This is a genomic window from Streptomyces sp. NPDC002088 (genome assembly GCF_040296605.1).
Taxonomy (GTDB): Bacteria; Actinomycetota; Actinomycetes; order Streptomycetales; family Streptomycetaceae; genus Streptomyces.
Genome location: NZ_JBEOXO010000001.1, coordinates 171136 through 228239, shown reverse-complemented (window position 1 = coordinate 228239; position 57104 = coordinate 171136). Strand labels below are relative to the sequence as shown.

Below are 57104 nucleotides of genomic sequence, written 5' to 3'. Positions count from 1 at the left end.
CAGTCGTCGACCTCGACGGCGAAGTGATAGGGAGCCATACGCTCCATCTCCTCGACCGGAGTGAAGTGCAGGTCGAAGTTGCCCCGGGTCATCAGCACCACACGGGTGTTGGACTTGGGCGTGATCCTCTTCATCCCGAAGACCTTGGTGTACCACGCGGCGGTCCGGTCGGGATCGGTGGTGGGGAAGTTGACGTGGTGGATGTAACGGGGTGCCTTGCTCATCTTTGGTTCCCTTCGAGGTGTACGGGGTTGGACAGCACGCCGATGCCGCTGATCTCGACCTCCACGGTGTCCCCGGGCACGAGCTGGCAGGTGGACTCGGCGCCCATCCAGAGCACGTCCCCGGGCTGCACGGTGTTGTGCTTGGTGATCTCGACGAGGTAGTCGAAGGGGTCGAAGACCATGTCGCCGGTCGGGAACGCGGCGCGCACCTCGCCGTTCACCCTCAGGGTCGTCGTCTGCGCGAGGGCGTCGACGTCGGTCTCGATCCAGGGGCCCATCGGCTTGAAGGTGTCGCTGTTCTTGCTGCGCCAGAACGTGCGGTCCTGGTGCTGCCAGGTGCGGGCGCTGATGTCGTTGCCGATGGTCCAGCCGAAGACGGACTTGCGTGCTTCCTCGTACGTGGCGTGCCGCAGCGTACGGCCGATGACGGCGACGAGTTCCGGCTCGGCCTCGAAACGGCCCTCCACCTCCGCCGGTTTCACGATCGGCGAGAGATGGCCGGTGAGCGCGTTGTTGGCGCGGTAGCCGACCTCGGGCCGGTCGGGCATGACGGCGGCGGCGTTGCCGAGTTCGGCGGCGTGCTCGATGTGTCGTGGGTAGTTCATGCCGACCGCGTAGAACACGGGCGGCACGACGGGCGGCAGCCAGTGCGCGCCCGCGCGCGGGACGCTGCCGATGACGTCGAAGTCGGCCTCCTCCAGCGGGGAGGAGGACAGCAGCTCGATGTCCTGCTCCCCCACACGGCCCCAGACTGCGCGGCCGCCGACCGCGAGACGCGCGTACCTCATGGTGCCAGCAGGTGGGAGACGCGCTTGGTGACGAGGTAGGCGTCGAGGGCCTCGGGGCCGCCCTCCCGTCCGTAGCCGCTGTCCTTGACGCCGCCGGAGGGGGCCTCGTGGACGGAGCCGCCGCAGTGGTTGAGGGAGAGAATGCCGGCCTCCAGCTCCTGCGACAGCTTCTCGGCGGTCGCGGCGGAGTCGGTGAAGCCGTAGGCGGCCAGTCCATACGGCAGCGCGTTCGCGGTCGCAAGTGCCTCGTCGAGATCGCTGAACGGGACGATCGGCGCGAGCGGCCCGAACGGTTCCTCGGACATCAGCTCGGCGTCCGCGGGGACGTCGGTGAGGACGGTCGGCGCGAAGAAGTAGCCGGGGCGGTCCAGGCGCTCACCGCCGGTGAGGACCTTGGCGCCGCGGGCGACGGCGTCGGCGGTCAGGCGCTCCATGGCCTTCAGCCGGCGTTCGTTGGCGAGCGGGCCCATGGTGGTGCCCTCCGCCAGGCCCTCACCGACGACGACCGCCTCGGCGGCCTTGACGAACTCGGCGGTGAACTCCTCGACGATCGACTCGTGGACGAGGAAGCGGCTCGGTGAGGTGCACACCTGGCCGGCGTTGGCCCACTTGGCCTGGGCTGCCTTCCGGGCCGCCTTCACGGGGTCGGCGTCCGCGCAGACGATCACCGGGGCGTGGCCGCCGAGCTCCATCAGGGAGGGCTTCATCACCTCTCCCGCCTTGGCGGCGAGCAGCTTGCCGACGGGCACGGAGCCGGTGAAGGCGATCAGCCGGGTGACCGGGGAGGAGATCAGGTGGTCGGAGACCTCGGCCGGGTCGCCGAAGACGAGGTTGAGGACCCCGGCCGGCAGTCCTGCGTCGGCGTAGCAGCGAACCAGCTCCATCGCCGTGGCCGGGGTCTCCTCCGAGGCCTTGATGACGATGGAGCAACCGGCGGCGAGCGCGGAGGAGATCTTGCGGTTCGGTCCGCCCACGGGGAAGTTCCACGGGACGAAGGCGGCGGTGGGGCCGATGGGCTCGCGCCGCACGGTGAGCACTGTGCCGGGGGCGGAGGGGATGATCCGGCCGTAGGCGCGGCGGGCGTCGTCCGCGTGCCAGCGCAGGGTGTTCGCCGTGCGGCGGGCCTCGTTGGTGCCCTCGGCGAGCGGCTTGCCCTGCTCCTGGGACATGATCCGGCCGATCTCGGCGGCGCGCTCGCTGATCAGGTCGGCGGCGGCGTACAGGACGGCGGTGCGCCGCTCGATGGGCGTCTGGCGCCAGGTCCTGAAGCCTGCCGTCGCGGCGTCGAGCGCGCGGTCCAGGTCGGCGGAGGTCGCCAGCGGTACTTCTCCGATCACCTCCTCGGTGGCCGGGTTGACGATCGGGGCGGTACGTCCGGTGCCGCCCTGGCACCACTCGCCCGCGATGTACATGCGGACGGCGGGGTAGCCGTGGTCGGTGGTCATGGGTGGGTGCCCTCTCAGGCTTGGGAGCGAAGCGAGATGGGGGTCCCCCGGCCGAAGGCTGGGGGAGGGTCAGGACGCGGGGGTGGCGTCCTGCTGGTCGCGGTTGGTGCGCAGCGCCCAGATGTGGTGGGGCGGGGTGGTCTCGTGCACCCGGGTCTCGTAGGTGTCGTCGACGCGGTCCATGTCGGCGGCGTACTCCACCCGGCCGCCGCAGGGGGCGTGGATGAAGCGGAAGACGTTGGAGCCGACGGTGTGGCGGCCGAGCCGGCGGGCCTCCCGCCACCCGTGGTCGACCATGTAGTTGCCGCCCTCGATCACATCGTCGAAGCCGGGGACCTCGTAGGCGATGTGGTTGACGCCGGCCTTGTCGGGGCGGTGGCACAGCAGCATGGTGTGCTGGTCGTCGTCGCCGGGGGCCTGCATGAACACGCCCATGGGCTCGACCACGTCGGTCGGGCGGAAGCCCAGTCGCTCGGTGTAGAAGGCGACGGCCTCGTCCTTGCCCGGCTTGGGGATGTTGAGCGCCACGTGGCACATGCGCAGCGGGCGCACCCGGGTGATCGCCTCCAGCTCCGAGTTCCAGCGGTTGACGCTGCCCAGCGCGTTGGCGGGGCGGGGCTCGACCGTCGCCGGCCTGGGCCGGGCGAGGGTGAGGCCGACGCCGAAGCCGGTCTCGTCCACGGTGTGGTGGACGCCGTCGGCGCTCTCGCGGACCGGGCGGTCCTTCGCCACCGCGGCCACCAGTCGCTCCAGCTCCGCCTGGGTGTCGACGCCCCAGATCACCTCACGGAGGGTGGGGCCGTTCTCCACCGGCGGCGGCAGCAGCGGGCCGGGGTCGGTGTCGAAGTGGAGGGTCTGCCCGGTGAGCGTCTCGAACACCGCGTGTTCTTCGGTCCGTTCCACCAGGAACAGACCGAAGTCGTCGAAGAACCGGACACATTCGTCGAGGTCGCCGATGCTGTAGGTAACCGATTCGATTCTCTGGATTCCCATGGGTTCCTCGTTTCCGGGTCGCTTGGCGAGCGTAGATTTAGGGGCGCGAGGGGCTCAATGGCCCGAGCTCTACGGAGTGCGCAATCGTTTCTTGCGCCGCCGTCCCGCGCCTTCGCCCAGCGCTTACGCCCGGATGGCGGGGATCGGATTCTGGGCGAACCACTCGGCGAGGTAGTCCAGGAACACGCTGATCTTGCGCGGGGTGTCCTGGCCCGGGCCGTAGATCGCGTACAGCGGGCGGTCGGGTACCGCCAGTTCCGGCAGCAGGACCTGGAGGGCGCCGGAGACGACGTCGTCGTAGACCGGGCGCTGGGGCAGCAGGGCGATGCCCCGGCCGTGTACGGCCGCCTTCTGCAGGGCGATGTAGGAGTTCGACGAGAAGGCGATGTTGCGGATCTTGTGCAGGGTGCTCGCGTGCCCGTGGCCGATGCGCCACACCGGGTCGTTGACGTGGACGAGACAGTCGTGTGCGGCGACGTCGTTCGGATGGGCGAGGGAGCCGTGCCGCTTGATGTAGTCCTCCGAGGCGCACAGCACGAAGGGCAGCGAGGAGATCTTCTTGAGGCGGACGCTGGAGTCCCTCAGGTCACGGGTGTGGAAGGCGACATCGAATCCGCCGTCCAGGAAATCGTAGGTACGGTCCGACATACCGCCCAGTTCGAAGCGGACCTGAATTTTCGGATGGGCGGCGGAAAAGGCGGCGATGGCGTCGCCGAGGTCCAGGCTGCCTATCCATTTGGGACAGATGATGCTGAGCGTCCCTTCGGCCCGGTCGTGGAGTTGGGCGATGCCGGCGTCCTCGGCATCGATCTCCTCCAGGATGCGGGCGGCGAACTCCGCGTAGCGCTGTCCCGGCTGGGTGAGGCTCACCGAGCGGGCCGTGCGGTTGACCAGGCGGACACCCACCTGGCGCTCCAGTTCGGCGACGTGCCGTGACACCAGCGAGCCCGACGAGCCCAGCTTCTTGGCGGCTCCGCTGAAGCTGCCGACCTGTGCGACGGTGACGAAGCTGTGCATGAGGAGCAAGCGATCCATGTTTCCTCCGAGAGCTGCTCCCCGCCCGGCCCGCGCCGGGATAGGGAGCATGGGGGCCGCCGAACCTCGCCGGAATGTCCCAATAGCGGCTCTACCAGGACATTCAGCGACACGGCGGATGTGCGGCTCAGACACGGAGAGACAGGCGCCGGTGACCGGTGGGGGCTCGGTAGAAGGCCCTGGTGGGGCCTACTTCGGGCAGTACTGCGGCGCTTCGCTCAGGTTGTCCTTGGTGACCAACACAAGAGGAATGTTGGCAATTTTGTCAACCTTCTTCTTGTCAAGGAGGCCCACCGCGTTCTTGACCGCGGTCTGCCCGATCGTCAGCGCCGAGTTCGCGACGGTGGCGGAGAACTCGCCGCTCTTGACGGCGGCCAGCCCCTCGTCGGTGCCGTTGACGGTCACGATCTTGACATCCTTGGCACCGGCGGCGTCGAAGGCCTTGCGCACGGAGAAGGCCATCTCCTCGTTGGCGACGAAGGCGTAGTCGAGGTCGGGGTTCGCCTGGATCATATTCTCGGCGACGTCCTGGGCCTTCGCCGGGTTGAACATGCCCGGCTGGTTGGCGACCACCTTGGCGGTCGCCGGCAGCCCGCTCTTGAACCCGCCCACCAGCAGGTCGGAGGCGGCCCCCGGGGCACCCGCGACGATGCCGACCTGGACGTCCTTGCCGCCGGCGTCCTTGGCGATCCAGCCGGCGTCCAGGCTGCCGACCTTCTTGAGGTCGACGACGGCCGCACCGAGGATGTCGTCGACGTCGCTGGTGGACACGGACGTCAGATAGATCGGGATGCCGGAGGCCTTCGCCTTGGCGATGTCGCCCTTGAGCGAGTCGACGTTGACGGTCTGCACGATCAGCGCGCTGACGTTGCGGGAGATCATGTCCTCGATGTTGGACAGCTCGGTCCCGGCGTTCTGGTGCGAGTTCGACGTGTAGACCTTGGCGTTCTCCGTCTTCGCCGTCTGCTCGACAGCTTTCTGCAGACAGCTGTGGAAGTTGGTGTCGCCACCGTTGACGAACCCGAGGGTGACGTCTCCGGAGCCGGCGGCGTCGTCGTCGCTGCCGCAGCCGCTGAGCACCAGGGTGGAGCAGGCGACCGCGGCGAACAGCGCGTAACGGGAACGGACGGAAGGTCTCATGGTGAACCGCCTTTCAAGACGGGATGTGAGCACGACGGAATGTCAGCACGACGAACTGCGATCAAGACGTGCTGTGATCAAGACGTGCTGTGGGCGAAGAAGCGGGGGGTGGTGATCAGTGCCGCGTGGAGCGGGCCTTGTGCATCTCGTTGGCGATGGCCGCGATGAGCAGCACGGCGCCGACGGAGACCGGCTGGTAGTTGCTGGAGAAGTCCAGGAGGTTGAGGGCGTTGGCCACCACGCCGAGGAGCACCAGGCCGAGGGCGGTGCCGATCACGGTGCCGGAGCCGCCGGCCAGCGAGGTCCCGCCGATGACGACGGCGGCGACGACGGAGAGCTGCAACGACAGACCGGCGGTGCCGCCCGGGCTGCTGGAACCCAGCCGGGACAGCAGCATCAGGCCCGCCAGCCCCGAGAGGGCGCCGGTCGTGCCGTAGAGCACGAGCTTGCGCGCCGTGACGTTGATGCCGCTGAGGCGCGCCACGTGCTCGTTGCCGCCGATGGCGAAGGCGTCACGGCCGAACACGGTGAACCTCATGACCAGGGCCGTGACCACCAGCACCAGGACGGCCACGACCAGCAGGTACGGCACGCCGAGGATCTTGTTGTTGCCGAGTGCGAACATCCGGGTGCCGATGGAGATGGTGTTGCCGTCGTGCACCAGCAGGGCGACGCCGTCGAGCAGGGTGGCCGACGCCAGGGTCGCGACGAAGGGTGCCACGTTGGTGAATGTCACGACCAGCCCGTTGACCAGGCCTATGGCCGTGCCGAGGAGCACCGCGACGATCACCGCGTAGACGGTGGGCTGGTCGTTCGCCAGCAGCTTCGCCGCAACGGCGGCCGTGACCGCGACATTGCTGCCCATGGAGAAGTCCATGCCGCCCGCGGTCATCAGCAGCGTGAGACCGGCGGCGAGCACGGCGTTGACGCTCACCTGGCTCAGGATGTTGACGATGTTGCGGTCGGTGGCGAACGTCTCGCTCTGCACCGCGGTGAAGACGACCACGATCACCAGGACCGCGATCAGACCGGCGTGGGGCACGCTGCGCAGGGCGTCGAGCGAGAACCGCGACCGGGGTGCCTCGGGCGGGTCGGAGACGCCGTGGGCATCGGGAAGTGTCTTGACGCTCACTGCGGTTGACCTCCGAGAGCGGTGGCGACGAGCTCGTCGCGCGTGATGGCGGTGATGTCGTGTTCGGCGACCGTGCGGCCGGCGCTGACGACGACGACCCGGTCGGCCAGCCGCATGACCTCCTCGGCGGAGGAGGAGGCGAGCAGCACGGCCACACCGCGCGAGGCGAGGTCGTCGACGAGGGTGTGGATGTCGGCCATGGCCGCGATGTCCACACCGTTGGTGGGGTCTTCGAGGAAGCAGGCGACCGGCTCGGTCTCCAGCCACTTGCCCAGCAGGACCTTCTGTTGGTTGCCGCCGGACAGCGCGCTCACCGGCGGGTTTCCGGTGAGCGAGACCACCCCGTAGTTACGGCGCACCGGCCCGGCCCGGCGGGCGAGTTCGGCACGACGGTGCAGGCGGCGGCGGGCGAAGCGGTCGTCGGCGAGCATCAGGTTCTCGTCGAGGGACATGCCCGGGACGAGACCCAGCGTCCGGCGGTCGCCCGTCACGCAGCGCAGGCCGCTGCCGAGCGAGGCCGGGATGTGGCCGACGGCCACGGGTCGGCCGTCGACGTGCAGTTCGCCGGTGTCCGGCCGCTGCCGTCCCGACAGCAGGTCGAACAGCTGGGACTGCGCGTCCCCGGCCGGGCCGAGGACGGCGACGACCTCGCCCTTGCGCACCTCCACGGTGAAGTCCTGGATGGCCCGGCCGTGGCTCAACCCCTTTACCACCAGGCCGAGTTCGTCCTTCGACGCCGCACGCTCGGGGCGCCGCGAGACGACGTCCCGGCCGACCATGGCGCGGACCAGCCCGGCAGGGTCCAGCTCCTCGGCCGGCGCGGTGCGCACCACTCCCCCGTCCCGCAGGACGGTGAGGCGGTCGGCGACGGCCATGACCTCGTCGATGTAGTGCGAGATGTAGACGACGGCGACGCCGTCGTCGCGCAGCCTGCGCACCAGGGAACGGATCTGGTTGGCGTCCTTGGCGCTCAGACAGGCGGTCGGCTCGTCAAGGATCAGGATCCGGCCCCCGCGGCGGACCTCGCGGGCCACCTCGACCATGGTCTGCTCGGCGACGGTGAGCGAGCCCGCGGTCCGCTCCACGTCGATGTCGATGCCGAGCGAGTGCAGCGCCTCGCGGGCCTGCTGCCGGACGGCCTTCCAGTGCACGGCGCGGCGCCGGGTGGGCAGGTCGCCGAGCATGACGTTCTCGGCGACGGTGAGTCCCATCGCCAGCTCGCGGCGCTGCGGCACCGAGGCGATGCCGAGCCGGCGGGCCTTGCGGACGGTCAGCCCGGCGTGCGGGTGACCGTCGACCTCCACGGTGCCGCCGTCGGGCTGGTGCACCCCGGACAGGACCTGCACCAGCGTCGATTTCCCGGCGCCGTTCATGCCCATCAGCGCGTGGACCTCACCCGGGTAGAGGTCGAGGTCCACGCCCTTGAGGGCGGCCGCCCCGCCGAAGCTCTTGGTGACGCCTCGTACCCGCAGGACGGCCGTGCGGTCCGTACCGGCACCGCTGTCGCTGTCGGTGTTCTTCCTTGAGCTCACGGCGGTACCTCCCTGCGGGCTCGGGTCGGTCAGGGAACTCACGGCTGTGGCCGGTCGGCGTCGGCGACGACACGCCCGTAGCCGCGGATGTCCGGGAACGGGGGCTCCTTGTCGGCCTGGAGGTCCACCTGGAAGGTGTTCAGGCACATGCCGAGCATGGTGAAGTTGCCGAGCGCACCGATGGTGTCGACCAGGCCCTTGGAACCGAAGTGCTCCAGGGCGCGGGCGAAGGTCTCGTCGGTGACGAAGTGCTCGTCGAGGATCTCCCGGCAGAACTGGTAGAAGGCCTGGTCGGCCTCGTTGTCGAAGACCGCCTCGCGCTTCTCGGCGACGGCCTTGACGGCGGCCTCCGGGATGCCGGCCTCGATGGCCTGGTGCACATGGGCGTTCCACGAGTACTGCGCGTCCCAGTTGCGGGCCGCCATCAGCAGGGTGAGCTCGCGCAGGTGCTTGGGAAGGCTGCAGTCGAACCGGGCGAACGCGCCCAGGGACTCGGCACGTTCGCACATCTCCGGGCTGTGCAGCCAGACCCGGAACGGGCCGCGGACGGCGCCGCGGCGGCCGGCTATCCGGGCGGCCAGCTCCTGCTGGCGCTGGTCCATTTCCTCTTCGGTGAGAACGGGGAGCCTCATCGGGCCGGTACCTGCCTTTTCTTTCCAACGCGTTTCGCTCACGGGTCGAGAGCCGTGCGGTGACAGGTGACGGTACAGCCGGGTTCGGGAAGCTCACCCTTCTCGGAGTGCAAGGTAAAGCTGCATGGCAGAGGGCACCCAATCCAGCCTGCGCGACCTAACGTCGTTGGTCGCATCACGTTGAAGTGGAGAGGAACCCGGATGACCACCATCATCAAGGTCGCGTCCGTGCCGCTGTTGGACAGGGGCGGTTCGGTCGTGACGACGCCGCTGATCACGACGCCGTCGGCGGGCGGGGAGAACCGCATCACCAGCGGGATGAGCGTGTATCCGGTGGGCTCCGGCGCGCCGCTGCACTCGCACAACTGCGACGAGCACGTGACGATCCTCGAGGGTGAGGCGGAGGTGTGGGTCGACGGCGAGGTGACCAAGCTGGAGCAGTTCGACACCACCTACGTCCCGTCGCCCATCCCCCACCTGTTCCGCAACATCGGTGAGACTCCGCTCCGGATCCTGTGGGTGTACTCGTCGGGACACGTCACCCGGACGTTCACGGAGACGGGCAAGACGGTGGAACACCTCTCGGCCGCGGACCAGATGGGCTGAGCGCCGCGTTCCCGGGGACGTCCCCGTGTCCCGCGGGAAGCGGGGACGGCATCCTGACGGCTCGTCACGGACACGCTGGCTGTCGTGGTCACGCATCGTGGTCACGAGAACGACAGCCGGAGGTTTCCATGTTCCGACGGACCGTGCAGAGCGGCCTGCTGGCCGCGGTCGCGGTGCTCGCGTTCCTGCCCACGGCGGCCAGTGCCGCCCCGGTGAGCGCAACCACCTCGCACCCGGCGCTCGCCGCCACCGCGCAGTACGCCCTCCCCTCGCTGCTCTCCACCCCCGCCCGGCACACGCCGGCGCGGCACCGCACCATCCACCGCGTCCACTGCGCCCGGCACCACGTGGCGGGAAGGGTGGCCACGCGCCGCCTCGCACTGAACGTCCGCTCCGGTCCGGGCTTCGGCTACCGGGTGCTCGGTCACCGGCACAACCACCGGCTCGTCTCCCTGACCTGCAAGAGGTATGGCTCCGGGGTGTTCGGCAACCACGTCTGGTATCGGCTCGCCCACCACAAGGGGTACGTGGCCGCCCGCTACGTGCGGGTCGGCGCCGCCGTGCCGTGGTGCTGACGGCTCCGGGCCGCCGTACGGCCTGACCACCGAGGCCTGTTCGGGAAGCACACCGTCCCGAACAGGCCTTCGGCATGTCCCCCGCCTCACCTTCCTCATACCTTGCCGGGCGTTGCGGTCACCGTCTCTCTGGGAAGCCATCCCGACAACAGTGGGTGAAACGCCCATAGCGGATGATATGAAGTCGAGGGAGGCACCATGCGGCACCCGCAAGGGTCGACCACGCCGGACGAGCCGCTGGTGGCGAGACTGCGCGAACTGAAGGACCTTACGGGGCTGAGCCTGGCCGCGCTGGCCGCCCGCACGCCGTACAGCAAGTCCGCCTGGCACCGCTATCTGACCGGCGGCAAGCGGCCGCCACGCTCGGCCGTGGAGGCGCTCATCCGCCTCGCGGGCGTCGACGCCGGCCCCGTAATGGCCCTGTGGGAGGCCGCCGACGAACCCCCCGCCGCGAGCCCGCCCGCGCAGACCGGCCGGACCCGCCCCCGGTGGCGGCGGTTGCCCCTGTCGGCGCTGGCCCTGCTGGCACTGGCCGCCGCGGTCACGGCCGACCTCGCCTTCTCCGGCCGGCACGGTCCGGCCGGTACGTCCGGTACGCAGATGGTGACGGCGGCGCCCCGCTGTCACGGACGGTCCTGCCAGGGCGAGTTGCCCGACGCGTCGGCCTGTGCGCGGGACGCGCGGACCAGGAGCAGCGTCACCGGCAGCCTCTACGACGTCCGGCTGCGCTACTCACCCGCCTGCGGCACTGCCTGGTCGGAGGTGCGGGTGCGCTCCCCGCGCGCCCGGGAGGTCTCCGTCCGCGCGGGCCAGGACGTGCTCTCCGCGGCCTATCCGGCCGAGGACACCACCGGCTACACCAGCCCGATGGTCTCCGTGCCCTCGCCCCGGGGCGTGGAGGCGTGCGCGGAGGTGAACGAGGAGCTGGCCTGCACGGGGTTCGACGTCGAGCCGCCGGAGCAGGGGTGACACAAGCCGCCGGAACGGGGATGAAACACAGCGGGGCACCAGGACTCCCGGCCCGTCCGGCCGGGACCGGTCCGGGGACGGCGACTCGGGCGGGCGGCCCCGCTTGGCGCCGTGGACGTGAGCCCGGCCCGCGACCCGGGCGGGCACTCGGCGCAGCAAAAGGGCGCCGCGCCCCGGGTCGCGGGCGCGGCGCCACAGTGGAAGCGGCGGACGGTCAGCCGGTGGTGATCAGTTCCTGCTGGGTGCCGCTGTGCTCCGGCTGCCTGGCCGAGCGCAGGGCGGCGATGCCGATGAAGACCATCGAGGAGAGTCCGGCGAGCGCGAAGGCGGTGAAGCCCCAGTCGCCGTTGTTCGCGGCGAGCAGCTGGCCGCCGAGCCACGGGCCGAAGACGGCACCGAAGCGGCCCATGCCGGAGGTCCAGCCGACAGCGGTGGCGCGGTCGCCCGGGGTGGAGCGGATGGAGACCGTCGCGTAGATCATCGTCTGGGCGCTGTTGAGGAAGACGCCGGTGAAGAAGACGACCACCATGGTCACGCTCATCGGCATGTGAACGCTGAGCAGGAAGACGCCGGCGGCGGTCAGGGCGAACCAGATCGCCGAGATGCGCGGAGCGCCGAAGCGGTCGGCGGCCCGGCCGGCGATCAGCATGCCCACGATGCCGCCGAGGTTGAAGACGACCACGAAGGACAGGGCCGAGCCGAGCTCGTAGCCCTCGGCGCGCATGAGGGTGGGCAGCCAGGTGGCGACGCCGTAGACCAGCAGCAGGCCGCCGAAGGAGGCCAGCCAGTACAGCAGGGTCTGCGTCCACTCGCCCCCGCGGAAGAGGTTCACCAGCGCGTTCCAGCGGTCGGCCGCGCCCTGCTTGCCCGACGACTTGGCGGCGGGCAGCTCGACGTCGTAGCGGGTGGCCAGCTCGCGGGCCTCCTCGGTGCGGCCCTTGGCGACGAGGAAGCTCAGCGACTCGGGCAGGAGCTTGGCGAGCACCGGGGCGAAGAGCAGCGGGATCACACAGACCCAGAACGCCGCACGCCAGCCGACCGGCTCCACGAGCCACTTGGCCACGTAGGCGGAGAGGATGCCGCCCGCGTGGTGGGCGGTCATCAGCAGGCCGATGATGATGGCGCCGCGACCGCGCGGGGCGTAGTCGGAGACCATGCTGATCGCGGTGGGCAGCAGACCGCCCAGGCCGACGCCCGCCAGGGTCCGGCCGAGGCCGAAGACCGTGAGGCTGTCCGCCATCGCGCACACACCGGAGGCCAGCGAGAAGAGGATCACGGACGAGACCATCAGCTTCTTGCGGCCGATCCGGTCGGCGACGGTACCCGCGGCCAGGGCGCCGACCAGCATGCCGAAGGTGGCATAGCTGCCGAGGTCACCGGCCTGGTCCGGGGTGAGGCCGAAGGTCTTCGTCGCCAGCAGGTGCGGCAGCACCGAGCCGTAGATGAACATGTCGAGACCGTCGAAGAGGACGGCCAGCCAGCACAGACCGACGACCAGGAAGGCCAGTCTGCTGCCGCGAGCGGACAGCGCGGGGGAGGAGGACATCTTTGTTTTCCTCTCGTCCAGGAGGCGTTCCCTGGAGGGGACTCAATGAGGAGGGTCGTCGCGGCTCGTGCGGCTGACCCGGTGTGCGCTAGACGCTAAGGATCTGTTTCGAGAGTGTCAACGTTTTTGTCAACAATCTCATCAACGATCTGGTTAACGACGCCGCTCGGGGTATGGCAAGGGGGCGGACGCGCACGTCAGTGCGCCGCCCACCCCCTGGTAAGGCCCGTGAGACCCGTAAGAGCCGTAAGACCCGTGACTACGCGACCGGCGGTGTGCCGTGCGTGTGGAAGGACTGGATGGTCTTCAGCCCCCAGGCCTGCCCCTTGGCCCGCTCGGCCTCGGTCCAGGTGATCAGCGGCCAGTCGGGGGCCAGCACCAGACGCGTGAGCGGGTTGCACAGCTCGATACGGTTGCCGCCCGGCTCGTAGACGTACAGGAAGAACGTCTGCTGGATGGCGTGCTTGTGCGGACCGGTCTCGATGAACACGCCGCTGTCGATGGCGAGATCGGCTGCCCGCAGGATGTCCTCGCGGGTGTCTGTCGCGAAGGCGATGTGGTGCAGCCGGCCTGCGGATCCGGTCCAGTCCGAGGTGTAGACGACGTCGTACGACTTGTCGGTGAAGGTCAGCCAGCGCGCCGCGATCTTCCCGGTGTCGAGCCGGATCTGCTCCGTGGGCCGTGCGCCCAGCACGTTCTGCTGGAACTCGGCGTTGGCGAGCACGTCGGCGGCGAGGAAGTTGATGTGGTCCAGGCGCCGTACGCCGACGCCCCGGTTGGGCTTGGCCTGCGGCTGGTTCTTCAGCGCCGGCTTCAGCTCGTCGGGGGCCTGGTAGTACTCGCTCTCCCAGTACAGGGCGTGCTCGTGGCCGTCCGGGTCGGTGGTGACGTAGAGCTTGCCGAGCCCCGGCTCGTCCTCGGCCCAGTACCCGGTGCCGCCCGCCTCCTCGTTCGCCTTGATACGGCGTTGGAGGGCCTCCTCGCTGGAGGTGCGCAGGGCGAGCCGGCCGAGGCCGGGCTGTTCGCGGGCGGTGAGCACCAGGCTGTGGTGCTCGTAGTCGTCGAAGGTCCGCAGGTAGACGGTGTCGCCGTCCTGCCCGTTGACGGTGAGCCCCAGGTAGTCGGTGAAGAAGGCGACGCTGGCGTCCAGGTCCGGGGTGAACAGCTGGGCGTGGCCGATGTGGGCGATGTCGCCGAGCGGCGGAGTCATCGCTGACCTCCTTGGGGTTGTGCGGGTATCGGTGCCGTCTCGGCGGACCTGGGGAACACGGTGCCGTCGAAGATCTTGCGGGCCGTACGGACCACGGCCGTACGACGGGCGGAAGGCAGGCCGTCGGATCCGGTGCCGAGGCTACTTTCGATGTCCAGGAATCCCGTGGGATGTTCTATGCGAACTCGGTCACCCTGGGCGGGGAGCCTGGCGAGTTCGGCGCCCACACTTCCTTCGATTCGCAAGCCTGCGGCGACGCTGGCTGCGCCGAGCACACCGATGGAGGTATGGCAGCGCACAGGAATGAAGGTCCGGGTGGTGACCGCGCCGCCGTCGCGCGGCGCGGCGAGCAGCGTGAGCTTGGGCACGGTGGTGTCCGAGACGTCGCCCAGGCCCATCAACCGGCCCGCCGTCAGCCGGATCTCCCGGAGCCGGTCGGCGAGGGTGAGGTCCTCCTCCAGCTCCTTGGGCGTCTCGTAGCCGGTGACCTTGAGGGCGGAGGCGGCGATCAGCACGGTCGGCATGCCGTTGTCCACGCAGGTCACCGGCACGCCGTCAATCAGGTCACGGACGTTGCCGGTGGGCAACAACGGGTTGGCGCTCGGCGGGAACTCGATCACCACGGGGGCGGCCGTGCCGGGCACGCCCGAGATCTCGGCGTCGCCCGTGTAGTCGACCCGGCCGCCCGGTGTCGGGAAGGTCGCCGTGGCGAGGTCGCCGGTGTTGACCATCCGGATGCGTACGGAGGTGCGCTCCTCCCCCGCCGGTACCAACCCGCGCTCCACGGCGAACGGTCCGATGCCGGCGAGGATGTTCCCACAGTTCTGACGGTCGCTGACCTCGGGCCGGTCGACGACGACCTGGAGGAAGAGGTAGTCGACGTCGGCCCGCGGGTCGGACGAGGGCGAGACCACGGCCACCTTGCTGGTGAGCGGGTGCGCCCCGCCCAGGCCGTCGATCTGCCGCTCGTCCGGGCTGCCCATGATGCGCAGCAGCAGGTCGGCACGGGCGGCCGGGTCGGCGGGCAGGTCCTCGGCCAGGAAGTAGGCGCCCTTGGAGGTGCCGCCGCGCATCAGCAGGCAGGGCACCTCCTCGGGCACGCGGGTCACGATCCCGCCCCCTCGCCGGTGTACTCCTCGTAGGTCCGGTACTCGACACCGAGGCGCTTCAGCGTGTCGCGCAGGCCGTAGCGGTCCAGGCCCAGCTGGCCGTCGATGAAGGCGGCGCGGGTCTTGGCCTCCTTGGCCTCGCGGGCCTCGGACGCCTCGACCGTGGCGTGGGCGCGCTCGCGGGGGACGACCACCACGCCGTCGTCGTCGGCGAGGATCACGTCACCGGGGCGGACCACCTGGCCGTCGATGGCGATCGGCACGTTGACCGAGCCGCCCGTGGCCTTCACGGTGCCCTGCGAGGAGACGGCCCGGGCCCAGGCCGCGAAGCCCATGTCGCGCAGCTCCTGGGTGTCCCGGATGCCCGCGTTGGTGACCACGCCGCGCACCCCGCGCTGCTGGAGCGCGGTGGCGAACAGCTCACCGAACATGCCGTCGGTGGACGGGGAGGTGGTGGTGACGACCAGGATGTCGCCCTCGCCGCACTGCTCGACGGCGGCGTGGATCATGAGGTTGTCGCCGGGCCAGCTGAGCACGGTCACCGCGGTGCCGGCGACCCGTACGCCCTGCTGGACGGGGCGGATCTCCGGGCCGAGCAGGCCGGTGCGGCCCATCGCCTCGCTGACGGTGGCCACGCCGAAGCCGGCCAGCGCGTCGACGTCCTTGGCGTCCGCCTTCGGCGGGTTGGTGACGATCACGCCGCTCATGCCAGCTCCTTCGCGATCTGCGGGTACGGACGCATGTACGCCTCGGCCATCGTCTTGTGCGCCAGGCCCAGGTTGGGGCCCGCGTTGCGCTTGAGCTGGACGCCGCGGCGGACGGCGAGGTCGGTGTAGTAGTCCCACAGGTGCTGCTGGGCACCGAGGCACTCCATGGCCTTGCGCTTGGTCTCCCACACCTCGGTGATGTCGAGCAGCACCTCGGGCTTGAAGCCGCTCATCTCGGGCTGGTGCGGCTCGAAGAAGAAGACCGGCGGGGCGCCGATGATCTCGCCGGGGCCGGGGTAGCCGATGGCCTGGGCGAGGACACGGGCCTCCAGGGCCATACGGTTGGCGGCCGGGTGGTCGCCGTTGTACGGGTCCTCGGTGGGGTGGGTGAGGACGACGTCCGGCTGGGTGTCGCGGTAGACCTCGACGAGCTTGTCGGTCAGCTCGGCGGTGGCGGTCAGCGGGTAGTCACCGGCGTCGAAGAAGCGGACCTCGGCGCCGAGGGTGGCGGCGGCTCGCTCGGCCTCGTCCCGGCGTATCGCCTTGATCTCCTCGAGCTTCTTGCCCTCGCGCCACGCCTTGGCGGACTCCCCGCGCTCACCGAAGGTCAGGCACGCGATGGTGACCTTCTCGCCCCGGGACGCGGCCAGGGCGATGGCTCCGCCCGCGCGCCACACGAAGTCCCCGGCGTGCGCGGTGACGACGAGTGTGGAGCGTGGGGTGGCGGGCGCGTCGGCATGCGTCATTGCTGCAATCTCCTTCTTCAGGCCAGGTGTGCGCCCGCCCCGCGTGGTGCCGGTCGGATGCGCGTCAGTCGCGCAGCGCCTCGATCACGCTGGCGAGGTGGGCGCGGACGGCCGCCTCGGCCGCCTGCGGGTCCCTGGCCCGGATCGCTTCGATCATGGTCAGGTGCTCGTTCAGGGATTGCTGCGGGCGTCCGGGCCTGAGCGCCAACTGGAAACGGTGGCGCACCAGTTGGGCGTTCAACCGCTCCAGCAGCTCCTGGGCGGTCCGCTGGTCGGAGAACTCCCGGATCCGGACGTGCAGCTCGTGGTTGAGATCGGAGTAGGTCACCGGCTCGCCGTCGGCCACGGCCTTGGTCATGGCCGTGCCGAGGTCCGTCAGTTCGCTCAGCTGCTCGTCGCTGGCCGCGACGGCCGCCTTCGCCGCACAGAGTCCTTCGAGGACCATCCGGCACTCGGTGATGGCGACCGCTTCGTCCACGGTCACCACCCGCACCCGCGAGCCGCGGTTGCGGATCCGTTCGACCAGCCCCTGGGACTCCAGGTCGATGAGTGCCGCCCGGATACTGGCCCGCGTCACACCGAACTGTTCGGCGAGCTCGTTCTCCACCAACCGCTGTGCCGGTGCCATGTCGCCGTGCAGGATCGCTTGCCGCAGCTGCGTCAACGCATGCTGTTTGGCCTGCTCTCCGGTGCCCGGACGGGCTTCTGTCGGCATGTGCCCTCCCTGAGTGAGTGCCTGTCGAACCTAAATCTAGCCAAACAAGATTGTCAACAATTTTGTCTGCCGTATTGCCCGCACGCTTCGGCGGCGCTACGGTCCCGGGGCGGCGCCGCTTGATCCTTCCCCTTCCCTCCCCTTCCTTCGCGGGAAGGCCCCTGATCCAATGATCGAATCGAACGGAGATTGAGCATGCCCATGCTCTCCCGATGGTTTCGGTGGAAGACAGCCACCTTCATGGCCACCCTCGCCGCCACCCTCGCGCTCGTGACCGGCGCGAGCCTGACGCTCGCCTACGGCACGACCGGCAGCGCCCAGGCCGCCACCTCCACCTCCACCTCGGCCGGCGCCGCCACGACGAGCAGCACGTCCTCCGGCATCGCACCGGCCATGTCCTGCTCCGGCGTCGCCGCGCTCGACCTGGCGAGCGCCGTGCCCGGCGTGCCCTTCGAGATCACCTCGGCCACCGAGCTGGCCGCGAGCAGCAACACCCTCGGCAACTGGGCCGCCTGTGACGTGAAGGGCGTGATCGCCCCTCAGATCCACTTCGAGATCAAGCTGCCCGAGAGCGGCTGGCAGGCCAACTACCTCCAGGTCGGCTGCGGTGGCCTCTGCGGCAACACGAACGTGAACAGCGCCCCCGCCTCCACCGGCTGCGTCCCGCTGACCAGCGGCGCCTTCGCCGTCGCCTCCAGCGACGAGGGCCACTACCAGGGCGGCGGACTGTTCTCCACCGACCCGACGCTGCGCGCCGACTTCGGCTACAAGTCCGACCACGAGCTGGTCCAGGCCGCCAAGGCCATCATCGAGAAGTACTACGGCCAGGCCGCCACCCACTCCTACTTCGACGGCTGCTCGCAGGGCGGCCACCAGGCACTCACCGAGGCGCAGCGCTACCCGACCGACTTCGACGGCATCATCGCCGGCGCCCCGGCCAACAACTTCACCGCGCTGAACACCTTCTCGCACGCCTGGACCGCCCAGTCCGTCTACCTCAACGGCGGCCCGGCCACCATCACCAACGCCGACCTCGCGGCCCTGCACGCGGCCGTTCTCAAGGGCTGCGGCGCCCCCGCCGACGGGATCATCGCGGACCCGCTGAGCTGCACGTGGGACCCGGCGAGCATCCAGTGCAAGGCCGGACAGACCTCCACGGCCGACGACTACTGCCTGACCGCCGACCAGGTCACCACCCTGCGCCGCATCTACGCGGGCCCGACCGACGAGCACGGCAAGCTGCTGTACCCCGGTTACCAGCTGCGCGGCTCCGAGCTGAACTGGGCCGGGATCATCACGCCGGCCACGGCCACCGCCAACTCCGGTGACATCAGCTTCGTGCGCGAGACCCTGCGCTACCAGATCTTCGACAGCCCGCAGCCGGCCCTGACGTACAAGGACATCAAGTTCACCGCCGCCTATTACAAGAAGGTCATGCAGCCCAACGAGGGCATGTACGACGCCACCGACCCCGACCTGACGGCGTTCAAGAAGGCCGGCGGCAAGCTGATCCTCTGGCACGGTCTGGGCGACCAGCACATCCCGGCCGTCGGAACCATGGCCTACTACAAGGCGGTTGAGAAGGTCATGGGCGGCGAAGCGGCGACCGAGAGCTTCGCCCGGCTGTTCCTGCTCCCCGGCGTCGCGCACTGCGGCAGCGGCCAGGGACCGGACACCTTCGACGCGCTCACCGCGATCACCGACTGGGTCACCGAGGGCGACGCCCCGGACAGCCTGACGACCAAGAAGGTCGACAGCAGCGGGAACACCACCGCCTCCCGCCCGGTCTACCCCTTCCCCTACTACGCCAAGAACACCACGGGCGGCTCCGCCGACGACGCGAGCAGCTACACCCCCGTCAAGTCCACCGCCGAGGCCGGCCTCGCCCTGAACTGGCTCGGCTCCTTCCGCTCCGGCTACGAGACCGTCGGCAACTGGGTCGGCGGACAGTGGATCGTCAGCAAGGGCAAGGTCTGATCGCGGATGTGGTCCGGACCGTCCTGGCGCCGCGGCGCCGGGACGGTCTTACTTGATGGCCGGGACGGTCTTACCTGATGGCCGGGACGGTCTTACTTGATGACCGCGTTCGCCACCACGACGACCACCCCGAGCAGCGCGTCCACCAGCCCGATCGCCACGCATCGGATCCAGGAGCGGCGCAGCCACCGCGACGTGACCACCCCCAGGGTGAACAGCAGCGCGATGTTCAGGGCGAACGCCGGGTACTCCACTCCGTTCGGCGGCCACCAGCCCCAGCCCGCCCCGGCCAGCAGCAGCACGGTGGGCAGTACGGCGGCAACCAGGGGCCACTCGTCGACGAGGCTGCGCAGGACGTCCCAGCGGCGGTGCGGACGGCGCTCGGCGATGTAGTGGGCGTAGCCGTGCGCGAGGGCGGAGGCGAGCGCGGTGACCAGCAGCCACGCGGCGTCGTAGCGGCGGCCGGCCCGGTCGGTGCGGCCGTACTGGGTGAGCGCCGCGACCATCGAGCAGGCCAGCACGGCGCCGTAGACACCGCCGAAGAGGACGGCCTCGCGCGTGTCGTGCCGGGGCGGCCCCGGGACAGCCGCCGTGGTGTCAGCCATGCCCTCAACGATCACGTGTGCCCGGCCCCGCCGCCACTCCGCGCGACCGCGACGAAGTGTCCTCCCACCTGGCCCGATACCCCACACACTGTCGGCGGCCGGATGGGGCATCAGCTCGCTAGGGTCGCCCCATGACCGACAGCTTCGTTCTCCACATCCCCGACGCCGAGCTCGAACCCGAGCCGCTCGACCCGGCGCAGATCGTCTCCGGGACGCCCGAAGTGACCGGGAAGGTGGTCTGGGAGTCGGGGGACGGCCGGCAGATCCGGGGCGTCTGGCAGATCACGCCGGGCGTGGTGACCGACACGGAGGCGGACGAGTTGTTCGTCGTGATCAGCGGCTCGGCGACGGTCGAGGTCGAGGGCGGACCCACACTGAAGGTCGGGCCGGGCGACATGGCGGTGCTGCGCGAGGGCGACCGTACGACGTGGACGGTCCACGAGACGCTGCGCAAGGCGTACGCGATCAACCTCTGAGGTCCGCCGGGGGCGGTGCCGTCGTGCCCCGGATCTCCAGCGTCGGCGCGGCGAGGTGGACGCGCCCCGCTCCCCCGGGTTCCTCCAGGCGGTCGAGGAGGCAGCGGGCGGCGCGGCGGCCGACCTCGTGGCCGGCGGCGTCGACGGTGGTGAGCCAGACGTGGCGCAGCCGGGCGATGCTCGTGTTGTCGTAGCCGACCACGGACAGGTCGTGCGGCACGCGCAGGCCCAGTTCCGCCGCCGCGGACAGGACGCCGACGGAGGCGATGTCGTTGACGGCGAAGACGGCGGTGGGCCGCCCGGGGCGGCCCAGCAGCCGCACGGCGGTGCGGTAGCCGCCCTCCTCGGTCATGTCGCTGGGTTCGACCCGCGCGCCGTCGGCCAGGCCGTGCGCCCGCATCGTCGCCTCGAAGCTGCGCCGGCGCAGCTCGCCCACGGCGCCATAGCCCGCGATGTGCGCGATGCGGCGGTGGCCGAGGGCGATCAGGTGCTCGGTGGCCAGGCGCGCGCCGTGCTCGTCGTCGCCCGCGACCAGGTCCACGCCGGGCGGCACGGCCTCGCGGGCGCCCGCCACGACGACCGGGACGCGGGCGGCCATCGGGCCGAGCGCGGCCGGGTCGGGCAGGGTGCCGACCACGACCAGACCGTCGGCCTGGAGGTCCAGGAAAGGCCCGGTGAGATCGTGGCCGGTGCGTCGGTTGAGGCGGGCGTCGGCGAGCAGCATGTGCAGGCCGGCCGCGTGCAGCAGGGAGTTCAGGCCGTCGAGGAGGTCGACGAACCAAGGGTTGCGCAGGTCGTTCAGGAGGACGCCCACGGTGCGGGTGCGCTGTTCGCTCAGGCTGCGCGCGGCGGCGTTGGGCCGGTAGCCGAGGTCGTGCGCGGCCCGCAGGACGGCCTCCCGCTTCTCGGGGCGCACCTGGTCGGAGCCGCGCAGCACCAGCGAGACCAGCGACTTGGAGACTCCGGCCTGCTCGGCGACGTCGCGGATCGTCGGCGCTCTCATGGCATGGACCGTTCCATGAGCCGCGCCGCGTTGTCAAAGGGGGTGGCGGGGGTTGACACCAGGGAGCAGCGCGCTCAGGGTGGCCTGGACAAGTGCTTGGACCGGTCCAAAGAGGGGCTGTCATGGTGGTGCGTACGCTCGGAGTCGCCGTCGTCGGGTTCGGCTGGATGGGCCGGGTGCACACCCAGGCGTACGCGCGCGTGCGGCACCACTATCCGCAACTGGCCCTGCGTCCGGAGCTGGTGACGGTCGCCGAGGACGTGCCGGGCCGGGCCGAGGAGGCCGCCGCCCAGTTCGGGTTCGCCGCCACGACCGGCGACTGGCGCGAGGTGGCCGCCGACCCGCGCGTGCAGGCGGTCAGTATCACCGCCCCGAACTTCCTGCACCGCGAGATCGGCGTCGCGATGGCCGAGGCGGGCAAGCACATCTGGATCGAGAAGCCGGTGGGCCTGACCGTGGCGGACGCCGGCGCGGTGGCGGACGCCGTCGCGAAGGCCGGCGTGCAGGGCGCGGTCGGCTTCAACTACCGCAACGCGCCCGCCGTCGAGACCGCCCGCGAGCTGATCGCCTCCGGTGGGCTCGGCGCCGTCACCCATGTCCGCGTCCGCCTGTTCAGCGACTACGCGGCGCATCCCGAGGGTGCCCTGACCTGGCGGTACGAGCGGGAGCGCGGCGGCAGCGGGGTGCTGGGCGACCTCGCCTCGCACGGCGCGGACCTGGCCCGGTACCTGCTCGGCGACATCGCGTCCCTGACCGCCGACACGGCCGTCTTCGTCCCGGAGCGGGCCCGCCCGCTCGGCGCCACGGCCGGCCACTCGCGGGCCACGGGCGGCGAGTCGGGACCGGTCGAGAACGAGGACTACGTCAACTGCCTGCTGCGCTTCGCCTCCGGCGCCCGCGGTGTCCTGGAGGCCTGCCGGGTCTCGGTCGGCGAGCAGAACAACTACGGCTTCGAGGTGCACGGCACCAAGGGCGCGGTGTTCTGGGACTTCCGCCGGATGAACGAACTGGGCGTCAGCCGCGGTACGACGTACCAGGACCAGCCCGTCAGCACGGTGTACGTCGGTCCGGGCGACGGCGAGTTCGGCGCGTTCCAGCCGGGCGCGGCGAACGCGATGGGCTACGACGACCTGAAGGTGATCGAGGCGTACCGCTTCCTGCGCTCCATCGCCGAGGACACCCCGTACGGCGCGACCCTCACCGACGCCGTGCACAGCGCCGCCGTACTGGACGCGATGGCACGGTCCGCGGAAAGCGGCGCGTGGGTCAACGTGCCGTCGTCGTAGGCGCGTTGTATGGGGACGTGTTGTATGCGGGCACGTTGTACGGGGGCATGTTGTACGGCGTGACCACCTGGATCGCCGACGGCAGCACCGGCCCTGCGGGCGGCAGGGCGCCGTGGGCGCGCATCAGGATGTGGCAGGCCTCGCGCAGGTCCTGGCGCAGGTCGTGGTGGAGCACGGCGGACAGCCGGTGCTCGCGCAGCAGGCGGGTGTTGTCGTGGTCGAGGTCGTGGGCGACGAACACCGCGCAGTCGCGGTCCAGGTCCGCGAAGGCCCGTAGCGTCGCGATGTTGCCGCCGCCGATCGAGTAGACCGCGCGTATCTCCGGGTCGCGCTCCAGCGCGGCCCGCACCAGGTCGTACTGGGTGGCGTCCAGGCCCTGCCCCTCGGCGATCTCGACCAGGGTGCGCTGCGGGTGCCGGGCGCGCATGGCGCCTCGGAAGCCCATCTCGCGTTCCTCCTCGTTGCGGAAGAAGCCGCTGCTGAGGCTGGTGAGCACATTGCCGGGGCGGTCGCCCAGCCACTGGCCCATGAGGTACGCGGCGGTGGCGCCGGCCGCCCGGTTGTCGATGCCGACGTACGCGAGGCGTGCGCTCGCGGGCAGGTCCGTCACCAGCGTCACGACCGGGATGCCCGCGGCCTCGAGCCGGCCGACGGCGGCGGTCACCTCGGGGACGTCCGGGGCCTTGAGGATCACGCCCTGCGAGCCGCGCCGGGCGATTCGGTCCAGGGTCCTGACCTGTTCCTGCGCGGGGCCGGTCTCGCGGAAGTGGAACCGGGAGCGGATCACGGCCGGGTGCAGGGCGGGCAGCTCGGCCTCCAGTGCGGCGCGTACCGCGGTGGTGAACCGCTCGGGTGCCTGCACCACGATGTCGACCATGAAGGTGCGGCCGACGAGCCGGACCTGGGTGCGCTGCCGGTCCAGGTCGGCGATGGCCCGTCGCACCTCCCGCGCGGTGCTCTCGCGCACCCCGCCCCGCCCGTTCAGGACCCGGTCCACGGTCGCCTCGCTCAGGCCTGCCTGACGTGCGATCTCGCGGATGGGGAAGGGGTGGCCCATGGGGAGGACTCCTCGGCTGCTTGAGGGGTTTTTGATGGCTGCCTGCTGGTTGTTCGACGGGTTTGTACTGACAAGAATGGCAGGACCGCGTCGCCCCCGTGACCGAAAGAAGGACGACGATGTCCCTCACCGCCGCCGCACACGGCCGTGCCTGGCTGTCCGCGCAGGACTGCGACCTCGGCGCCTTCCGCGCGCTGGCCGAGCGGACCACCGACCTCGCCGCCTACCCCTACGCCTCCGCCGTGGAGCGGAACGTCCTCGTCTACGACAGTGAGCGGCTGCGCCGCGCCGGGGACCGCCGGGAGGTGCAGGCGGAGCTGGTCCGCGCCCTCGACGAGGGTCCGGGCATCGTGGTCTTCCGGGGCGCCTTCGCCGAGCCGGCGGTCGTCGACCGGGCGACGGCCGTGTTCGAGGCCCTGATCGCCGAGCAGCGCGCCTCGGGCGCGGGCGGCGGCGACCATTTCGCCCGGCCGGGCGCGAACGACCGGGTGTGGAACGCGCTGGAGAAGGCGGCCCTGTACGACGCGGAGGTGTTCGCCGACTACTACGCCAACGACGTCCTGGCGCTGGTCTCGGCGGCCTGGCTCGGCCCCGGCTACCAGGTCACCTCCCAGGTCAACGTGGTCAACCCGGGCGGCACCGCCCAGACCGTGCACCGCGACTACCACCTCGGCTTCCTCACCGACGAGGCCGCGGCCGCCTACCCCGCGCATGTGCACCGGCTCTCCCCCGTGCTCACGCTCCAGGGCGCGGTCGCCCACTGCGACATGCCGGTCGCGTCCGGGCCGACGATGTACCTGCCGTTCTCCCAGCGGTACGAGCCGGGCTATCTGGCGTGGCGACGCCCGGAATTCCAGGCGTACTTCGAGGCCCATCACGTCCAGCTGCCGCTGGCGAAGGGTGATGCAGCCTTCTTCAACCCCGCGCTGTTCCACGCGGCCGGCACCAACCGCACGGCGGACGTCCGGCGCATGGCCAACCTGCTCCAGGTCTCGTCCGCGTTCGGGCGCGCGATGGAGACGGTGGACCGGGAGGCGGTGGCGAACGCCGTCTTCCCGGTGCTGCTCAGGCGCCGGACCCAGGGCGTGGGCGAGGAGTGGCTGGAGAACGTGATCGCGGCGAGCGCCGAGGGCTACCCCTTCCCCACCAACCTCGACAGCGACCCGCCGGTCGACGGCCTCGCCCCGCCCTCGCAGGCGGACGTCCTACGGCGGGCCGTGCGCGAGGAGTGGACTGCGCAGACGCTCCGCGAGGCGCTGCGGGCCGGTGCCGGACGACGTGAAAGCTGAGGAACGACGACATGGGACTTCTCGACGACAAGGTCGTCCTGGTCAACGGCGGCAGCCAGGGCGTGGGCGCGGCGATCGCGCGCGCCGCGGTCCGCGAGGGGGCGGTCGTGACCGTCACCGGGCGGCGCCCCGAGCCCGGTGAGACGCTGGTGACCGAGCTGACGGCGGCCGGCGGCAAGGCCCTGTACGTACGCGCCGACCTCGCGGACGCCGAGCAGGCGAAGGCATCCGTCGCCGAGGTGGTGGCCGCGTACGGTCGCGTCGACTGCCTCGTCAACTCGGCGGGGCTCACCTCCCGGGGCACCCTGCTGGACACGACGCCGGAGCTGTTCGACGCGCACATCGCGATCAACCTCAAGGGGCCGTTCTTCGCGATGCAGGCGGCGGTGGCGGACATGGTGGAGCGCGGGGAGCCCGGCACGATCGTCAACATCATCACCTCCTCGGCGCACGGCGGACAGCCGTTCCTGGCGCCGTACGTGGCCGCCAAGGCCGGGCTCGCCGGGCTCACCCGCAACGCCGCGCACGCCCACCGCTGGGACCGGATCCGGATCAACGGCCTCAACATCGGCTGGACCGCGACCGAGGGCGAGGACGCGACGCAGCGCGCCTTCCACGGCGCGGGCGACGACTGGCGCGAAGCGGCGGCGGCCCGGCTGCCGATGGGCAAGCTGGGCCGACCCGACGAGATCGCCGACTTCGTGGTCCTGCTGCTGTCCGACCGGTCCGGTGTGGTCACCGGTTCGGTGATCGACTGGGACCAGAACGTCCTCGGCGGCCTCGACTGAGCGCTCCGCTGGAAGCGCGGTGACGAACCGGCGGCCCGGTGGGGGCTGGTCCCACCGGATTTCGTCAAGACTGCTCAGACGTCCTCCCTCGCCCCTCGCTCTCCCCTCGCAGGACCCGCACCTCCCGTACCGTCCCCACCCAAGGAGCACCCACCCTCATGCGCATCGGAATCCTCGGCCTCGGCCGCATCGGCGCCTTCCACGCCGAGACCCTCTCCGGACTCGACGCCGTCGAGTCGCTCGTCGTCGCCGACCCGTTCGCCCCGGCCGCCAAGGCGGCGGCCGAGCGGTTCGGCGCCGAGGTCGCGGACTCGCCCGAGGCGGTGCTCGCCGCCGGGGTGGACGGCATCGTGGTGGCGGCGGCGACCGACGCCCACCCCGCGCTGATCATGGCCGCCGTGGCGGCCGGCGTCCCCGTCTTCTGCGAGAAGCCCGTCGCCCGCACCATGCGGGAGGGCGTCGAGGTGCTGAAGGCGGTCGAGGGCAGTGCCGTCCCGATCCAGATCGGCTTCAACCGCCGCTTCGACGCGGGCTTCGTCGCCGCCCGGGCGGCCGTCGGGGCCGGCGAACTCGGCAAGCTGCACACGGTCCGGTCGACCACGCTGGACCCGGCGCCGCCGCCGGCCGCGTACATCGCCGCCTCCGGAGGCATCTTCCGTGACTGTTCCGTGCACGACTTCGACATCATCCGCTGGGTGACGGGCCGTGAGGTGAGCGAGGTGTACGCGGTCGGCGGCAACCGCGGTGCAGACTTCATCAGGGAGGCGGGCGACGCCGACACCACCGGCGCGGTCCTCACCCTGGACGACGGCACGATCGCGGTCGTCTCCAACAGCCGCCACAACGCCCGCGGTTACGACGTCCGCATGGAGCTGCACGGCTTCGAGGACTCCATCGCCGTCGGTCTCGACGACAAGCTGCCGCTGCGCTCCGTCGAACCGGGCGTGACCTTCCCGGCCGGCACCCCGCACGACTTCTTCATGGACCGCTTCACCGACGCCTACCGCGCCGAACTCACCGCGTTCACCGAGGTCGTCGCCGGCACCCGGACGTCCCCGTGCACGGTCGCGGACGCCCTGGAAGCGGGCTGGATCGCGGAGGCGTGCACGCTGTCGCTGCACGAGCACCGGCCGGTGCGGATCGACGAGGTGCGGTCGGTCTGACAGCCGGCTTCCCGAGGGGCGGGCTCACAGGTCCCGCCCCTCGGGTCCGGCCGTGTCGTGTCACAGGCAGTAGCGGACGAGCCACTCGTCCGGGTCGTAGGCGTCCCGCGCCGGGTCCGGCAGGGTGGCCGGCCGCTCCTCGACCGTGTCCTGCAGGCGGATCCGCTCCGGCAGGGCGCCGAACCTCGCCCGCCGCAGGGCCTCGGCGGTGTCCGGTGCCTTCTCGTCGTGTTCCGTGTGCGCCAACTCGACCTCCCCGTTGCGGTACTCACCTCCGTGGCCGTGCACGGAGGTGTCCCTCCCTCATGTAACGCGCTTCACCTGGCCGCGGGTTCCGCCGGCAGGTTGAAGACATGGTCCGGGGAAACGATCTTCGTGATCGCGTCCCCGAGGACGGTGCTGGGCTCCGAGCCCTTGAAGCTGATGTCGGTGTTCAGCAGCACGACCAGTGTCGCCTGCGCCGCCGGCAGGTAGATGGTGAGGGACTCGTAGCCCGGCAGTGAGCCGTTGTGTCCGATCCAGCCCTGGACGTTGAAGATACCCAGGCCGTAACCGGCGCCCGGGATCGTCGTCGGGGGTGTGATGAGCCGCTGCTTCTGCGTGACGGGGCTGATCAGGGGGTCGCCGTCGGGCAGGGTGCCCGTGGCGACCGTGCGGGCCCAGATCCGCAGGTCGTCCAGGGTGGAGATCATCGCGCCGGCCGACCAGGCCCAGGAGGGGTTCCAGTGGGCCGTGTCCTCGATCTTCCCGCTCGCGGTCTGGTTCGTGTATCCCTGCGCATGCGGGGAGGGGAACTCCGTGCCGGTCGGGAAGAGACTGTGGTCCATGCCGGCCGGCTGGAGGACGTGGTCGTGGATGAAGTCCTCGATCCTCTGCCCGGACAGCTTCTCGACGACCAGGCCGAGCAGGATCAGGTTGGTGTTGCAGTAGGAGAACTTCTCGCCCGGCGGGAACAGCACAGGGTGCTTGAACGCGTAGTCGAGCAGCTGCTGCGGGGTGAAGTGCTGCTGCGGATCAGACGTCAGCGCCTTGAAGAAGCCCTCATCCGCAGTGTAGTTGAACAGGCCGCTGCGCATCCCGGCCAGCTCGCGCAGCGTGATCTTGTCTCCGTTGGGCACGCCGTCGACGTACCTGTCGATCGTGTCGTCGAGTCCGGCCTGCCCCTGGTCGACCAGCTGCAGCAGCGCGGTGACGGTGAAGGTCTTGGTCTCGCTGCCGATCCGCATGTACAGGTCGGTCGACATCTTCCGGCCGTTGCTCTTGTCGGCGACGCCGAAGGACTTCACGTACTCCCCCTTGTCGGGCGTCCACAGCCCGACGGTCACCCCGGGGATGCTCGCCTCCCGCATGACGTGCTGCACGGCCGTGTCCAACTGGCGCTGGACGGCGGGGGTGAGCTCCCGTACGTCGTTCCCCGAGGCGGACGGCGAGGGTGGATCGGCGGCGGTTACGGCAGCGGTTGCGGTGCCCGTCGCGGGCAGCGGCACGGCGAGGGCTGCCCCGGCTGCGGCCGGCCCCATCAGCATCCCCACCGCGGCGACGAGGACGGCCCCCCTGCGCAGTCGTGTGCACACGTGCGTCATGGGCTTGCTCCCACGCGAGGAGACCTGAGGGCGGATCCGCCCAGTCGTCGCGCCATGGGGGCAGAGGCCGGACGTCCCCGCACCAACCAGCATAGGAGCGCCCTCGCGACGCCGCCTGTCGACGGCGCACGGCGCTCCTACCTGGGCGCTCGCCCGTTCACGCCCCGCACGACCGCAGGAACCGGCGGGTGCGCACCGCGATGGGCAGTGGCTTGTCCGGCTCGCACGGGTACATGTCCTGCTCGACGATCGCGAACAGCTCGACGCCGAGCTTCTGCGCCGCGACCAGGACCGGCCCCAACTCCGGTACGCCGGACGGTGGTTCACACATCACCCCGCGTTGTACGGCCGGCCCGAACGGCACCTCGTTCGCCACCACGTCGGCGAGGATCGCCGGGTCGACCTGCTTGAGGTGCAGGTAGCCGATGCGTTCGCCGTAGGTCTCGATCAGCTTGACGCTGTCGCCGCCGCAGTAGGCGTAATGACCGGTGTCCAGGCAGAGGTTGACCAGTTCGGTGTCGGTCGAGTCGAGGAAGCGCTCGACGTGGTCCTCGGTGTCGAGGTGGGTGTCGGCGTGCGGGTGGACGACGAGGTCGAGGCCGTAGCTGTCCTTGACCTCGTGGCCGAGCCGCTCCATGCCCTTGGTCAGGTGGGCCCACTGTTCGTGGGTGAGCTCCGGGGGCTCGAGGATCTCGGCGGTCTTGTCGTCACGCCAGAAGGACGGGATGACGACGAGGTGCCGGGCACCCATCGCCTGGGTGAGGGCGGCGACCTGGCTCACGTGCGCCCAGGTGGACTCCCAGACGGACGGACCGCGGTGCAGGCCGGTGAAGACCGTGCCCGCCGACACCTTCAGGCCGCGCCTGTCCACCTCGTCGGTGAGCCGCGCCGGGTCGGTCGGCAGATAACCGTACGGGCCCAGTTCGATCCAGGAGTAGCCCGCCTCGGAAGCCTCGTCCAGGAAGCGTTCCCAGGGCACCTGTCGGGGGTCGTCGGGGAACCAGACGCCCCAGGAGTCGGGGGCCGAGCCGACCCGGATACGGTCGAGGGAGGGGGCATCGGCCACGTCAGGAGGTCCCTTCGGAAGAGGCCGGCGCGGGTGCGGTGAGGTCCTCCGCTTCGGGGAGCTCCTCGACGTCGACACCGCGGACCTGCGCCAACTCGTGCTTGAGTGCGGCGAGTTCGGCGCCGCCGGCCATGTGGTTGGTGAGTTCTTCGAGGCTGACCTCGCTGCGGTCGGCGCTGAGTTCCATGGTGCCCAGGCGCAGGACGCTGAAGTGGTCGCCGACCATGTAGGCGTGGTGGGGGTTGTGGGTGATGAAGATGACGCCGAGGCCGCGGTCGCGGGCGGCGGCGATGTACTTCAGCACGACGCCGGACTGCTTGACGCCGAGGGCGGCCGTCGGCTCGTCCAGGATGAGGACGCGGGCGCCGAAGTAGACGGCGCGGGCGATCGCCACGCACTGGCGCTGGCCGCCCGAGAGCGTGCCGATGGGCTGCTCCAGGTCGTCGAGGACGATGCCCATGTTGCGCAGTTCCTCGTCGGCGGTCTGCCGCATGCGTTCGATGTCGAGGCGGCGCAGCGGCCAGGGGCCCTTGGTCATCTCGGAGCCGAGGAAGAAGTTGCGCCACACCGGCATCAGCGGGACCGTCGCGAGGTCCTGGTAGACGGTGGCGATGCCCTTGTCGAGGGCCTCGCGCGGGGTGCTGAAGCGCACCGGCGTGCCGTCGACGAGGAAGTCGCCCTCGGTGTGCTGGTGCAGACCGGAGATGATCTTGATGAGGGTGGACTTGCCGGCGCCGTTGTCACCCAGGACGCAGGTCACCCGGCCAGGGTGGACCGTCAGGTCGACTCCGTGCAGCGCGCGGATGTTGCCGTAGGACTTGCCGGCGTTGCGGAGTTCGACGACGGGGGCGTCCTTCTCGGGGGCCGTGTCCTTGAGGATGGCTCCGTGCGTGCCGGTTCCGTTGCTTGTCATGGGGTTCACCTCCGGGTCGCCGTACGGCGGACCCACAGATTGACGAGGGCGGCGACGAGGAGCATCACGCCGAGGAACGCCTTGAACCAGTCGGGGTTCCAGTTGGCGTAGACGATGCCCTGGTTGACCATGCCGAAGATGAAGGCGCCGATGACCGGGCCGATCGCGGAGCCGTAGCCGCCGGTGAGCAGACAGCCGCCGATGACCGCGGCGATGATGTACAGGAATTCGTTCCCGACGCCCTCGCCGGACTGCACGGTGTTGAACGAGAACAGCAGGTGCATGCCGACGAACCAGGCACCGGCGCCCACCCCCATGAACAGGGCGATCTTGGTGAAGCTGACGGGCACGCCGACCGCGCGGGCGCTGTCCTTGTTGCCGCCGACCGCGAAGATCCAGTTGCCGAACTTGGTGCGCAGCAGCAGCCAGGTCGCGGCCGCGGCGAACACCAGCCAGTAGATGATGGTGATCTTGAAGTTCACCCCGCCGATGGTGAACTCGGACGCGAAGATCCTCTTGGCCTGGTCGAAGCCGTCCATGTCCGCGATCGAGTCGCTGGCGACGTTGCCGGTGAAGATCTTGGTGACGGCGAGATTGGCGCCCTGGAGGATCAGGAACGAGCCCAGGGTGACCAGGAAGCTGGGCAGTCCGGTCTTGATCAGCAGCCAGCCGTTGAAGGCGCCGACGGCGAGGGAGACGATCAGGGCCACGATCACCCCGGTCCACACGTTCACCGAGAGCTGGAAGCTCAGGATGGCCGCGGTCAGCGCGGAGGTGGTGACCGCGACGCCGGCGGACAGGTCGAACTCGCCGCCGATCATCAGCAGGGCCACCGGCAGCGTCATGATGCCCATGACGGAGGCCTGGTAGAGCACGGTGGACAGGGCACCCGCGTCACGGAAGGAGGGGGCCGCCACGAAGAAGAAGACGTACACGCCGATCGCGGCGATGAGCGCGCCGACCTCCGGGCGGGCGAGTAGCCGGCGCCACAGCGAGCGCTGGGCGGTGCGTCCGTCCTTCCGGCCGGCCGGCGAGGCCGGCGACGAGGAGCTCGCCGCCGGCGCCGTTGCCTGGGTCATCTCAGATCACCGGGTGCCCTTCGCGGCGAACGCGGCGATCGTGTCGACGTTGGACTTGTCGACGAAGGCCGGTCCGGTCAGCACCGGTTGCTCCCCACCGCCGCTGTAGTTGCCGTTGTTCTTGTAGAGCCACAGGGAGTCGACCGCCAGGTAGCCCTGGAGGTAGGGCTGCTGGTCGACGGCGAACTCGATACTGCCGTCCTGGACGCCCGCGACCAGTTGCTTGTTGAGGTCGAAGGTGGCGACCTTGGCCTTGCCGCCGGCGTCGGACACGGACTGCACCGCCGTCAGCGCGAACGGCGCGCCGAGCGTGACGACATGGTCGATGCCGCTGTCCTGCTTGAGCTTGGCGGTGATCGTCGACTTCACCGAGGGCATGTCGGTGCCGTTGACGTAGAGGGTCTCGGTGGTGCCCTTGAAGGTCTTCTTCACGCCGTCGCAGCGCTGGGTCAGACCGACGTTGCCCTGCTCGTGGATCACGCAGACGATCTTCTTGGCGCCGGTCGCGTTCAGTTTGTCGCCGAACGCCTCGCCCGCGACGCTCTCGTCCTGGCCGAAGAACTCCAGCAGCCCGAGGGACTTCCAGTCGCTCAGACCGGAGTTGAGGCCCACCACGGGTATGCCGGCCTGTTTCGCCTTGCCCACGACGTCCTTCATGGCGTCGGGCTTGGCCAAGGTGATCGCGATGCCGTCGACCTTCTGGTCGATCGCGTTCTGGACCAGGTTGGCCTGGTTGCCCGCGTTCGGGTCGCTGGAGTAGACGAGCTCGATGTTGTCCTTGGCGGCGGCCGCCTGGGCGCCCTTGCGGACGGTGTCCCAGAAGGTGTCGCCGGGCGGGGCGTGGGTGACGAGCGCGACCGTCATACGGGGCGTGGTGGCCTTGCCCGCGGAAGCGTTGTCCCCGCCCTCCTCGGCCTTCTTGCCGCCGGAGCTGCTGGAACAGCCTGCGAGGGTCAGAGCTGCCGCGGCGGCCAGGGCCACCACGGGGGCCAGCCTGCGGGAGCGGACATGCGACGAGCGATCCATCTTTCCTGCACCTCACTGTGCGACCGGGGGAACGACGGGAAAGGGGGAGTGGATCCACGAAGATCCGGGGGGCCCGGGACCGGGCCGCGAGAACGGCTGAACGGCTGTTGCGTTGGGACCGGATCCAATCCCGTGGCGCGCTCGCTGTCAATACTTTGTTAAGACATCATTTCACAACAAGGTCCGAATGTAAGTACAAACCATTGACAGTCCCGGGCGCCGGCGCCTACACCTGGGAGGCGACCCGATCAAGACTCGCCCGTCGCGATCGACCTACCCGCTGCGGCCGGGCGTACCCCTGAGCGATTGGAGGTGCCCGGTGCTCGACTCCCTGCGCTTCGTCCTGGACCGCACCAGCCCGGTCCCGCTGTACCACCAGCTCGCACAGCAGTTGGAGGCGGCGATCGAGCACGGGTCCCTCGTCCCGGGCAACCTGCTGGGCAATGAGATCGACCTCTCCGTACGCCTCGGGCTGTCCCGGCCCACGGTCCGCCAGGCCATCCAGTCCCTGGTCGACAAGGGGCTGCTGGTCCGCCGCCGCGGGGTGGGCACCCAGGTGGTGCACACCCAGGTCAAGCGCCCGTTGGAGCTCAGCAGCCTCTACGACGACCTGGAGGCGGCCGGGCAGGGCCCGACCACCGAGGTGCTGCGCAACGCGGCGGTCCCGGCGGCCGCCGACGTGGCCGCCGCCCTCGGCATCGCGGAGGGCGACGAGGTCACGGCCTTGGAGCGGCTGCGCCGCACGCACGGCCGGCCGGTGGCGTTCCTGTGCAACTACCTGCCGGCCGGCCTTTTGGGACTCGACGACACCAGGCTCGAGTCGACCGGCCTGTACCGGATGATGCGCTCCGCCGGCATCACCCTGCACAGCGCCCGCCAGACCATCGGCGCCCGCTCCGCCACCGCCGAGGAGGCCGCCCGCCTCGACGAGAAGGCCGGGGCGGCACTGCTGACCATGACGCGCACGGCGTACGACGACACCGGTCGGGCCGTCGAGTACGGCACGCACATCTACCGCGCGTCCCGGTACGCGTTCGACTTCCAGTTGCTGGTCAGACCGTAGTCCTGTCGGTGAACAGAGTCCGCCTGGCGCCGGCCCCGACCCTGGTCCTGGCCGACGACGCGGGCGCGGCGCGTTACGCAGCGGAGGTCGCCCGAAGGAAAATCCGCAAGTCGTAGGAGCGGGTGACTTGCGCTGTGGGGGTTGCTCAGTCCGTGAGCCAACCGGGGCTGACCATTCGGTACTCATAGGCCATGATCACGACTTGGGATCTGTCCCGGGCTCCGAGTTTGGCCATGATGCGGCTGACATGGGTCTTCGCGGTCAGAGGGGAGACCACCAGTTGTGTGGCAATTTCGTCGTTGGTGCATCCGGCAGCGATCAGATGCATGACTTCACTTTCGCGGCTGGTCAGGGCATCGAGGCGGTGGTCGGGCTTGCGGGAGTTGTCCGGCCGGTTGGCGAATTCGGCGATGAGTCGGCGGGTGATGGAGGGGCTGATGAGCGCGTCACCTCGCACCGCGACGCGCACCGCGTGCAGGAGTTCTGCCGGTTCGGTGTCCTTGACGAGGAAGCCCGTGGCGCCGGCTCGCAAGGCCCCGTACACGTACTCGTCGAGGTCGAAAGTCGTCAGCATGACCACCTTCACTGCCGCCAGCCGCTCGTCGTCGGCAATGCGACGAGCGGCTTCGAGCCCGTCCATGCCGGGCATGCGGATGTCCATCAGCACCACGTCGGGCTGCAGTTCGCGGCAGGCAGCGAGGGCGGCGTGCCCGTCGGCGGCCTCGGCGACCACGTGAAGGTCGTCCTCGTCATCGAGGATGCTGCGGATCCCCGCGCGGACGAGGCGCTGGTCATCCGCCAGCAGGATCCTGATCATCAACTGCTCCGCTGATCGGCTCGTGGTGGTCTGAGAACGGTAGCTGGGCCCGCACGATGAACCCGCCCGCACTGCCCGGCTCGGCGCTCAACGTTCCGCCCAGCGCGCGGGCCCGTTCTGTCATGCCCGCGATCCCACTGCCGCCTGCATGCCCGGCGAGGGCCGCACCCTGCCCGTCGTCCTGGACGGTGAGCGTCAGTTTCCGCTCACCGTAGTGGAGTCGGATGACGACGTGCTGGGCCTCGCTGTGCTTGACGGCGTTGGTCAGTGATTCCTGCACGATGCGATAGGCGGTGAGGTCCACTGCTGCCGGCAGCGCGAAGTGGGCTCCGCTCTGCTCGGTGCGTACGTCCAGGCCCGCCCGAGCGGCTGAGGAGACCAGATCGTCGATCCTGGACAGACCTGGTGAGGGAGTGGTGGGGGCTTCTTCGTCGACCTGACGCAGTACACCGAGGGTGGCGCGCAGTTCTTGCAGGCCCTCCTTGCTGCCCTGCTTGATGACGGCCAGTGCGTCTTGTGCCTGGGTGGGGTCCTTCTTCATCCGGTGCAGGGCGGCGGACGCCTGCACGTGGATCATCGACATGCTGTGACCGATCACGTCGTGCAGTTCACGGGCGATGCGCAGCCGCTCCTGCGTGGCTCGCAGTCTGGCCTCCTCCTCGGCGTAGGCGACCCGGCCGTGGTGCATCGCACCCAGAGCCACAACGGCGACCAGCCAGCCGGTCAGCATGAAGACCGCCGTGCCGGTGACGTCACCGGTGCCGGCCAGGGCTCCCGCGCCCACCCCGACGACCATCACCGCCGCCATGGCGACCGACGCCTGGATCCGCCCCTGGGCGGCCAGCGCGTACAGCGCGGCGATCGGGATCACGACGAGCGGGCCGTCGACCGTGCTCAGCAGGTAGTAGACACCCGTGCCCAGCACCGCGAACCAGCCCACCGCCACCGGGTAGCGGCGGCGCATCGGCAGCGCCGCGCACACCGCCGTCGCCAGCAGCCAGGAGCCGATCACGGACGTGGTCGCGTGCCGGTCCGGGCCCAGCCGCTGCCCCTCGGCCACCCCCGCCAGCACCAGCACGACCCCGGCGAGCGCCATGTCGGCGCGCGGCCCCGTGGGCAGGTGGAGGCGGGTGACATCGAGGTGCGGCATTGCTTCATTCTGCCTGCGGCACCGTTGCACCTAGGGCTTTATGTTCGCATTTGCGCCAAGGGTGTGTGCTGGGGATGTACGCGCCGGCCGGGACGTACATCTGCTGGTGTACGGCGCGGCAACCGCCTCCTGCTGCTGGTGTAGGCCGGCTGTCAGCCGTGGGCCGACGCCCGCACCCGGGGCGCGCGGGCACGATCGAGGGCATGTCGTCGTCCATCACTCCCACCCGGATCAGTGCTGCCTTCGTCGGCGCACTCGTGGGTGCCGCTGCCGGAATTCTGCTGGTCACCGCTGCCGGAACGTTCTCGATGACGGTCGGTGGTGTGTTCGCTGGGCTGGCGATCGGTGTACCCGCACTGGTCGGCGCGGTCGTGGGCGTGGCGGTGACTCCAGGCAACACTCGCTCGAATTCGAGGTAGGCATCGTGTCTTCCCCCCGCGGCTCCGCCGCGTCCCTCACCCCGCCTGCGCCACAGGCCGGCAAGTCCGCGCCCGTCGGACGGTTCGGTGCCCTGGCAGGCTGGGCGCAGCGCCATCGCTGGGCCGCCATCGTGCTCTGGGTGGCTGTCGTGGCTGCCATCACGCTGGGCTCGACCGCTGCCGGCTCCGCATACAAGAACGACTTCTCACTGCCGGGCACCGATTCCCAGGCGGCCACCGACCTGTTCAAGAAGCACGGCAGCGACCAGGCGGGCGACAGCGTCGAGATCGTCTTCAAAGACACCGCCGGTGTCAAAAGCGCCAAGGACAGCGTCGAGCCGATGCTGGCCGAGGTGAAGCGCATGGCGGGGGTCGCCGACGTGCGCAGCCCGTTCGCCGATGCCTCAGCGGTGTCCAAGGACGGCACGATCGCCTACGCGTCCGTCACGCTGGACGGTAAGGCCGAGGAGGTCCCCAAGGAGGACGTCGCCAGGATCATCGACACCGCGCAAAGCATCGCCACCACTCACCTCCAGGTCGAGGTGGGCGGCGAGGCCGCGCGCAATGCGGAGGACAAGGCAGGACCGACCGCCGAACTCGCCGGGATCGTGGCCGCCCTGGTCATCCTTGTACTGCTGTTCGGCTCGCTGCTGGCGGCATCACTGCCGCTGATCACCGCGCTGTTCGCGGTCGGCGGCGCTATCGGCCTGATCGCCCTGGCCTCGCACATCTTCACCGTCGCCGACTTCACCCCGCCCATCCTGATGCTCGTCGGCCTCGGCGTCGGCGTCGACTACGCCCTGCTGATCTTCTACCGCTACCGCCAAGAACTCCTGGCCGGTGTCCAGCCCGCCGAGGCCGGCCGCAAGGCCCTCGACTCCGCCGGCCGCACGGTCTTCTTCGCCGGTTGCACCGTCATCGTCGCCCTGCTGGGCCTGGTCGCTCTCGGGCTCGGCTCCCTGCAGGGCATCGCCCTCGCCGTGGCCATCACTGTCCTGATCACGATGGCCGCCTCCCTGGTGCTGCTGCCCGCGCTGCTGGCGCTGTTCGGTACACGGATCCAGCGCCATGTCCTCAACCAGCAGGCCAAGGCCGCCGAGAAGGGCAAGACCGAGGGCAACCGCTGGCGCGCCATGGCACGCGCCGTACAGCGACGCCCGATCCCGACCCTGCTGGTCGGCGTGATCGCCCTGCTGGCACTGTCCGCACCGGCACTCGGCATGCGCCTGGGCTTCGCCGACTCCGGCAACGACCCCGAGGAGACCACCTCCCGCCATGCATACGACCTGCTTGCCGAGGGCTTCGGCCCCGGTTTCAACGGTCCGCTCATCGTCCTGGTCATGGGCGATCAAGACGCCGGCGAGACCGTTCGGGCAAAGCTCGCCACCACCGACGGCGTCGCCGAGGCCAGCCCTGCGATGTCCTCTGAGGACGGCGCCCTGTCCACCGTCTTCGTCTACCCGACGACCTCCCCGCAAGACGAGGGGACCGTGGACCTCGTCCACCATCTGCGCGACGACGTGGCCCCGCCCCTGGAGCACACCACCGGCGCCGAGGTCTTGGTCGGCGGTGCCACTGCCGCCTCCCAGGACGTCTCCGAAACACTCGCCAACCGGTTGCCCCTGTTCGTCGCCGTCGTCGTCGGTGTCTCCTCACTCCTGCTCCTGCTGGTCTTCCGATCCATCTGGATCCCCGTGAAGGCAGCAATCCTGAACCTGCTGTCCATCTCCGCCGCGCTCGGCGTGATCACCCTGGTGTTCCAGCACGGCTGGTTCGGAGCGCAGCCAGGCCCCATCGAAGCCTTCATCCCAGCGCTGATCTTCGCGATCGTCTTCGGGCTGTCCATGGACTACGAGGTCTTTCTCATCTCACGCATCCACGAAGAATGGACCCGTACCAAAGACCATTCGCAATCCGTACGCGAAGGGCTCGCTTCAACCGGCAAGGTCATCACCGCAGCTGCGGCCATCATGATCGTCGTCTTCGCAGCCTTCGTACTCAGCTCCGACCGCATGCTCCAGCAGTTCGGACTTGGCCTGGCCGTCGCCATCCTTCTCGACGCCGTGGTCATCCGATGCCTCATCGTCCCCGCCGTCATGCAGATGCTCGGCACATGGGCCTGGTGGCTGCCTGCGTCGCTGGCCCGAAAACTGCCCAAGGTGTCCATCGAACGCCCCGAGCACAGCTGAGATCACCGCCAGATCCACCTCACCTCCGCAGTGCGTAGGCGGTGCGGGCGACATCGCAGCCACGCCCGCACCGCCTACGCGCCGGATACGGGAAGCGGCACGGCACGTGACGTTCGTCAGCAAGGCATTCCGCACGCTGCAATAGCCGAACCTGCCGGCGATGGACGTCAGTTCCGAAGCCCCGACGGCCTCGTCCTCGTCGAGACCGCACCCGGAGTGACCTACGACGACATCACCGCGAAGACCGCCGCACCCCTGCGCACCGACGCCGCCGCCACCTGCTGAACGCCCTTCCGGCTACCCGTCACCCCCGGGCTGGGCCCGGGTGCTGGCGGAGCTGGCCAGGCCGAGTCGGGCGAGGAACTGTTCCAGCGTGAACGCCGCCATGCCCAGCGCCACAGCGTTGCCGGGGACCCGGGATGCCTCGACGGTGAGGTCGGGCAGTGAGCCGGGGAGCACATGGTCGGGGAGTTCGTCGCGTACCGCGGGGACGAGCCATTGCGCCAGTGCGTCGGACGTCCAGCCGGTCAGGGTGACCATCGGAATGTTGAGCAGGTTGACGAGGTCGCCGAGGGCCGCGCCGAGGTAGCGCGCGGTGCGGCCGACGAGATCGCTCAGCGTCGGATCGCCTGCCGCCAGGCCGTCGGCGACCGCCTTGACGAAGTCGCGCTGCCCTGACTGGCGGAGCGCGGGATGTTCCGGGGCTGTCTCGGTCAGCGTCATCTCGAGTCCGTGGACTCCGAGATACGCCTCGACGCAGCCGCGCCGACCGCAGCGGCACTGCCTGCCGTCCAGCTGCAGGAGCATGTGGCCCCATTCACCCGCGTTGTTGGTGACGCCGCGGATCAGTGATCCCTCGATCGCGATGCCGGCGCCGACGCCGGTGCCGAGGTTGACGACGGCCATGCTGTCGACGACGTGCCCGACGCCGAACCACATCTCGGACAGGATCACGGCCTTGAGCGGGTTGTCGACGTACACAGGGATCCGCAGGCGCTTCTCCAGCAGTTCCTCGATGTGGACGTCGTGCCAGTCCCAGTTCGGTGCGAAGACCGAGACACCGGCGTTGGGGTGGACGTGGCCCGGCATGCTGACCCCGACGCCGATGATGTGTGCGCGCTCGGTTCCGCTGGCCTCGACCGCCGATTCGATGGCGCGGACGATGCCGTCGACCACGTAGGACTGGCCGTTCTCGTGCTCGTCGAGGGCGACCTCGCCGTGGCCGAGTACGCCGAGCCCGAGGTCGTACACCGTGGCGTCGACGTAGGTCTCGGCTACGTCGACGCCGACGATACGGCCGCGGTCGGGGTTGATGGTGAGCCGCTCGTAGGGCCGTCCCACGGTGTTGCGTTCCACGGTGGCGATGTGCAGCACGCCCTCGGACAGGAACTCGGTGACCAGTGTCGCCACGGTCGCCGGACTGAGCCCGGTGCGCCGGGCGAGCTCCTGTCGAGTGGACGGCCCGATGTCGAACAGTGCGTGCAGGACTTCGAAGCGGTTCTCACTACGAAGATCACGAGCCGTACGCCGCGCCACCGTTTCCCCCTCATGGATCGGTCGTCAATCGGTCCTCAATCGGTCTCCGACTTCAGCCATAGGGTACGTAGCTCCGACTCGCCCGGCCCCTGCATGCCCTGGACGAACAGGGTCAGACCGGACCATCCCGGCGGAATCCAGAGTGAATCCGGGTCACCGCCCGAGAAGGCCGGCCGCTCACCGATCCAGGTCCGGCCGATGCACTCCGCGCCGGCCCATCCGGTCACACGGATCTGCGAACCGTCGAGGCACAGCCGGAAACCGTTGTGGCCGGGCGGCAGGTCGACGTCGAGCCACACCTCCTCGCCCGGCTTCAGCGCCAGCGGGAGCTGGATCTCCTCGGTGGGGCCGGACTGCCCGGCGAACCTGGTCAGCAGGTCGTCGTCCTGCGCCGCGCACGACCAGTCCTCGACCGATTCCAGCACGAGCAGTTCTGCGCGCAGGTCGTGGCCGCTCGGGTGGTGCGGCAACGTGATCGAGACCTGATGGGTGCCGGCGGGCAGCAGTACCCAGGGGTTCTCGGTGTGGACGGTGACCGGCTCGCCGTCGTCCACGCGTACCCGCAGCGGCTCGACCACCCCCTGCAGATGCAGCGCGGACGCGGTGGCCGACCGCATCGTGCGTGTGTAGGTGAGCGGGACGGCGACGCGGGTGCTGCTCCAGCCGCCCAGCACGCGTAGTGGCGCCGGTTCCCCGGCCCAGTGGCCCTGCACCGTCCACAGGGCCGAAACGTCCTGCGTGTCCCGGATCTTCCACAGCGTGCCCAGGCCGCGCAACGCGCCGAGGCGGAGTGCGGGCAGGCGCGCGTCGTCGAAGTTGGCGTGGCCCCAGATCTCCACGACGGCCTCGATGGCGGCGCGGCCCGTCGCCTCGCGGACGTCGATGCGCTCCGTGGCACCGAAGCGGGCGAGCGAGGGATGCACCCGGTCGGCGATCGTCAGGTCGACGATGTCCGCCGCGCCGACCAGCAGCAGCTCGTCGATGTCCCCGAGGTCGGCGGTGGCTCGGTAGATGCCGCGCCCCCGGTAGACGCCCAGGGACTCCAGCGTCGGTGGCACTCGGTGGGTGCCCGCGGGCTGCTCGGGTGCGGTGGCCGGCCGTCGACGGGCGGTGGCCGCGGCGGTGGGCGGGGCCGGGCTCGGCCGGTGCGGTGCGTCGGCCAGATGCACGGTGCCGTCGCCGTCGATCCGCTGCAGGCGTGCGGCGTCCGACGGTGCCAGCGCGACGAGTACCAGCCCTGAAACGGTGGTCCGCCGGTGCATGCCGACCGTCGGCGCCGGGATCTCGACCTGCTGCTCGCCGATGACCACGGTGACCGGCACGCTGGAGGAGAACGCCAGCACGCCGTCCGCCGCGGCCACCAGATCCGCGGAGGCCAGGGTCAGCGTCGCGTCGTGCCCCCAGGACCGCAGCGGTACGTCCACCAGCATGAGGGGGCAGGAGTCCGCGGCGACGGCGACCGGTATGCCGTCCACGACGGCCCGGCCCGCTTCCGCACCCAGATGCGGTACGGCGACGAGCTGGCCGCCGTCGCGCAGGTCGAGGGAGGACAGGGACGAGCTGGTCGGGAAGTCCGTGGTCACCTCCCCACGCGGCACGCTCGACGTGGCGTGCGCCAGCTGCGCGCCCAGGGTGTCGATCACGCGGGCGAGCACCTGCGCCTCGGCATACTCCGGACGCTCGGCACCGGTCGAGGAGACATAGCCGCCGAAGTCGTAGCCGTGGCTCATGAAGTTGCCGGGACTGCCCCAGTTCCCGCTGGAGGGCGTGTACCCGAAGTTCCACCCGGACGACTGCAGATAGGGCGCGATCAGCGAGGCGCCGCTCGCGAGGAGCCGACGCAGCGTGCGGTGCCGCCGGTTGGTCTCGGTGACCAGGAGCGGCAGGTCCCGGTCCGCCACCAGCTGGGCGTAGCGGCGCACTTCGGGCTCGATGTGCGGCGAGTCGTCGTCCGGATAGAAGTTGAACGCCGGTACGACGCCGGGGACGTTCCCGGTCGCGCCCGCCAGGTCACCCTGCCCGGCGCAGGCGATCAGCGGCACGGTGATGCCGTGCCGGACCGCCTGGTCGCGCAGCGCGGTCAGATACCCCGTGCGGTCCTCGCAGTCGAAGAAGTCCAGCTCGTTCTCCAGCTGCACCATGATGACCGGGCCGCCCGCTTGGTACTGGCGGTTGGCCAGCAGGGGCAGCACCTGGTCGAACCACGCGGTGACCTGGGCGAGAAACCGCGGCTCGTGCTGACGGACCCGCAGGTCGGGGTCGAGGCCCAACCAGGACGGCAGCGCGCCGCCGTCCCACTCGGAACAGATGTAGGGGCCCGGCCGTGCGATGACGTACAGCCCGGTCTCCTGCGCGAGGTCCAGGAAGGCCGCGACGTCACGTCGGCCCTCGAAGGACCAGCGGCCGGGCGCCGTCTCATGGAAGTTCCACGGCAGATAGACGTCCACGCAGGTGTATCCGGACGCTCGTACCTGTTCGAGCCGCGCACGCCACTGCTCCCGGGGAAGACGGAAGTAGAACAGCGACGCGCACAGCACGACGCGCGGACTGCCGTCGGTCCAGATTCCCCGGGCGTCGAGCTCGACGCTGTTGTTGAGGATGGTCGGATGACTCACTTGACTCCCGCGCTTCCGCCGCTGATGTCCATTTCGTACAGGTACTTCTGACCGAGGTAGTAGACGATGATCATCGGCACCGCGAGCAGGATCGAGCCGACCATCACCAGGTTCCACGGCGGAGACTGGCCCGCGGCCCCCGTGCTGGTGATGTACTGCACGCCGAGCGAGAGCGGCATCTTCGACTCGTCGTTCAGATAGATCAGCGGGCCCATGAAGTCACCCCAGGTGTGGGTCAGGGTGAAGATGCCGATCGCGATGAGCACCGGCCACAGCAGGGGCAGCATGATGCGCCGGTAGATCCCCAAGAAGCCGAGGCCGTCGACCATCGCCGCCTCGTCGAGCTGGTTCGGCAGCCGGGAGACGAACTGCCGCACCAGGAAGACGTTGAAGGCGTTGGAGAAGAAGTTCGGCACGATCAGCGGCAGGTAGGTGTTCACCCAGCCCAGGTCCCGGAACAGGATGAACTGCGGGATCATCGTGATCTGGGTCGGGATCATCATCGTCGCGATGACGATCAGGAACAGCGCGTTCTTGCCGGGGGCCCGCAGCCGCGCGAACGCGTAGCCGACCAGGCCGCTGGAGAGCATCTGCCCGGCGACCGAACACAGCGAGATGATCACCGAGTTGATCAGGAAGCGGCCCATCGGCAGTTCGGTGCTGAAGACCCGGGTGAAGTTCTCCCAGTGGAACTCGGTCGGGAAGAGCGTGAACGAGCCGGTGTTCACGGTCGCGTCGCTGGACAGCGCGATCGACCCGACGAACACCAGCGGCATCGTCAGGATCGCCGCCACGACGATCAGCGTCGCGTACGTGAACGGGGTGGCCCGGAACGCCCGGATCGTGCCCGGTCCGTGCCTGCCGCGGGCCTTGCCGCCCGGGCCGCCGCCGTCACGGGTCCGCTGCGGCGCCTGAGTGGTGGTCAGAAGGCCGGCCATCACTTCACCTCGGTTTCGTAGAACACCCAGCGCCGTGCGGTGCGGAATGCGATCAGCGTGAAGACGAGCACCACGAGGAAGAGCAGCCAGGAGATCGCCGAGGCGTACCCCATGTGGTAGTTGCCGAAGGCCTCGTCGAAGAGGTACGGCACCATCGTCTCGGCCCCGTCGTACGCGGCGCGCAGCTTGCCCTTCGGCACCAGGATGTACACCTGCGCGAAGACCTGGAAGGCGCCGATCATCCCCATGATCAGGTTGAAGAAGATGATCGGGGTCAGATGCGGCAGCGTGATGCTCCAGAACTGGCGTGCCGCGCCCGCGCCGTCGACCTCGGCCGCTTCGTACAGCTCCTTGGGGATGCCCTTCATCGCGGCGAGCAGCAGGACGGTGGCGCTGCCCGCGCTCCATGCGGACATCACGATCAGCGCGGGCGTCGCCCAGGACCCGTCGAGGAGCCAGTCCGGGCCCGAGATGCCGATCATCCCGAGCGCCTTATTGAGCGGACCGTGCGGGGCGAGCACCTGCCGGAAGATCATCGCGGTGGCGACGAGCGGGACGAGGGTCGGCAGGTAGATCAGCGTGCGCAGCACTTTGCGCGCCCGTACCTGCTTGTTGAGCAGGTTTGCCAGCCACAGGCCGAGCACCAGACCGAGCGGGACCGAGACCGCCGCGTAGTAGAAGGTGTGCCACAGGGCCTTCCAGAACCGGTCGTCGTCGGTGAGCAGGGTGACGTAGTTCTGCAGCCCGACCCAGGTGGGCGAGGTGAACGAGTCCCAGTCGGTCAGCGAGTAGTACACCGACGCGATCATCGGCCCGAACATGAAGACCAGGAACCCGATGATCCACGGCGAGACGAACAGATAGAACCAGAGCGCCTCACGGCGCCGCCTCTTGGAGGAGCCCGGCCGGGACGTGCCCGGCCGGGAGACAGCTGGTGCGGTCATGGCCGGTCAGCTCGCCGACTTGATGATGGACTCGAGGTCCTTCTGCAGCGCGGTCAGCGCCTTCTTCGCGCTCTCCTTGCCGAGCCAGAAGTTGGCGAGGTGGGAGTCGATGGCCGAGATCATCTCGGTCCGCTCGGGGATGAAGGGGGAGCGCAGGACGAACTCGCTGGACTCGCCGTACGCGGCCATGTTGATGTCCTTCTTCATCCACGCCGGCTTGAGGAACGCGTCGCTCTTCTGCACCTCCAGGCTGGCCGGCACGTCCTCACCGGTGGAGATGATCAGCTTCTGCGCCTCGGGCGAGGTGAGGAAGTCGATGGCCTTGAAAGCGTTGTCGCGCTGCTTGGACGTACGGGAGATGGCAAGTCCGCTGCCGAACGCCGAGACGGCCTGCTTCTTGCCGCGCCACATCGGGGCGATGTCCCAGTCGAACTTCGCGTCGGTGAGCCCTGCGATGACCCAGAAGCCGTTGGCGTGGGTGGCGATCTTCTGCAGCGGGAAGGCCTGGTCGGCGCCGACCTCGGAGCCCATGTCGGCGTAGTCCGCCTTGCTCGGCACGACCTTGTGCTTGAAGACCAGGTCGCCCGCCCACTGGAGCGCCTCGACGACCTCGTCGCTGTCGACGGCGGGACGGCCGTTGTCGTCGATGATCGTGCCGCCGTTCTGGTAGGCGAGCGACCACCACTGCGGGTACCACTCGGCGCCGCCGTAGCCCCACTGCTTGCCGGGGACGGTGAGCTCCTTGAAGGCGGCGAGCGCGTCGTCCCAGGTCCAGTCCGCGGTGGGCGCGTCGATGCCCGCCTTGTCATACAGGTCCTTGTTGTAGTACACGGTGACCGCGCCGGAGCGGTCCGGTATCGCGTACGTCTTGTCCTCGTACGAGTAGATCGTGCCGACCGGGCCGAACCGCTCCTCGGCGTCGAGCCCGGCCTTCTTCGCCAGGTCGTCGAGCGCCAGGAGCTGGCCCTTGCTGGAGTAGGTGTTGACGTCCTCGGCGACCTGCATGATGTCCGGGCCGCTGCCGCCCGCGATCATCGTCTGCACCTTCTGCGCGTACGAGTCGGAGGGGATGAGCTGAAGCTTCACGTTCAGGTCCGGGTACTTCTTCACCAGCAGGTCGATGCGCGCCTGGTACGTCTTCCGGTCGGTGTCGCCACCCCAGACCGTCATCACGAGCGGACCGCTCGAACCGGCGCCGGAGCCGGACCCGCACGCCGTGAGCGTGATGACGCCCGCCGCCGCGACTCCCAGACCGAGAAAGCTCCGACGTGAAACCTGCGCTCTGTCAAACGGCATGGCTGTGCCCTCTCTTGAGGTGTACGAACGACGGGGACGCGGCCGGTCCTACCGACCCGGGGGTTCGAGTGGCGGTTAAATTAACCCCCGTTTTAATTCGTCCACAAGCCCTTGTTTCCTACGAGTTTCAAACCGTGCCCCACCGGTAGGCCGCACCAGGGAGCACAGCCGGCCGATCAGCGCACCGCCCTTGACGCCGACGCCCCCCGGAGCTTTTTATCGATACAAAACCCCGTCACACAGGAGTACTTCCGTGCCCGAAGCCACCGCGGTCATCAACCTCGACATCCCGGGGCCGACGATCAGCCGCCACCTCTACGGCCACTTCGCCGAGCACCTCGGACGCTGCATCTACGGAGGTTTCTGGGTCGGCGAGGACTCGCCCCTGCCCAACGAGGGCGGCATCCGCCTCGACGTCGTGGAGGCGCTGCGTGCCCTGGACATCCCCAACTTGCGCTGGCCCGGTGGCTGTTTCGCCGACGAGTACCACTGGCAGGACGGCGTCGGCCCGCGCGAGACGCGCCCGCGTATGGTCAACACACACTGGGGCAACGTCGAGGAGAACAACCACTTCGGCACCCACGAGTTCATGGCCCTGTGCGAACTGCTCGGCGCCGAACCGTACATCAACGGCAACGTCGGCAGCGGCACCGTCCGCGAGATGAGCGAGTGGGTCGAGTACCTCACCCGCGACGGTGACAGCCCCATGGTGCGCCTGCGCAAGGCCAACGGCCGCGAGGAGCCCTGGCGCGTGAAGTACTGGGGCATCGGCAACGAGACGTGGGGCTGCGGCGGCAACATGCGCGCCGAGTACTCCGCCGACCTGGCCCGCCAGTACGCCACGTACTGCCGCGACCACGGTGACAACAAGCTCTACCGCATCGCCTCGGGCGCGTCCGACGACGACTACAAGTGGACCGAGACACTGATGCAGCAGATCAGTTGCTTCGGTTGCGAGGCCACGCCGAAGAACTTCTTACAGGGCCTGTCCGTGCACCACTACACGCTGTCGGGCCCCTGGGAGGCGAAGGGCAGCGCCACCGCCTTCGGCACGGACGACTACTACCGGACGATGCTGTCGGCCAAGGACATCGACCGCATCCTCACCGGCCACTCCACGGTCATGGACCTCTACGACCGGGGGCGCACGGTCGGCCTCGTCCTCGACGAGTGGGGCACCTGGTGGGACGTGGAGCCGGGCACCAACCCGGGCTTCCTGTACCAGCAGAACACGCTGCGCGACGCGCTCGTGGCCAGTACGCACTTCGACATCTTCCACAAGCACGCGGCGCGCCTGCACATGGCCAACATCGCCCAGACCGTGAACGTCCTGCAGGCCATGGTCCTCACCGACCCGGACACCGACGCGCTGGTCCTGACGCCGACGTACCACGTGTTCGAGATGAACAAGGGCCATCACGACGCCACCTCGCTCGCCGTCCACCTGCGCACCGACAACGCCCGCCGCCGGGTGGGGGACGCCGACCTGGACACCGTCTCCGCCTCCGCCAGCGTCAAGGACGGAACGGTCCTGATCTCGCTGACCAACCTGGACGCCGAAGAACCCGTCGACCTCACGCTCGACCTGCGCGGCGCCACGATCGGCGAGCCGGAGGCCCGGCTGCTGACCGCCGACCGGATCCCGGCCCACAACACCCCACAAGCGCCCGCAGCGGTCGCCCCGCGCGCCTTCGACGGAGTGAAGAGCACCGGCCAGGGCCTTGCTCTCACGCTGCCGCCGCACTCGTTCCTCACGGTCCGGGCTCCGCTGGCCTGACCACCGCATCGCCTCCCGGGCCTCGTACACCTCGCACGCCTCCCCCCAGAAACGGACCGTCCATGGCCCCCGCCCGCCCCCTGCCCGAACGCCCACTGCGCCCGCCCATGGGCTGGAACAGCTGGGATTGCTACGGCACCACCGTCACCGAGGACGAGGTCCTCGCCAACGCGGCCTTCCTGCACGACCATCTGCTGGCCCACGGCTGGGACACCGTCGTCGTGGACATCCAGTGGTACGAGCCCACGGCCCGCGCCCACGGCTACAACCCGGACGCCCCGCTGCTCCTGGACGCGTACGGGCGACAGCTCCCCGCGCCGAACCGGTTCCCCTCGTCCGCCGACGGCGCGGGCTTCGGCCCGCTGGCCGAACGGGTGCACGCGCTCGGCCTGCGCTTCGGCCTGCACATCATGCGCGGCATCCCGCGCCGTGCCGTCACCGCCCGACTGCCCGTGGCCGGCACCGAGTTCACCGCCGACGAGATCGCCGACACCGACTCCGTCTGCCCCTGGAACACCGACAACTACGGCCTGAACCACGACCATCCGGGCGCCCAGGCGTACTACGACGCGCAGGTCGCCCAATTCGCCGCCTGGGGCGTCGACTTCATCAAGGCCGACGACATGCTCTTCCCGTACCACGAGCGGGAGATCGAGGCGTATGCCCGCGCGATCGCCCGCTCCGGGCGGCCGATCGAGCTGAGCCTGTCGCCGGGCACGGACGTCTCCGTCGCCCACCTCGACCACCTGCGCACCAACGCCACCATGTGGCGCGTCTGCGACGACCTGTGGGACCGGTGGGAGGACGTCGAGGCGCAGTTCGCCCGCATGGCGCGGTGGGCCCCCTGGCAGGGCGCACCGGGCTGGGCGGATGCCGACATGCTGCCCCTGGGGCACATCGGCATACGGGCCGAACGCGGTGCCGACCGGATGTGCGCCCTCACCCACGCCGAGCAGGTCAGTCTGCTCACGCTGTGGTTCATGGCCCGCTCCCCGCTGATGATGGGCGGCGATCTGCCCACCACCCCGCCCGAGACGATCGAGCTGCTGTCCAACGAGGAGGCCCTCGCCGTCCTGTGGCACAGCACCGACAACCGCGAAGTGCTGCGCGAGGACGGCCTGGTGCTGTGGACCGCCCGCGACACCGACGGCCGTACCCGCTACGCCGCCGTGTTCAATCTCGCCGACACCCCCCGGCCCGTCATCGTCCCGCTCGGCTCCCTCGGCGCCCACCCCGACGACCACGTACGGGAACTGTGGACCCGCACCGACCACCCGCATGACGGCCGCCACCTCAGCGTCGATCTTCCCGTCCACGGTGCGGCCCTCTATCGGTTCGCCCCATCGGCCTGAGGTGTAATGGGCCGGGCGGATGCCGGCACCACGGCACCACGGAAGGGGGACGGCCATGGCGACGATCCGGGACGTGGCCAAGGCGGCCGGTGTCTCCGCGATGACGGTCTCCAACGTCATCAACGAGCACCCCAGCGTTCGCCCGGCAACACGCGACAAGGTCCTCGACGCGATGGCCCGCCTCGACTACCACGTCAACGTGGCCGCCCGCAACCTGCGCAAGGGCCGTACCGGAACCATCGGCTTCGCCGTCCCCGAGATCAACCGCCCCTACTACGGCCGGCTGGCCGCGGCCGTCATCACCGCCGCCGAGCGCCGCGGCCTCAGGGTGAGCGTCGAACAGACCGGCGCACTGGTGGAGAACGAACTGGCGGCACTGACCAGGTCCCGTAACCGGCTCTATGACGGGCTCATCATCAGTGCCGTCGGTCTGGGGGCGAACGACGCCGAGTGGTCCAAGGTCGACCACCCGGTGGTCGTCCTCGGCGAGCGGATGTTCAGCGGCCGCGTGGACCACATCGCCATGCCCAACGTCGACGCCTCCCGCACGGCCACCCACCATCTGATCGAGCGCGGCTGTCGGCGCATCGCGTTCCTGCGCGGAGCGGTCGGCCACGACGCCGACGTGTCGAGCCTGCGCCAGTCCGGGTACCGACAGGCCCTGGCAAGCGCGGGCCTGGCCCCTGACGCGGACCTGGAGCAGTGCCTCACCGCGTTCACCATGGAGGCCGGAGCACGATGCGCCCGGCAGATGGTGTCCGACGGCCTCGACTTCGACGGTGTGTTCTGCGTGACCGATACCGTGGCCATGGGCGTGCTGCGCGGTCTGGCCGATGCCGGGGTGCGCGTACCGCACGACGTCAAGGTCATCGGCTTCGACAACGTCGACGAGAGCGCGTTCCTCGTTCCTTCCCTGTCCACGGTCGACCCGGACCACGACACGATGGCCGAGCACGCGGTCGCCCGGCTGGTCCGGCGGATCGAACAGCCCGGACCTGCCGTGGAGCCGGAGGAATGCGTCGGCCGGTTCTCCGTCGTGGTCCGCGAGTCGACGGGCGGGCCGGGCCGGCCCGCATGAGGGGCGCACGGGGTGCCGCCGTACTCGGCGGCACCCCGTGCGCCCCTTCAACCGTGGCGCGTCAGCCGGAGACCCGCTGTTCCGACCCGGCAGTTCCGGGTTCGCCACCCGGAACTGCCCGAAGGTCGCGCAAGCCCGTTGCGACCGGCTATTCGTCCTCGCTCACCAAGGCGAAGCTCAGCTGGATGTCGGGGCTGCGGGTGGGGATGACGTCCAGCCGCAGCACGCCGTTCGCGTCCGGGGACAGGCCCCGGTACGCGGAGGCCTCGCGGGTCGAGGTGAACAGCCGCTGCGCCTCCACGACCGTGCCGTTGACCTCGACGCGCGCCGCGCGGTTGGCCCACGGCCACGGGTCGTACCAGCCGGCGTGGACGGTGTACGTCCGCGCCGGGTCCAGGCCGCCGAAGGTGTAGGTCAGCGTCCGGCCGGAGACCGCGTAGCGCAGTGTGGTGTACAGGTCGCCGCCGGAGATCTTCCGGGCGAGGGCGCCCTGGCTGGTCCAGCCCCACTGCGCGCCGGTCTCCGCGTCGCTGCCGAGCGCCTGCTCCGGCGTCGAGTTGAGGACCGTGCCCTCCGTGCGGGCGGCGGTCACCATCGAGGTCCAGTCGTCAGTGATGTCGCCGCCCGCGTTGACCACGTAGCGCAGGTTGTGCGGCACGGCGAGCACCTGGCGGGTGAACGCGCGGTCCCCGAAGTCCAGCAGGGTGCCGGTGACCGGGACCAAGCCGGGGCGGTCGGCCTCGTCGAGGTTCCAGGTGACGCGGGAGGTGAGGGTGCGGTGGCCGCAGGTGACCCGCACCCGGGACGGCAGGTCGGCCTGCTCGGCGGCCCCGTCCGCGCCGAGCCAGAGCTGCGCGGGGAGTTGGGCGTCGACGGTGTACTGCTTCTGTTCCGGCAGGTCTGCGTCGAGTGTCCAGCTGTCGTGCCAGGTCAGCTCCATGGACGTGCCCTCGCCGAAGCTGACGGGCAGCCAGATGTACGGGGAGTTGGCCAGGTCGCTGGGGGTCCAGCGGTCGCCCATGAAGATGAACCGGCCGCGCTTCGGCTCCACCGGAATGACGCAGGTCGACTGGGAGGTGAAGGTGTCGGCGGCGCCGTCACCGGAGATCGGGCTGCCGTGGTCCGTCCACTCGCCGAGGATGTCGGTGGCGGTGGCGTACTGGGCCGGGTTGGGTGTCCAGCCGGTGGCGCCGGACGTGATCAGGTAGTAGACGTCGCCGAAGCGGAAGAGGGCCGGGGCTTCGCGGTGCGCGCCGATGTAGGGGCGGATGAAGTCGACGCCCTTGACCGCCTGGTCGGGCGGCGCGGACAGGTAGGTGTAGTCGGCGTCGAGCTTGGAGATGAACAGCGAGTAGTTCTCCTCGCTGGAGTAGATGATGTACGCCGTGCCGTCGTCGTCGACGAACAGGTTCATGTCGCGGGCCATGCCGGGGTTGTCCGGCTGGTAGTTGTCCTCGCCGGCCGGCGCGACATCCAGGCGGTAGCTGTCGATCCAGCGGAAGGGGCCGTAGGGCGAGTCGGAGACGGCGACCCCGGCACGGGCCTTGGCGTACTGGGCGTTGGAGGTCCCCGACGGCCCGTCGGCGTGCACCCACATCACCCACTGGCGGGTGCGGTGGTTGTAGATCACCTTGGGGCGTTCCAGGATGGCCGGATTGACGGTCGTACTGACCTGCTTGGTACCCAAGTCACGGTAGACGGCGGCCTGCTGGTCCGCGGTGTAGTCGCCGTAGAGGTCGGCGAAATACGGATCGGTGGTGAACTGGTCGGCCGACTCCATCGCCTTCAGCGCCAGGCCCTCGTCGTGCCAGGTGTAGAGGTCCGACGAGGAGTAGACGTGCACGCCGGGGCTGTTGTAGTAGCCGTTGCTGCGGTCCTCCCCGTACCACAGGTAGCACACGCCCTTGCCGGCCTTGGCGCCCTTCGGCACGGCGAACACCTGGCCGCCGTGTGCCTGGATCACGTTCCCGGCGTCGTCCAGCCACGGCTGACCGGGAGTGAACGCCTTCGTCACGGCGGCGGCGTCGGCGTCGGCGTCGGCGGCCCCGGCCGCCCCGGGGAAAGCAACACCGATCCCGGCCGCGACCGCGGCCGCCCCCGTCAACCGCAGCACGGCCCGTCGGCTCACCCCGTACATCTGCTCCGGCCTGTCTCCAGCACCCATGGCGACTCCGCACTCTCGTTCGGCTCAACTCCCTGACGAGCCCGGAATCTAGCCGCCGCCCCCTATTTCTACAACACTTTGCACAACCCTTGGATAAATCATCTGCCGGGGAACACGCCTACCTCTGTGGCGCATTGGGACAGGGACGATTCCGGCACACGTCGACCAGTTATCGACGGGGCGTCAGCGGGACGCTACGTGAGGCGCATGGACACCTCGGCGGCGTTGCGCGCCCCCGTCCGCATGGAGGATGACGCTGTCGACCTGGCCGCCGCGGACGGCCACCGCCATCTCGATCGCGTCCGTGACCAGGGACACGCGCATGTGGTCCGCGACTGGGTGCGCGGGGAGCGGAGGAGGGCTCCCGATCCACTCCCGCACACGCATCAGGGGCACTCCGAAGAGTGCCCCTGATCTGCGAAAACATCCGACTTCACCGTCGGGACGACAGGATTTGAACCTGCGACCCCTTGACCCCCAGTCAAGTACGCGATCAAGCCTGGTTGCGTAGTTCACGCAGGGACAGGCGTCGGCCGTTGTGACATGTCAGAAGGCCATGCCGGTGCAGCGGCGGGTCCCGCACAGTACTTTGCCCGCCTCGTCCGCACTACTGAACGGTTCGCCACTGGGCAAGGTGAGAACCCCGTCGGCGTCAACTGTCGCGGTATAGCGGACGCCCCTGTACTCGCCCTCCAGCAGTGTGCCCGGCGCCAGCACGTCCGCGCGCATCATGCGCGCGAGATCGGTGCGTAGCGCGCGCCTACGAGGTGCGGGGGCGGGAAGGCGCGTAGTCGGCTCCATGTTGGCCTCACGATCCGAGGGTTGAGGGGCCGGGGGCCGGGAAACCGAGGCGCTGCGGATCCCAGATGTGGGCGCACAGGCGTTGGTAGAGCTCGCCCCGCAGGTGACCCGCGACGGCCGGGAAGGGCTGCACGCCGACGACCGGAAGTTTTCCACGACGTGGATCACGTGAGCCCTGTCGCCTGCAAATGTGGCACGCATCACGCCGCACCCGTACAACCTTGTCGGCGTATTCAAACCGTGATCACGGCCAAGAGCCATGCCGGGGTGGTGGATCGAGACATCTCCTGTGCACCGGTTCGGAGAACGCTGTGCGTCGCCGCGTGTACGGCACATTTACTTGTCGGCATATCCCACCCAGCGTACGGTTCGGGCTCGCGGTCCGCGGCGGCTTTCGTGGTGGAGAGTCCCCTGCGAGGCATTGGTCCAACTCCCTTTCTCATGGCTGGAATTCGACGTTCCGCATCGCTGGTACCTTCACGGACCTGTCAGGTGGCCGTCAGGGCCGCAGGTTCGGACACCGTGGGGGTGGCACCGGAACATGCACGTGAAACAATGGAGTAGACGAGGGTTCCTGAGAACGGTCGTCGGCGGCTCGACCGCCCTCGCGGCCGTGACCGCACTCGGCCTGGACGTCCTCGTCCCGGCCACCGCCGCGATGGCCGACGACGCCGACACGGCGGCGACGCTGCCGGACACGGACCGGGCAAAGGCCGTTCTCGCCTACCGGCAGGGCGGCACCGCCACCCGTGCGGCCGCGGCCGCCGCACTGACCGGCACCGACGACGACATCACGGCGTTCCTGACCACCACGCTCGCGCAAGTCCGCGCCGAGGACAGCCGACTCGCCGTGCTCAACGTCCTCCACGAGGCGGGCGCGGGGGTGCGCGCCGCCGCCAACACCGCCCTGTCCGGCACCGACGACGACATCGCCGCGTTCCTGGAGTCCGGATACGAGGCCCCGCTCCTGGAGGACCAGCGCGTCGCCGTCCTCACCGTCCTGAACACCGGCGGCAAGGCCGTCACCAAGGCCGCGCAGGCCGCCCTGAACACGGCGACCGCCGCCGCGTACAGCACGTTCCTCACCTCCGGCCAGTACACGGCCCGGCAGGAGGACGAGCGCATCGAAGTCCTGAAAATCCTCGCGGCGGGCGGCCCCGAGGTGCAGACGACCGCCGAGCGTGCCCTGGACGGCACCGCCGACGACATCCGCCAGTATCTGACGACCGGTCAGCACATCGCCCGTGCCCGCGACCAGGAGTCCCTCACCATCGGCCAGCTCGTCACGGTCGCCCAGGAGGCCGGGACCCGCGCCCAACTGGAGACCGACGCCGCCGTCGAGGCGTCCACCCGCGCCCAGGAGGCCGCGCAGGCCGCGAAGGAGGCCGCCGAGCAGGCCGCCGACGAGGCCGAGGCCGCCGAGGGCGACGCCGCGAAGGCCGGGGCCGCCGCGGGCCGCGCCGCCGAGGCCGCCCAGGGCGCCGCGAAGGCCGCCCGCACCGCGATCAGCGCCTCGAACACCGCCGTCACCGCGGCCGCCACCGCGGCGTCCGCCGCGCGGGCCGCGTCCGCCGCGGCCGCCACCGCGGGGCACGCCGCCGCCACCGCCTACTCAGCGGCGATCGCCGCGTCGAAGGACGCCGCGCAGGCCGCGGCCGCCAAGAACGCGGCCACCGCCGCCCGCGCCGCCGCCGAAGGGGCCCGCACCGCCGCCCTGGCCGCCGACGCCGCCGCCAACGCCGGGGACGCCGCCGCCGCGGCCGGCACCGCCGCCGCCAACGCCGCCCAGCACTCGGCCGCCGCGGCCGCCGCGTCCGCGACCGCGGCTGCCGCCGCCGGGGTCTCCGTCGCCCAGGCGCAGCGCGCCAAGGCCGCCGCCGCTGAGGCGGACGCCGCCGCCGACCAGGCCACCGAGGCCGCGGGCCGCGCCAAGTCCCTCGCGCAGACCGCCGCGTCCGCCGCCCGCAAGGCCCGCGACTGGGCCAACAGCGCCGCCGACCACGCGGACGCCGCCGCCGACGCCTGCGACGAGGCGTACGCGAATGCCGGCAAGGCCCTCGACTACGCCACGAAGTCCACCGCCCACGCCGCCGCCGCGATCGAGGCGGCGAACGTCGCCAGTGACGCCGTCGCCGACGCCACCGACGTGTTCGAGACGGCGCGGGCCGCCGAGGCCGCCCGGATCGCCGCCGACCTGAAGATCGGCCTCGTCGAGGCGGCGGCGATGGCCGACGACGAGCAGACCGCGTTCGACGCCATCGAGGACCTGGTCACCGAGCAGGGCCGCACCGACACGGACACCAAGGACCTGCTCGCCCGGGCCGCCGACGCGATCGCCGCCGGAAACGACACCGACGCTGCCACCCTCGGCCGCCAGGCTGCCGTCAACCTCCTGGAATCCAAGGGTAGTTGGACGTGCTCGGCCGCCGAGTACGCGCTGTCCGGCACCGACGCCGACATCCTCGCCTGGCTCGACGCCGACCGCTCCCTCGCCGTCGACCAGGACAACCGCGAAAGCATCCTGTTCGCCGCCCAGCTGGGCTCCGCCGACCTCGCCGACGCCGCACAGGCCGTCCTCGCGCAGGACGACGCGGACGCCGTCACCACGTTCCTCACCACGGGCATCCACGACGTACAGGCCGAGTCCTACCGCGTCGCGATCCTGAAGCTCATGGACGGGGCGGGCAGCGCCGTCACCGCCGCCGCCAACGACGCCCTCGACGACGGCGGTGTCGACGCGCTCAGCGCCTTCATCTTCTCCGGCTACCGCACCGCGCAGCTGGAGGACGACCGCGTCGCCACCCTCGCGATCATGAACGCGGGCGGCGCCAACGTGCAGGCCGCCGCGCAAACCGCGATGGCCGGCACGGCCTGGATGCGCCGCGACTTCGTCACCACCGTCCAGCACAAGGCGGCCCAGCTCGACGAGGACTCCGCCGCGCACATCGCCGCGATGCTCGCCGCGATCGCCAACGCCGCCCGCGTCGCCGCCCTCGCCCAGCAGAACGCCGCCAACGCCTCCCAGGCGGCGGCCCTGGCTCGGCAGGCCGCTGCCGAGGCCGCCGACTGGGCGACGAAGGCCAAGGCCTCCTCCGACGCGGCCAAGGCCTCCGCCCAGGAGGCACTCGACCAGGCCAACGCCGCCGACGCCTCGGCCGCCTCGGCCGCCGCCTCCGCGAACAAGGCGTCCGCCGCGGCGGCCACCGCCCGCGGCGCGGCCCGTCGCGCCAACTACTCGGCCAATCAGGCCGTTTCGTCCGCCTCCGCCGCCCTGGCCTCCGCCGCGAGCGCCCGCACGTCGGCCGCCAGTGCCCGCGCGTCGGCCATCCAGGCGGGCAAGGACAAGGTGGCCGCAGCCGCCGAGGCGTCCGCCGCCAACTCGGCCGTCGCGGCCAAGCGCCGCGAGGAGCAGGCCGCCGCCGCGGCCGCCGCCGCCGCGCAGGCCCGCAAGAACGAGGCGGACGGCACCGACCCGGCCGACAGCTCCGGCAACGACGGCGTCGACGCGCCCGGCGACCCCGACGAGGTCGGCGAGGAGTACTCCGAGGAGGAGTACTACGAGGGCATGGCCAACGACTGGGACAAGGTGGCCGTCGCCACCGGCCTCATCGGCGCCGGCTCGCTGGCCATCCCGGTCGTCGGCGAGGTCGTCGCCCCGATCCTCGGCGGCGTCTCCCTGGTCGCCGCCGGCATCGCCGCCTACTACACGTACCGGGCGTACGGGGTGACCAGCCCCGAGTTCGGGGAGGCGCTGGGGCATGTGGCACTCGACCTGATCGGCGGCGGTGTCGCCGGGGCCGTCGAGGCATCGGGCGTGGAGTCGGCAGCGGCGACCGCGGTACGTGTCGGCAGCGAGGCAGCGTCCAAGGTCGTCGGCATCTTCACCACCGACTGGTCCGACGTCGACTGGACCCCCTGGTAGGCCGGCCGCCTTCCCCGCCCCCGCCCGTCCAACTTCCGGAGGAGCCCCGTGCACCACGACCCGTATCTGCCGACCGCGTTCTGGATCGCCGCCGCCGCGGTCTCCACCGTCGTCTACTGGACGGTGTTCACCCGCTGGATGCCGACCCGCACCACCCGCCTGCGGGCCGCGAGCGCACCCGTGCTGCTCGCGATCGGGGGCTACGCGGTGGTGTCCATTGGGGTGCTGCGGACGGTGGAGCTGCTGTCGCTGTACACGTTCGGCCTGCTGGGGTTCGTGGTCGGACTGCTCGGCCGGCACAAGGAACTCGCCCGCCTCGCCCTCGACCAGGAGCGAAGCGGCCGCACCCGCGACAACGGGCCCCCGCTCGCGATGGTGTGCCAACTGCTCGCCACGCTCCTGGTCCTGTGCGGCATCGCGCTCTTCGTCTACTGACCTTTTTCTTCACTGACCGGATCCAGATCCAGAACAACCCGCAACGACAAGGAATCCGACACCGATGCGACTCAGACGTCTCATAGCCACCGCCGCCGCGGCGCTCACCGCCGCCACCGGCATGTGGGCGGCCGGGACTCCCGCCACCCCCGCGACGCACGCCTCGTCCACCATCTCGGTGGCCGACGAGTCC

Annotated in this window: 50 protein-coding genes (2 of these 50 only partly in view); 18 read left to right on the top strand and 32 right to left on the bottom strand. The window is 70.2% G+C overall.

Annotated elements, in window-relative coordinates; all coding sequences use genetic code 11:
* The 9 genes from ABT114_RS01020 to ABT114_RS00980 all read right to left on the bottom strand — a co-directional run.
* A protein-coding gene (locus ABT114_RS01020) for a VOC family protein (protein ID WP_351137160.1) crosses the window boundary here: on the bottom strand, positions 1 to 224 show its 5' portion. It extends 148 nt beyond the left edge of the window; the window shows 224 of its 372 coding nt (coding positions 1-224); the start codon lies at positions 222 to 224; its stop codon lies beyond the left edge, outside the window.
* Positions 221 to 1012, bottom strand: a complete 792-nt coding sequence (locus tag ABT114_RS01015; RefSeq protein ID WP_351137158.1) for a fumarylacetoacetate hydrolase family protein — start codon at positions 1010 to 1012, stop codon at positions 221 to 223. The genes ABT114_RS01020 and ABT114_RS01015 overlap by 4 nt, the downstream gene beginning before the upstream one ends.
* A complete protein-coding gene (locus ABT114_RS01010; protein ID WP_351137156.1) occupies positions 1009 to 2457 on the bottom strand; it encodes an NAD-dependent succinate-semialdehyde dehydrogenase in 1449 nt (482 codons plus the stop codon). Before ABT114_RS01010 ends, ABT114_RS01015 begins: the two co-directional genes overlap by 4 nt.
* A gap of 69 nt (positions 2458 to 2526) precedes the next feature.
* The gene (locus tag ABT114_RS01005) at positions 2527 to 3450 is read right to left on the bottom strand and encodes a VOC family protein (protein ID WP_351137153.1); all 924 of its coding nucleotides are present in this window, start codon (positions 3448 to 3450) and stop codon (positions 2527 to 2529) included.
* 123 nt (positions 3451 to 3573) lie between these two features.
* Positions 3574 to 4485, bottom strand: a complete 912-nt coding sequence (locus tag ABT114_RS01000; protein ID WP_351137151.1) for a LysR family transcriptional regulator — start codon at positions 4483 to 4485, stop codon at positions 3574 to 3576.
* A gap of 189 nt (positions 4486 to 4674) precedes the next feature.
* Positions 4675 to 5625, bottom strand: coding sequence for a sugar ABC transporter substrate-binding protein (locus ABT114_RS00995; RefSeq protein ID WP_351137149.1), 951 nt, complete (start codon positions 5623 to 5625; stop codon positions 4675 to 4677).
* Positions 5626 to 5740: 115 nt separating this feature from the next.
* Complete coding sequence (locus ABT114_RS00990) at positions 5741 to 6757, bottom strand: ABC transporter permease (protein WP_351137147.1); 1017 nt, start codon at positions 6755 to 6757, stop codon at positions 5741 to 5743.
* A complete protein-coding gene (locus ABT114_RS00985; RefSeq protein ID WP_351137145.1) occupies positions 6754 to 8289 on the bottom strand; it encodes a sugar ABC transporter ATP-binding protein in 1536 nt (511 codons plus the stop codon). The genes ABT114_RS00990 and ABT114_RS00985 overlap by 4 nt, the downstream gene beginning before the upstream one ends.
* Before the next feature lie 38 nt (positions 8290 to 8327).
* Positions 8328 to 8891 (bottom strand): carboxymuconolactone decarboxylase family protein, encoded by a 564-nt coding sequence (locus tag ABT114_RS00980; protein WP_351138167.1) that lies wholly within the window; start codon positions 8889 to 8891, stop codon positions 8328 to 8330.
* A gap of 231 nt (positions 8892 to 9122) precedes the next feature.
* On the opposite strand from ABT114_RS00980, the gene ABT114_RS00975 reads away from it, so the two are divergent.
* From ABT114_RS00975 to ABT114_RS00965, 3 genes are all read left to right on the top strand, one after another.
* A complete protein-coding gene (locus ABT114_RS00975) occupies positions 9123 to 9527 on the top strand; it encodes a cupin domain-containing protein (protein WP_351137143.1) in 405 nt (134 codons plus the stop codon).
* Positions 9528 to 9655: 128 nt separating this feature from the next.
* Positions 9656 to 10102, top strand: coding sequence for an SH3 domain-containing protein (locus ABT114_RS00970; protein ID WP_351137141.1), 447 nt, complete (start codon positions 9656 to 9658; stop codon positions 10100 to 10102).
* 198 nt (positions 10103 to 10300) lie between these two features.
* Entirely contained in the window at positions 10301 to 11071 is a 771-nt protein-coding gene (locus ABT114_RS00965; RefSeq protein ID WP_351137139.1) for a helix-turn-helix domain-containing protein, read from the top strand.
* Positions 11072 to 11285: 214 nt separating this feature from the next.
* Here the strand turns inward: ABT114_RS00965 and ABT114_RS00960 are convergent, their stop codons facing one another.
* The 6 genes from ABT114_RS00960 to ABT114_RS00935 all read right to left on the bottom strand — a co-directional run bounded on the left by ABT114_RS00960 (position 11286) and on the right by ABT114_RS00935 (position 17104).
* The gene (locus ABT114_RS00960) at positions 11286 to 12617 is read right to left on the bottom strand and encodes an MFS transporter (RefSeq protein ID WP_351137137.1); all 1332 of its coding nucleotides are present in this window, start codon (positions 12615 to 12617) and stop codon (positions 11286 to 11288) included.
* A gap of 259 nt (positions 12618 to 12876) precedes the next feature.
* Complete coding sequence (locus tag ABT114_RS00955; protein WP_351137135.1) at positions 12877 to 13827, bottom strand: VOC family protein; 951 nt, start codon at positions 13825 to 13827, stop codon at positions 12877 to 12879.
* Positions 13824 to 14936, bottom strand: a complete 1113-nt coding sequence (locus ABT114_RS00950; RefSeq protein ID WP_502986530.1) for a 4-oxalomesaconate tautomerase — start codon at positions 14934 to 14936, stop codon at positions 13824 to 13826. The genes ABT114_RS00955 and ABT114_RS00950 overlap by 4 nt, the downstream gene beginning before the upstream one ends.
* The gene (locus ABT114_RS00945) at positions 14933 to 15643 is read right to left on the bottom strand and encodes a 4-carboxy-4-hydroxy-2-oxoadipate aldolase/oxaloacetate decarboxylase (protein WP_351137133.1); all 711 of its coding nucleotides are present in this window, start codon (positions 15641 to 15643) and stop codon (positions 14933 to 14935) included. Before ABT114_RS00945 ends, ABT114_RS00950 begins: the two co-directional genes overlap by 4 nt.
* Positions 15640 to 16389, bottom strand: a complete 750-nt coding sequence (locus ABT114_RS00940; RefSeq protein ID WP_351137131.1) for a PIG-L deacetylase family protein — start codon at positions 16387 to 16389, stop codon at positions 15640 to 15642. Before ABT114_RS00940 ends, ABT114_RS00945 begins: the two co-directional genes overlap by 4 nt.
* A gap of 64 nt (positions 16390 to 16453) precedes the next feature.
* Positions 16454 to 17104: a GntR family transcriptional regulator gene (locus ABT114_RS00935; protein ID WP_351137129.1), complete on the bottom strand. Its 651-nt coding sequence runs from the start codon at positions 17102 to 17104 to the stop codon at positions 16454 to 16456.
* A 195-nt stretch (positions 17105 to 17299) separates the two neighbouring features.
* Here ABT114_RS00935 and ABT114_RS00930 point away from each other — a divergent pair, with 195 nt between their 5' ends.
* Entirely contained in the window at positions 17300 to 19081 is a 1782-nt protein-coding gene (locus tag ABT114_RS00930) for a tannase/feruloyl esterase family alpha/beta hydrolase (RefSeq protein WP_351137127.1), read from the top strand.
* A gap of 92 nt (positions 19082 to 19173) precedes the next feature.
* Here ABT114_RS00930 and ABT114_RS00925 read toward each other — a convergent pair whose 3' ends face one another.
* On the bottom strand, positions 19174 to 19686 hold the full coding sequence (locus ABT114_RS00925; protein WP_351137125.1) for a hypothetical protein: 513 nt from the start codon (positions 19684 to 19686) through the stop codon (positions 19174 to 19176).
* A gap of 131 nt (positions 19687 to 19817) precedes the next feature.
* Here ABT114_RS00925 and ABT114_RS00920 point away from each other — a divergent pair, with 131 nt between their 5' ends.
* Complete coding sequence (locus ABT114_RS00920; protein WP_351137123.1) at positions 19818 to 20162, top strand: cupin domain-containing protein; 345 nt, start codon at positions 19818 to 19820, stop codon at positions 20160 to 20162.
* Here the strand turns inward: ABT114_RS00920 and ABT114_RS00915 are convergent.
* Complete coding sequence (locus ABT114_RS00915) at positions 20152 to 21165, bottom strand: LacI family DNA-binding transcriptional regulator (protein WP_351137121.1); 1014 nt, start codon at positions 21163 to 21165, stop codon at positions 20152 to 20154. The two genes, ABT114_RS00920 and ABT114_RS00915, sit on opposite strands and share 11 nt — an antisense overlap.
* Positions 21166 to 21290: 125 nt before the next feature.
* Between ABT114_RS00915 and ABT114_RS00910 the strand changes: the two genes are divergently transcribed.
* Positions 21291 to 22451 (top strand): Gfo/Idh/MocA family protein, encoded by a 1161-nt coding sequence (locus ABT114_RS00910; protein WP_351138162.1) that lies wholly within the window; start codon positions 21291 to 21293, stop codon positions 22449 to 22451.
* Here the strand turns inward: ABT114_RS00910 and ABT114_RS00905 are convergent.
* Positions 22432 to 23508, bottom strand: a complete 1077-nt coding sequence (locus tag ABT114_RS00905; RefSeq protein WP_351137119.1) for a LacI family DNA-binding transcriptional regulator — start codon at positions 23506 to 23508, stop codon at positions 22432 to 22434. The two genes, ABT114_RS00910 and ABT114_RS00905, sit on opposite strands and share 20 nt — an antisense overlap.
* Positions 23509 to 23627: 119 nt before the next feature.
* On the opposite strand from ABT114_RS00905, the gene ABT114_RS00900 reads away from it, so the two are divergent.
* The 3 genes from ABT114_RS00900 (at position 23628) to ABT114_RS00890 (ending at position 26748) form a co-directional block, all read left to right on the top strand.
* Positions 23628 to 24797: a phytanoyl-CoA dioxygenase family protein gene (locus ABT114_RS00900; protein WP_351137117.1), complete on the top strand. Its 1170-nt coding sequence runs from the start codon at positions 23628 to 23630 to the stop codon at positions 24795 to 24797.
* Between the two features lie 11 nt (positions 24798 to 24808).
* Positions 24809 to 25585 (top strand): SDR family oxidoreductase, encoded by a 777-nt coding sequence (locus ABT114_RS00895; RefSeq protein ID WP_351137115.1) that lies wholly within the window; start codon positions 24809 to 24811, stop codon positions 25583 to 25585.
* A 158-nt stretch (positions 25586 to 25743) separates the two neighbouring features.
* Positions 25744 to 26748 (top strand): Gfo/Idh/MocA family protein, encoded by a 1005-nt coding sequence (locus ABT114_RS00890; RefSeq protein ID WP_351137113.1) that lies wholly within the window; start codon positions 25744 to 25746, stop codon positions 26746 to 26748.
* Between the two features lie 60 nt (positions 26749 to 26808).
* Here ABT114_RS00890 and ABT114_RS00885 read toward each other — a convergent pair whose 3' ends face one another.
* The 6 genes from ABT114_RS00885 to ABT114_RS00860 form a co-directional block, all read right to left on the bottom strand.
* Positions 26809 to 26994 carry a hypothetical protein gene (locus ABT114_RS00885; RefSeq protein WP_351138160.1) on the bottom strand — a complete coding sequence of 62 codons (186 nt, stop codon included), beginning with the start codon at positions 26992 to 26994 and terminating at the stop codon, positions 26809 to 26811.
* Positions 26995 to 27065: 71 nt separating this feature from the next.
* Entirely contained in the window at positions 27066 to 28331 is a 1266-nt protein-coding gene (locus ABT114_RS00880; protein WP_351137111.1) for a serine hydrolase domain-containing protein, read from the bottom strand.
* Between the two features lie 157 nt (positions 28332 to 28488).
* Positions 28489 to 29397: a sugar phosphate isomerase/epimerase family protein gene (locus ABT114_RS00875; RefSeq protein WP_351137109.1), complete on the bottom strand. Its 909-nt coding sequence runs from the start codon at positions 29395 to 29397 to the stop codon at positions 28489 to 28491.
* Position 29398: 1 nt separating this feature from the next.
* Positions 29399 to 30310: an ATP-binding cassette domain-containing protein gene (locus tag ABT114_RS00870; protein ID WP_351137107.1), complete on the bottom strand. Its 912-nt coding sequence runs from the start codon at positions 30308 to 30310 to the stop codon at positions 29399 to 29401.
* Positions 30311 to 30315: 5 nt separating this feature from the next.
* Positions 30316 to 31389, bottom strand: coding sequence for an ABC transporter permease (locus ABT114_RS00865; RefSeq protein WP_351137105.1), 1074 nt, complete (start codon positions 31387 to 31389; stop codon positions 30316 to 30318).
* Positions 31390 to 31395: 6 nt separating this feature from the next.
* Positions 31396 to 32415: a sugar ABC transporter substrate-binding protein gene (locus ABT114_RS00860; RefSeq protein WP_351137103.1), complete on the bottom strand. Its 1020-nt coding sequence runs from the start codon at positions 32413 to 32415 to the stop codon at positions 31396 to 31398.
* 280 nt (positions 32416 to 32695) lie between these two features.
* Between ABT114_RS00860 and ABT114_RS00855 the strand changes: the two genes are divergently transcribed.
* A complete protein-coding gene (locus ABT114_RS00855; protein ID WP_502987248.1) occupies positions 32696 to 33478 on the top strand; it encodes a GntR family transcriptional regulator in 783 nt (260 codons plus the stop codon).
* 145 nt (positions 33479 to 33623) lie between these two features.
* Here ABT114_RS00855 and ABT114_RS00850 read toward each other — a convergent pair whose 3' ends face one another.
* Both ABT114_RS00850 and ABT114_RS00845 read right to left on the bottom strand, forming a co-directional pair.
* The gene (locus tag ABT114_RS00850; protein WP_351137099.1) at positions 33624 to 34295 is read right to left on the bottom strand and encodes a response regulator; all 672 of its coding nucleotides are present in this window, start codon (positions 34293 to 34295) and stop codon (positions 33624 to 33626) included.
* A complete protein-coding gene (locus ABT114_RS00845) occupies positions 34270 to 35445 on the bottom strand; it encodes a sensor histidine kinase (RefSeq protein ID WP_351137097.1) in 1176 nt (391 codons plus the stop codon). The genes ABT114_RS00850 and ABT114_RS00845 overlap by 26 nt, the downstream gene beginning before the upstream one ends.
* Before the next feature lie 203 nt (positions 35446 to 35648).
* On the opposite strand from ABT114_RS00845, the gene ABT114_RS00840 reads away from it, so the two are divergent.
* Together ABT114_RS00840 and ABT114_RS00835 are read left to right on the top strand one after the other, a co-directional pair.
* Positions 35649 to 35864 (top strand): hypothetical protein, encoded by a 216-nt coding sequence (locus ABT114_RS00840; RefSeq protein ID WP_351137095.1) that lies wholly within the window; start codon positions 35649 to 35651, stop codon positions 35862 to 35864.
* A gap of 5 nt (positions 35865 to 35869) precedes the next feature.
* Positions 35870 to 38053: an MMPL family transporter gene (locus ABT114_RS00835; RefSeq protein ID WP_351137093.1), complete on the top strand. Its 2184-nt coding sequence runs from the start codon at positions 35870 to 35872 to the stop codon at positions 38051 to 38053.
* 297 nt (positions 38054 to 38350) lie between these two features.
* On the opposite strand, the gene ABT114_RS00830 is transcribed toward ABT114_RS00835, so the two are convergent.
* Genes ABT114_RS00830 through ABT114_RS00810 form a run of 5 tightly spaced genes read right to left on the bottom strand, consistent with a single transcriptional unit; the run spans position 38351 to position 45382 of the window.
* A complete protein-coding gene (locus tag ABT114_RS00830) occupies positions 38351 to 39589 on the bottom strand; it encodes an ROK family transcriptional regulator (protein WP_351137091.1) in 1239 nt (412 codons plus the stop codon).
* Between the two features lie 35 nt (positions 39590 to 39624).
* A complete protein-coding gene (locus ABT114_RS00825; RefSeq protein WP_351137089.1) occupies positions 39625 to 42204 on the bottom strand; it encodes a beta-galactosidase in 2580 nt (859 codons plus the stop codon).
* A complete protein-coding gene (locus ABT114_RS00820) occupies positions 42201 to 43142 on the bottom strand; it encodes a carbohydrate ABC transporter permease (RefSeq protein ID WP_351137087.1) in 942 nt (313 codons plus the stop codon). Before ABT114_RS00820 ends, ABT114_RS00825 begins: the two co-directional genes overlap by 4 nt.
* Positions 43142 to 44086, bottom strand: a complete 945-nt coding sequence (locus ABT114_RS00815; RefSeq protein ID WP_351137085.1) for a carbohydrate ABC transporter permease — start codon at positions 44084 to 44086, stop codon at positions 43142 to 43144. The genes ABT114_RS00820 and ABT114_RS00815 overlap by 1 nt, the downstream gene beginning before the upstream one ends.
* A 6-nt stretch (positions 44087 to 44092) precedes the next feature.
* Positions 44093 to 45382, bottom strand: coding sequence for an extracellular solute-binding protein (locus ABT114_RS00810; RefSeq protein ID WP_351137083.1), 1290 nt, complete (start codon positions 45380 to 45382; stop codon positions 44093 to 44095).
* Between the two features lie 253 nt (positions 45383 to 45635).
* On the opposite strand from ABT114_RS00810, the gene ABT114_RS00805 reads away from it, so the two are divergent.
* The 3 genes from ABT114_RS00805 (at position 45636) to ABT114_RS00795 (ending at position 49589) form a co-directional block, all read left to right on the top strand.
* On the top strand, positions 45636 to 47159 hold the full coding sequence (locus ABT114_RS00805) for an alpha-N-arabinofuranosidase (protein WP_351137081.1): 1524 nt from the start codon (positions 45636 to 45638) through the stop codon (positions 47157 to 47159).
* Positions 47160 to 47221: 62 nt separating this feature from the next.
* Positions 47222 to 48511 carry a glycoside hydrolase family 27 protein gene (locus tag ABT114_RS00800; RefSeq protein ID WP_351137079.1) on the top strand — a complete coding sequence of 430 codons (1290 nt, stop codon included), beginning with the start codon at positions 47222 to 47224 and terminating at the stop codon, positions 48509 to 48511.
* A 55-nt stretch (positions 48512 to 48566) separates the two neighbouring features.
* Positions 48567 to 49589, top strand: coding sequence for a LacI family DNA-binding transcriptional regulator (locus tag ABT114_RS00795; protein WP_351137077.1), 1023 nt, complete (start codon positions 48567 to 48569; stop codon positions 49587 to 49589).
* Between the two features lie 148 nt (positions 49590 to 49737).
* On the opposite strand, the gene ABT114_RS00790 is transcribed toward ABT114_RS00795, so the two are convergent.
* The gene (locus ABT114_RS00790; RefSeq protein WP_351137075.1) at positions 49738 to 51753 is read right to left on the bottom strand and encodes a glycoside hydrolase family 43 protein; all 2016 of its coding nucleotides are present in this window, start codon (positions 51751 to 51753) and stop codon (positions 49738 to 49740) included.
* A gap of 1342 nt (positions 51754 to 53095) precedes the next feature.
* Between ABT114_RS00790 and ABT114_RS00785 the strand changes: the two genes are divergently transcribed.
* The 3 genes from ABT114_RS00785 to ABT114_RS00775 all read left to right on the top strand — a co-directional run.
* Positions 53096 to 56476, top strand: a complete 3381-nt coding sequence (locus ABT114_RS00785; protein WP_351137073.1) for an ALF repeat-containing protein — start codon at positions 53096 to 53098, stop codon at positions 56474 to 56476.
* A 48-nt stretch (positions 56477 to 56524) separates the two neighbouring features.
* A complete protein-coding gene (locus ABT114_RS00780; RefSeq protein WP_351137071.1) occupies positions 56525 to 56911 on the top strand; it encodes a hypothetical protein in 387 nt (128 codons plus the stop codon).
* A 64-nt stretch (positions 56912 to 56975) separates the two neighbouring features.
* On the top strand, positions 56976 to 57104 hold the 5' end (the start) of the coding sequence (locus ABT114_RS00775) for a hypothetical protein (RefSeq protein WP_351137069.1). The gene runs 375 nt beyond the window's last position; the window shows 129 of its 504 coding nt (coding positions 1-129); its start codon is at positions 56976 to 56978; the stop codon falls past the right edge of the window.

Bases quoted from the DNA above. Each gene is read 5' to 3' on its own strand.
- ABT114_RS01015 (WP_351137158.1), bottom strand. From the start codon at position 1,012: ATGAGGTACGCGCGTCTCGCGGTCGGCGGCCGCGCAGTCTGGGGCCGT.
- ABT114_RS01010 (WP_351137156.1), bottom strand. From the start codon at position 2,457: ATGACCACCGACCACGGCTACCCCGCCGTCCGCATGTACATCGCGGGC.
- ABT114_RS01005 (WP_351137153.1), bottom strand. From the start codon at position 3,450: ATGGGAATCCAGAGAATCGAATCGGTTACCTACAGCATCGGCGACCTC.
- ABT114_RS01000 (WP_351137151.1), bottom strand. From the start codon at position 4,485: ATGGATCGCTTGCTCCTCATGCACAGCTTCGTCACCGTCGCACAGGTC.
- ABT114_RS00995 (WP_351137149.1), bottom strand. From the start codon at position 5,625: ATGAGACCTTCCGTCCGTTCCCGTTACGCGCTGTTCGCCGCGGTCGCC.
- ABT114_RS00980 (WP_351138167.1), bottom strand. From the start codon at position 8,891: ATGGACCAGCGCCAGCAGGAGCTGGCCGCCCGGATAGCCGGCCGCCGC.
- ABT114_RS00975 (WP_351137143.1), top strand. From the start codon at position 9,123: ATGACCACCATCATCAAGGTCGCGTCCGTGCCGCTGTTGGACAGGGGC.
- ABT114_RS00970 (WP_351137141.1), top strand. From the start codon at position 9,656: ATGTTCCGACGGACCGTGCAGAGCGGCCTGCTGGCCGCGGTCGCGGTG.
- ABT114_RS00965 (WP_351137139.1), top strand. From the start codon at position 10,301: ATGCGGCACCCGCAAGGGTCGACCACGCCGGACGAGCCGCTGGTGGCG.
- ABT114_RS00960 (WP_351137137.1), bottom strand. From the start codon at position 12,617: ATGTCCTCCTCCCCCGCGCTGTCCGCTCGCGGCAGCAGACTGGCCTTC.
- ABT114_RS00955 (WP_351137135.1), bottom strand. From the start codon at position 13,827: ATGACTCCGCCGCTCGGCGACATCGCCCACATCGGCCACGCCCAGCTG.
- ABT114_RS00945 (WP_351137133.1), bottom strand. From the start codon at position 15,643: ATGAGCGGCGTGATCGTCACCAACCCGCCGAAGGCGGACGCCAAGGAC.
- ABT114_RS00940 (WP_351137131.1), bottom strand. From the start codon at position 16,389: ATGACGCATGCCGACGCGCCCGCCACCCCACGCTCCACACTCGTCGTC.
- ABT114_RS00935 (WP_351137129.1), bottom strand. From the start codon at position 17,104: ATGCCGACAGAAGCCCGTCCGGGCACCGGAGAGCAGGCCAAACAGCAT.
- ABT114_RS00930 (WP_351137127.1), top strand. From the start codon at position 17,300: ATGCCCATGCTCTCCCGATGGTTTCGGTGGAAGACAGCCACCTTCATG.
- ABT114_RS00925 (WP_351137125.1), bottom strand. From the start codon at position 19,686: ATGGCTGACACCACGGCGGCTGTCCCGGGGCCGCCCCGGCACGACACG.
- ABT114_RS00920 (WP_351137123.1), top strand. From the start codon at position 19,818: ATGACCGACAGCTTCGTTCTCCACATCCCCGACGCCGAGCTCGAACCC.
- ABT114_RS00915 (WP_351137121.1), bottom strand. From the start codon at position 21,165: ATGAGAGCGCCGACGATCCGCGACGTCGCCGAGCAGGCCGGAGTCTCC.
- ABT114_RS00905 (WP_351137119.1), bottom strand. From the start codon at position 23,508: ATGGGCCACCCCTTCCCCATCCGCGAGATCGCACGTCAGGCAGGCCTG.
- ABT114_RS00900 (WP_351137117.1), top strand. From the start codon at position 23,628: ATGTCCCTCACCGCCGCCGCACACGGCCGTGCCTGGCTGTCCGCGCAG.
- ABT114_RS00895 (WP_351137115.1), top strand. From the start codon at position 24,809: ATGGGACTTCTCGACGACAAGGTCGTCCTGGTCAACGGCGGCAGCCAG.
- ABT114_RS00890 (WP_351137113.1), top strand. From the start codon at position 25,744: ATGCGCATCGGAATCCTCGGCCTCGGCCGCATCGGCGCCTTCCACGCC.
- ABT114_RS00880 (WP_351137111.1), bottom strand. From the start codon at position 28,331: ATGACGCACGTGTGCACACGACTGCGCAGGGGGGCCGTCCTCGTCGCC.
- ABT114_RS00870 (WP_351137107.1), bottom strand. From the start codon at position 30,310: ATGACAAGCAACGGAACCGGCACGCACGGAGCCATCCTCAAGGACACG.
- ABT114_RS00865 (WP_351137105.1), bottom strand. From the start codon at position 31,389: ATGACCCAGGCAACGGCGCCGGCGGCGAGCTCCTCGTCGCCGGCCTCG.
- ABT114_RS00860 (WP_351137103.1), bottom strand. From the start codon at position 32,415: ATGGATCGCTCGTCGCATGTCCGCTCCCGCAGGCTGGCCCCCGTGGTG.
- ABT114_RS00850 (WP_351137099.1), bottom strand. From the start codon at position 34,295: ATGATCAGGATCCTGCTGGCGGATGACCAGCGCCTCGTCCGCGCGGGG.
- ABT114_RS00845 (WP_351137097.1), bottom strand. From the start codon at position 35,445: ATGCCGCACCTCGATGTCACCCGCCTCCACCTGCCCACGGGGCCGCGC.
- ABT114_RS00840 (WP_351137095.1), top strand. From the start codon at position 35,649: ATGTCGTCGTCCATCACTCCCACCCGGATCAGTGCTGCCTTCGTCGGC.
- ABT114_RS00820 (WP_351137087.1), bottom strand. From the start codon at position 43,142: ATGGCCGGCCTTCTGACCACCACTCAGGCGCCGCAGCGGACCCGTGAC.
- ABT114_RS00815 (WP_351137085.1), bottom strand. From the start codon at position 44,086: ATGACCGCACCAGCTGTCTCCCGGCCGGGCACGTCCCGGCCGGGCTCC.
- ABT114_RS00810 (WP_351137083.1), bottom strand. From the start codon at position 45,382: ATGCCGTTTGACAGAGCGCAGGTTTCACGTCGGAGCTTTCTCGGTCTG.
- ABT114_RS00800 (WP_351137079.1), top strand. From the start codon at position 47,222: ATGGCCCCCGCCCGCCCCCTGCCCGAACGCCCACTGCGCCCGCCCATG.
- ABT114_RS00795 (WP_351137077.1), top strand. From the start codon at position 48,567: ATGGCGACGATCCGGGACGTGGCCAAGGCGGCCGGTGTCTCCGCGATG.
- ABT114_RS00790 (WP_351137075.1), bottom strand. From the start codon at position 51,753: ATGGGTGCTGGAGACAGGCCGGAGCAGATGTACGGGGTGAGCCGACGG.
- ABT114_RS00785 (WP_351137073.1), top strand. From the start codon at position 53,096: ATGCACGTGAAACAATGGAGTAGACGAGGGTTCCTGAGAACGGTCGTC.